This is a genomic window from Microbacterium sp. K27 (assembly GCF_004794435.1).
GTDB lineage: Bacteria > Actinomycetota > Actinomycetes > Actinomycetales > Microbacteriaceae > Microbacterium > Microbacterium maritypicum_A.
Window position 1 is genome coordinate 1 of the sequence record NZ_SSDK01000033.1, and the last position, 57,396, is coordinate 57,396.

Annotated in this window: 52 protein-coding genes (1 of these 52 only partly in view); 26 read left to right on the top strand and 26 right to left on the bottom strand. The window is 67.7% G+C overall.

The genetic code is table 11. From position 1 onward, the window contains the following. The first annotated feature begins 419 nt into the window (after positions 1-419). Both DW307_RS05335 and DW307_RS18250 read left to right on the top strand, forming a co-directional pair. A complete protein-coding gene (locus DW307_RS05335; protein ID WP_046398999.1) occupies positions 420-2,066 on the top strand; it encodes a sodium:solute symporter family protein in 1,647 nt (548 codons plus the stop codon). Continuing rightward, complete coding sequence (locus DW307_RS18250; RefSeq protein ID WP_029259283.1) at positions 2,066-2,197, top strand: putative transporter small subunit; 132 nt, start codon at positions 2,066-2,068, stop codon at positions 2,195-2,197. The genes DW307_RS05335 and DW307_RS18250 overlap by 1 nt, the downstream gene beginning before the upstream one ends. A 141-nt stretch (positions 2,198-2,338) precedes the next feature. Here the strand turns inward: DW307_RS18250 and DW307_RS05340 are convergent, their stop codons facing one another. Then, entirely contained in the window at positions 2,339-3,511 is a 1,173-nt protein-coding gene (locus DW307_RS05340; RefSeq protein ID WP_240750509.1) for a PQQ-dependent sugar dehydrogenase, read from the bottom strand. A 90-nt stretch (positions 3,512-3,601) separates the two neighbouring features. Between DW307_RS05340 and DW307_RS05345 the strand changes: the two genes are divergently transcribed. Beyond that, entirely contained in the window at positions 3,602-4,039 is a 438-nt protein-coding gene (locus DW307_RS05345) for a GIY-YIG nuclease family protein (RefSeq protein WP_136024231.1), read from the top strand. 75 nt (positions 4,040-4,114) lie between these two features. On the opposite strand, the gene DW307_RS05350 is transcribed toward DW307_RS05345, so the two are convergent. Beyond that, entirely contained in the window at positions 4,115-4,501 is a 387-nt protein-coding gene (locus tag DW307_RS05350) for an SPW repeat domain-containing protein (protein ID WP_021200660.1), read from the bottom strand. Between the two features lie 277 nt (positions 4,502-4,778). Here DW307_RS05350 and DW307_RS05355 point away from each other — a divergent pair, with 277 nt between their 5' ends. Further along, complete coding sequence (locus DW307_RS05355) at positions 4,779-5,936, top strand: DUF1611 domain-containing protein (RefSeq protein ID WP_205810393.1); 1,158 nt, start codon at positions 4,779-4,781, stop codon at positions 5,934-5,936. On the opposite strand, the gene DW307_RS05360 is transcribed toward DW307_RS05355, so the two are convergent. The 3 genes from DW307_RS05360 to zapE all read right to left on the bottom strand — a co-directional run bounded on the left by DW307_RS05360 (position 5,902) and on the right by zapE (position 8,917). After that, positions 5,902-6,486, bottom strand: coding sequence for a type II toxin-antitoxin system PemK/MazF family toxin (locus tag DW307_RS05360; RefSeq protein WP_136024232.1), 585 nt, complete (start codon positions 6,484-6,486; stop codon positions 5,902-5,904). The two genes, DW307_RS05355 and DW307_RS05360, sit on opposite strands and share 35 nt — an antisense overlap. 20 nt (positions 6,487-6,506) lie before the next feature. Further along, on the bottom strand, positions 6,507-7,745 hold the full coding sequence (locus DW307_RS05365) for an ammonium transporter (protein ID WP_021200663.1): 1,239 nt from the start codon (positions 7,743-7,745) through the stop codon (positions 6,507-6,509). 134 nt (positions 7,746-7,879) lie between these two features. Next, on the bottom strand, positions 7,880-8,917 hold the full coding sequence (zapE, locus tag DW307_RS05370; protein ID WP_029259286.1) for a cell division protein ZapE: 1,038 nt from the start codon (positions 8,915-8,917) through the stop codon (positions 7,880-7,882). 146 nt (positions 8,918-9,063) lie between these two features. On the opposite strand from zapE, the gene DW307_RS05375 reads away from it, so the two are divergent. Then, positions 9,064-9,957, top strand: a complete 894-nt coding sequence (locus DW307_RS05375) for a sulfurtransferase (RefSeq protein WP_136024233.1) — start codon at positions 9,064-9,066, stop codon at positions 9,955-9,957. Positions 9,958-9,976: 19 nt separating this feature from the next. Further along, positions 9,977-10,408: a SufE family protein gene (locus DW307_RS05380; RefSeq protein WP_021200666.1), complete on the top strand. Its 432-nt coding sequence runs from the start codon at positions 9,977-9,979 to the stop codon at positions 10,406-10,408. Here DW307_RS05380 and DW307_RS05385 read toward each other — a convergent pair. Then, positions 10,392-11,546, bottom strand: a complete 1,155-nt coding sequence (locus DW307_RS05385) for an alpha/beta hydrolase family protein (RefSeq protein WP_136024234.1) — start codon at positions 11,544-11,546, stop codon at positions 10,392-10,394. The genes DW307_RS05380 and DW307_RS05385 overlap by 17 nt on opposite strands. A 25-nt stretch (positions 11,547-11,571) precedes the next feature. On the opposite strand from DW307_RS05385, the gene DW307_RS05390 reads away from it, so the two are divergent. The 5 genes from DW307_RS05390 (at position 11,572) to DW307_RS18205 (ending at position 17,000) form a co-directional block, all read left to right on the top strand. Further along, a complete protein-coding gene (locus tag DW307_RS05390) occupies positions 11,572-12,153 on the top strand; it encodes a DUF3000 domain-containing protein (RefSeq protein WP_021200668.1) in 582 nt (193 codons plus the stop codon). Then, entirely contained in the window at positions 12,146-13,339 is a 1,194-nt protein-coding gene (locus DW307_RS05395; protein WP_136024235.1) for a ribonuclease D, read from the top strand. The genes DW307_RS05390 and DW307_RS05395 overlap by 8 nt, the downstream gene beginning before the upstream one ends. A 72-nt stretch (positions 13,340-13,411) precedes the next feature. Beyond that, positions 13,412-14,617: a thiolase family protein gene (locus DW307_RS05400; RefSeq protein WP_021200670.1), complete on the top strand. Its 1,206-nt coding sequence runs from the start codon at positions 13,412-13,414 to the stop codon at positions 14,615-14,617. 8 nt (positions 14,618-14,625) lie between these two features. Next, entirely contained in the window at positions 14,626-16,770 is a 2,145-nt protein-coding gene (locus DW307_RS05405; RefSeq protein ID WP_136024303.1) for a 3-hydroxyacyl-CoA dehydrogenase NAD-binding domain-containing protein, read from the top strand. A gap of 50 nt (positions 16,771-16,820) precedes the next feature. Beyond that, positions 16,821-17,000, top strand: a complete 180-nt coding sequence (locus DW307_RS18205; RefSeq protein ID WP_205810396.1) for a hypothetical protein — start codon at positions 16,821-16,823, stop codon at positions 16,998-17,000. Here the strand turns inward: DW307_RS18205 and DW307_RS05410 are convergent. The 3 genes from DW307_RS05410 to DW307_RS05420 are packed head-to-tail and all read right to left on the bottom strand — an operon-like array spanning position 16,985 to position 21,138. After that, entirely contained in the window at positions 16,985-18,616 is a 1,632-nt protein-coding gene (locus DW307_RS05410; protein WP_136024236.1) for a GMC family oxidoreductase, read from the bottom strand. The genes DW307_RS18205 and DW307_RS05410 overlap by 16 nt on opposite strands. Continuing rightward, the gene (locus DW307_RS05415; RefSeq protein ID WP_136024237.1) at positions 18,609-19,514 is read right to left on the bottom strand and encodes a YegS/Rv2252/BmrU family lipid kinase; all 906 of its coding nucleotides are present in this window, start codon (positions 19,512-19,514) and stop codon (positions 18,609-18,611) included. The genes DW307_RS05410 and DW307_RS05415 overlap by 8 nt, the downstream gene beginning before the upstream one ends. 1 nt (position 19,515) lies before the next feature. Further along, entirely contained in the window at positions 19,516-21,138 is a 1,623-nt protein-coding gene (locus tag DW307_RS05420) for an FAD-binding oxidoreductase (protein ID WP_240750511.1), read from the bottom strand. Between the two features lie 20 nt (positions 21,139-21,158). Between DW307_RS05420 and DW307_RS05425 the strand changes: the two genes are divergently transcribed. From DW307_RS05425 to DW307_RS05435, 3 genes are all read left to right on the top strand, one after another. Further along, positions 21,159-21,737: a TetR/AcrR family transcriptional regulator gene (locus tag DW307_RS05425; RefSeq protein ID WP_136024238.1), complete on the top strand. Its 579-nt coding sequence runs from the start codon at positions 21,159-21,161 to the stop codon at positions 21,735-21,737. Beyond that, complete coding sequence (locus DW307_RS05430; RefSeq protein ID WP_136024239.1) at positions 21,734-23,185, top strand: glycerol-3-phosphate dehydrogenase/oxidase; 1,452 nt, start codon at positions 21,734-21,736, stop codon at positions 23,183-23,185. The genes DW307_RS05425 and DW307_RS05430 overlap by 4 nt, the downstream gene beginning before the upstream one ends. A 91-nt stretch (positions 23,186-23,276) precedes the next feature. Further along, on the top strand, positions 23,277-24,038 hold the full coding sequence (locus tag DW307_RS05435) for an SPFH domain-containing protein (protein WP_240750513.1): 762 nt from the start codon (positions 23,277-23,279) through the stop codon (positions 24,036-24,038). A 39-nt stretch (positions 24,039-24,077) separates the two neighbouring features. On the opposite strand, the gene dxs is transcribed toward DW307_RS05435, so the two are convergent. The 5 genes from dxs to dut all read right to left on the bottom strand — a co-directional run bounded on the left by dxs (position 24,078) and on the right by dut (position 30,960). Next, positions 24,078-26,018 carry a 1-deoxy-D-xylulose-5-phosphate synthase gene (dxs, locus tag DW307_RS05440; RefSeq protein ID WP_136024240.1) on the bottom strand — a complete coding sequence of 647 codons (1,941 nt, stop codon included), beginning with the start codon at positions 26,016-26,018 and terminating at the stop codon, positions 24,078-24,080. A gap of 169 nt (positions 26,019-26,187) precedes the next feature. Beyond that, a complete protein-coding gene (locus tag DW307_RS05445; protein WP_021200680.1) occupies positions 26,188-29,022 on the bottom strand; it encodes an aconitate hydratase in 2,835 nt (944 codons plus the stop codon). Between the two features lie 153 nt (positions 29,023-29,175). Next, positions 29,176-29,910, bottom strand: coding sequence for a DUF3159 domain-containing protein (locus tag DW307_RS05450; protein WP_021200681.1), 735 nt, complete (start codon positions 29,908-29,910; stop codon positions 29,176-29,178). Continuing rightward, positions 29,907-30,494 (bottom strand): DUF3710 domain-containing protein, encoded by a 588-nt coding sequence (locus tag DW307_RS05455; RefSeq protein ID WP_136024241.1) that lies wholly within the window; start codon positions 30,492-30,494, stop codon positions 29,907-29,909. Before DW307_RS05455 ends, DW307_RS05450 begins: the two co-directional genes overlap by 4 nt. After that, complete coding sequence (gene dut / locus DW307_RS05460) at positions 30,487-30,960, bottom strand: dUTP diphosphatase (protein WP_046398983.1); 474 nt, start codon at positions 30,958-30,960, stop codon at positions 30,487-30,489. Before dut ends, DW307_RS05455 begins: the two co-directional genes overlap by 8 nt. Positions 30,961-30,972: 12 nt before the next feature. Here dut and DW307_RS05465 point away from each other — a divergent pair, with 12 nt between their 5' ends. Next, positions 30,973-31,437: a DUF3093 domain-containing protein gene (locus DW307_RS05465; protein ID WP_021200684.1), complete on the top strand. Its 465-nt coding sequence runs from the start codon at positions 30,973-30,975 to the stop codon at positions 31,435-31,437. Positions 31,438-31,550: 113 nt separating this feature from the next. Here DW307_RS05465 and DW307_RS05470 read toward each other — a convergent pair whose 3' ends face one another. After that, positions 31,551-31,844: a DUF4193 domain-containing protein gene (locus DW307_RS05470; protein WP_029259298.1), complete on the bottom strand. Its 294-nt coding sequence runs from the start codon at positions 31,842-31,844 to the stop codon at positions 31,551-31,553. 198 nt (positions 31,845-32,042) lie between these two features. Here DW307_RS05470 and sepH point away from each other — a divergent pair, with 198 nt between their 5' ends. Continuing rightward, the gene (gene sepH / locus DW307_RS05475) at positions 32,043-33,092 is read left to right on the top strand and encodes a septation protein SepH (RefSeq protein WP_021200685.1); all 1,050 of its coding nucleotides are present in this window, start codon (positions 32,043-32,045) and stop codon (positions 33,090-33,092) included. A gap of 59 nt (positions 33,093-33,151) precedes the next feature. On the opposite strand, the gene DW307_RS05480 is transcribed toward sepH, so the two are convergent. After that, a complete protein-coding gene (locus tag DW307_RS05480; RefSeq protein WP_136024242.1) occupies positions 33,152-34,222 on the bottom strand; it encodes an alkaline phosphatase family protein in 1,071 nt (356 codons plus the stop codon). Between the two features lie 95 nt (positions 34,223-34,317). On the opposite strand from DW307_RS05480, the gene DW307_RS05485 reads away from it, so the two are divergent. Beyond that, on the top strand, positions 34,318-36,759 hold the full coding sequence (locus DW307_RS05485; protein WP_136024243.1) for a DNA gyrase/topoisomerase IV subunit A: 2,442 nt from the start codon (positions 34,318-34,320) through the stop codon (positions 36,757-36,759). 83 nt (positions 36,760-36,842) lie between these two features. Here DW307_RS05485 and DW307_RS05490 read toward each other — a convergent pair whose 3' ends face one another. Beyond that, entirely contained in the window at positions 36,843-38,963 is a 2,121-nt protein-coding gene (locus tag DW307_RS05490) for a DNA gyrase/topoisomerase IV subunit B (RefSeq protein ID WP_136024244.1), read from the bottom strand. Positions 38,964-39,144: 181 nt separating this feature from the next. On the opposite strand from DW307_RS05490, the gene DW307_RS05495 reads away from it, so the two are divergent. Continuing rightward, entirely contained in the window at positions 39,145-39,363 is a 219-nt protein-coding gene (locus tag DW307_RS05495; RefSeq protein ID WP_021200689.1) for a DUF7455 domain-containing protein, read from the top strand. Between the two features lie 59 nt (positions 39,364-39,422). Here DW307_RS05495 and DW307_RS05500 read toward each other — a convergent pair whose 3' ends face one another. Then, on the bottom strand, positions 39,423-40,463 hold the full coding sequence (locus tag DW307_RS05500) for an alanine racemase (RefSeq protein ID WP_136024245.1): 1,041 nt from the start codon (positions 40,461-40,463) through the stop codon (positions 39,423-39,425). Next, positions 40,460-41,164, bottom strand: coding sequence for an alanine racemase (locus DW307_RS05505; RefSeq protein ID WP_240750515.1), 705 nt, complete (start codon positions 41,162-41,164; stop codon positions 40,460-40,462). The genes DW307_RS05500 and DW307_RS05505 overlap by 4 nt, the downstream gene beginning before the upstream one ends. Before the next feature lie 80 nt (positions 41,165-41,244). On the opposite strand from DW307_RS05505, the gene DW307_RS05510 reads away from it, so the two are divergent. Continuing rightward, entirely contained in the window at positions 41,245-42,261 is a 1,017-nt protein-coding gene (locus DW307_RS05510) for a sugar-transfer associated ATP-grasp domain-containing protein (RefSeq protein ID WP_021200692.1), read from the top strand. A gap of 77 nt (positions 42,262-42,338) precedes the next feature. Here the strand turns inward: DW307_RS05510 and DW307_RS05515 are convergent, their stop codons facing one another. The 3 genes from DW307_RS05515 to DW307_RS05525 all read right to left on the bottom strand — a co-directional run bounded on the left by DW307_RS05515 (position 42,339) and on the right by DW307_RS05525 (position 45,379). Then, entirely contained in the window at positions 42,339-43,034 is a 696-nt protein-coding gene (locus DW307_RS05515; protein WP_021200693.1) for a coenzyme F420-0:L-glutamate ligase, read from the bottom strand. Next, positions 43,031-44,269 (bottom strand): RNA polymerase sigma factor, encoded by a 1,239-nt coding sequence (locus DW307_RS05520; protein WP_017830477.1) that lies wholly within the window; start codon positions 44,267-44,269, stop codon positions 43,031-43,033. The genes DW307_RS05515 and DW307_RS05520 overlap by 4 nt, the downstream gene beginning before the upstream one ends. 168 nt (positions 44,270-44,437) lie before the next feature. Continuing rightward, positions 44,438-45,379, bottom strand: a complete 942-nt coding sequence (locus tag DW307_RS05525) for a proteasome assembly chaperone family protein (protein ID WP_136024246.1) — start codon at positions 45,377-45,379, stop codon at positions 44,438-44,440. Positions 45,380-45,492: 113 nt separating this feature from the next. Here DW307_RS05525 and DW307_RS05530 point away from each other — a divergent pair, with 113 nt between their 5' ends. The 3 genes from DW307_RS05530 (at position 45,493) to sucB (ending at position 50,191) form a co-directional block, all read left to right on the top strand. Continuing rightward, positions 45,493-46,965 carry a leucyl aminopeptidase gene (locus DW307_RS05530; RefSeq protein WP_136024247.1) on the top strand — a complete coding sequence of 491 codons (1,473 nt, stop codon included), beginning with the start codon at positions 45,493-45,495 and terminating at the stop codon, positions 46,963-46,965. A 3-nt stretch (positions 46,966-46,968) separates the two neighbouring features. Then, positions 46,969-48,342 (top strand): dihydrolipoyl dehydrogenase, encoded by a 1,374-nt coding sequence (gene lpdA / locus DW307_RS05535; protein ID WP_136024248.1) that lies wholly within the window; start codon positions 46,969-46,971, stop codon positions 48,340-48,342. 67 nt (positions 48,343-48,409) lie between these two features. Continuing rightward, a complete protein-coding gene (gene sucB, locus DW307_RS05540; RefSeq protein ID WP_136024249.1) occupies positions 48,410-50,191 on the top strand; it encodes a 2-oxoglutarate dehydrogenase, E2 component, dihydrolipoamide succinyltransferase in 1,782 nt (593 codons plus the stop codon). Between the two features lie 11 nt (positions 50,192-50,202). On the opposite strand, the gene DW307_RS05545 is transcribed toward sucB, so the two are convergent. Next, positions 50,203-51,714 (bottom strand): hypothetical protein, encoded by a 1,512-nt coding sequence (locus DW307_RS05545; protein ID WP_168440989.1) that lies wholly within the window; start codon positions 51,712-51,714, stop codon positions 50,203-50,205. Between the two features lie 161 nt (positions 51,715-51,875). Here DW307_RS05545 and DW307_RS05550 point away from each other — a divergent pair, with 161 nt between their 5' ends. Next, the gene (locus tag DW307_RS05550; protein ID WP_021200699.1) at positions 51,876-52,586 is read left to right on the top strand and encodes a DUF4191 domain-containing protein; all 711 of its coding nucleotides are present in this window, start codon (positions 51,876-51,878) and stop codon (positions 52,584-52,586) included. A 62-nt stretch (positions 52,587-52,648) separates the two neighbouring features. Here the strand turns inward: DW307_RS05550 and DW307_RS05555 are convergent, their stop codons facing one another. Continuing rightward, positions 52,649-53,836 (bottom strand): RimK family alpha-L-glutamate ligase, encoded by a 1,188-nt coding sequence (locus DW307_RS05555; protein WP_017830470.1) that lies wholly within the window; start codon positions 53,834-53,836, stop codon positions 52,649-52,651. A gap of 20 nt (positions 53,837-53,856) precedes the next feature. Between DW307_RS05555 and DW307_RS05560 the strand changes: the two genes are divergently transcribed. Next, positions 53,857-54,348 carry an ATP-dependent zinc protease family protein gene (locus DW307_RS05560; protein WP_029260308.1) on the top strand — a complete coding sequence of 164 codons (492 nt, stop codon included), beginning with the start codon at positions 53,857-53,859 and terminating at the stop codon, positions 54,346-54,348. A gap of 16 nt (positions 54,349-54,364) precedes the next feature. On the opposite strand, the gene DW307_RS05565 is transcribed toward DW307_RS05560, so the two are convergent. Further along, positions 54,365-54,793, bottom strand: coding sequence for an RDD family protein (locus tag DW307_RS05565; protein ID WP_029260307.1), 429 nt, complete (start codon positions 54,791-54,793; stop codon positions 54,365-54,367). Positions 54,794-54,940: 147 nt separating this feature from the next. Here DW307_RS05565 and glnA point away from each other — a divergent pair, with 147 nt between their 5' ends. Beyond that, complete coding sequence (gene glnA / locus DW307_RS05570) at positions 54,941-56,365, top strand: type I glutamate--ammonia ligase (RefSeq protein ID WP_021200702.1); 1,425 nt, start codon at positions 54,941-54,943, stop codon at positions 56,363-56,365. Positions 56,366-56,415: 50 nt separating this feature from the next. On the opposite strand, the gene DW307_RS05575 is transcribed toward glnA, so the two are convergent. Then, the gene (locus DW307_RS05575; protein ID WP_240750523.1) at positions 56,416-57,177 is read right to left on the bottom strand and encodes a tyrosine-type recombinase/integrase; all 762 of its coding nucleotides are present in this window, start codon (positions 57,175-57,177) and stop codon (positions 56,416-56,418) included. Between the two features lie 56 nt (positions 57,178-57,233). Here DW307_RS05575 and DW307_RS05580 point away from each other — a divergent pair, with 56 nt between their 5' ends. After that, positions 57,234-57,396, top strand: partial view of a hypothetical protein gene (locus tag DW307_RS05580; protein ID WP_136024251.1) — the 5' portion only. Its footprint extends 35 nt past the window's final position; only the first 163 of its 198 coding nucleotides appear in the window; it begins with the start codon at positions 57,234-57,236; the stop codon falls past the right edge of the window.

The window sequence follows — 57,396 nt, forward strand, 5'->3', positions numbered from 1 at the left end:
CCCCCCGGCGGCGTTCCTGGGAACTTGCTATGGTCGAGAGACGCTCTCACCCCCTGAGCGATGGTCGTGGCTCTGCCGCGATCTCACGCGTCAGACGCCGACCGGCGACCACGCGATCACCGAATCCCGTTCGAGGATGCACCGCTGTTCGGTGCGCCCGGAAACGGACGTCCTCGAAAGGAGCCGCACCCCGGGCTACTCGTCTGTGTGCTGTGATGCGCCTCAGTGGTCCAGGTTCGTTCTCGCCATGCCGACCCTTCTCCACTCCCCGCAGAACCCTCAACACCAGACGACGCATTACTCCCCCACTTAGCGGGACTCCTTCTCCATCGACAGGCGGCATCGCCGCACCAAGACGAGAAAGCGAGTACCCGGTGGAAGACTTCCACACACTGTCAGGACCGGTCGTGATCCTGCTCATGCTGCTGTTCTTCGGCGGCAGCCTCTACATGTCCATCCGCATCTCCCGCAGAAAGGAGAACGCCGACGGATACATGACCGGTGGCGGCAAGATCGGGTTCGGCATCTCCGCCGCCTCGATGACCGCTACCTGGATCTGGGCATCCTCGATGTACGCCTCCGCGACATCCGGATACACCTACGGCATCTCCGGCCCCATTCACTACGGCCTCTGGGGTGCACTGATGATTCTCCTCATCTATCCGTTCGGGCGCCGCATCCGCACGGTCGCACCCCACGCGCACACCATCGCCGAGGTCATGTTCGCCCGCCACGGACGTTCGAGTCAGCTCATGCTCGCCGGCTCCAATGTGCTCGGCAGCCTGATCAGCCTCACGTCGAATCTGATCGCCGGGGGCGCGCTCGTCTCGATGCTGTCGCCGTTCACCTTCACACAGGGCATCGTCGCCATCGCGATCGGCGTGCTCGCCTACACGCTGTGGTCGGGCTTCAGGGCGTCGGTGCTCACCGACTTCGCGCAGGTCATCGCCATGCTGGGGGCCGTCGCGATCATCGTTCCGGTGATCTTCTTCGCCGCGGGTGGCCCCGAGCTGTTCGTCACCGGCGCAGCGAACCTCACCCCGCAGCAGGGCGACTTCTTCTCTTCCGACGCGTTCTTCAACCAGGGCGCTCCCTACATCGCCGCGGTGCTCGCCTACGCGATCGGCAACCAGACCATCGCGCAACGACTGTTCGCCGTGCGAGAGGACCTGATCAAGAAGACATTCGTCACCGCGACATTCGGGTACGGCGCGTCTATCATCGGGATCGGCATGCTGGGAGTGCTCGCCCTGTACGCAGGGATCCAGCCGATGGACGGCGACGTCAACAATCTGATCCCGCAGATGGCGTCGACATACCTGCCCCCGCTGCTGATCTGCGTGTTCTTCGTCATGATCATCGGCTCGTTGTCGTCGACCGCGGATGCCGACATGACGGCTCTCTCGTCGATCATGATGGCTGACATCTACGGGCAGAACATCGCGGGCAAGAAGAACGCCAACCCGAAGACGATGCTGCTCATCGGCAGACTCACCATGATCGGCGCAACCGCCGCGGCACTCGGCTTCGCATCGATGCAGTTCAACATCCTCGACCTGCTGGTGTTCGTCGGTGCACTGTGGGGAGCGCTCGTGTTCCCGGTCATCGCGAGCTTCTACTGGGACCGCGTGACGAACTCCGCGTTCAGCATCGCCGTGATCGCCGCGCTCGCCGCGTTCCTGCCCGTGCGTTTCGAGTGGATCTCACTGTCGGGGGGCTGGGGTCTCGCGAGTGACGTCCTCTCCGTCGTCGGGATCGGGGTGGTCCTGGCCCTGATGTCGTTCGGCTTCTTCGGTCTGCGGGTGGCGCTTGTGGTCGGGACGCTGGCCACGCTGGTGTCGGCGCCGTTCGCGATCGGCTTCCTGCACCAGTACCCGGTGTTGTCGGGGTCGCTGGTCGCATACGCGGTGAGCACGTTGGTCTGCGTCGCCCTCACGATGATGAACAGGACGCGGAGATTCGACTTCGACCTGATCAAGGAGCGCACCGGCAGCTTCGACACCGGGGATATCACACGAAGCGCCGATGTGAAGGGCGACGCCACGCTCGCCGGGAAGGACGCCTGATGGAGACCATTCTGTTGACCGCGTACGTACTGGTGTGGCCGATCATCGTCGTCGGGGTGCTCACCGTCGTGATTCGGGCTTTCGTGAAGGACGCCAAGGAGGCGAAACGCGAAGGGCGCGACATCATCTGATCATCGATGGCTCCGCACAGATGTCGACAAGGCGTGTGCGGAGCCATCGGCGCACTGCCCCCGCGCCTGCACCTCTCCCGCTCGGACGAAGAGGATTGTCTCGATGCCGCCCGTCGTCGCGCGTCGCCGCCCTCCGTGGCGCTACTCGATCGGAATACGCAGGACTCGGTCGTCGCCCTCGCGGGGATCGCCCCGCCCGTCCGTGTTGTTCGTGAGAACCCAGAGTGCCCCGTCTGGCGCGACCACGACGTCGCGAAGCCTCCCGAGCGATTCGACGAAGTATTCTCCGGCGGTGCGCACGTCGGAGAGCGGCACCTCCCTGAGCCGCTCTCCACGGAGATTCGCGATGAAGATCGATCCCGACGCGATCGTGATGCCGCTCGGACTGGCGGTGTCCGGCGACCACTGCTGGACCGGATCGACGAACCCGTCACGATCCGCGATGCCCTCGACCGTCGGCCACCCGTAGTTCCCACCGGCCTCGATCACGTTCAGTTCGTCCCAGGTGTCCTGGCCGAACTCGCTCGCGTAGAGCGTGCCTTCGTCGTCCCACGCCAGGCCCTGAGGATTGCGGTGGCCCAGGCTGTAGACGGGTGATCCCGGGAAGGGGTTGTCCTCCGGCACGTCCCCGTCCGGTGTGATGCGGAGGATCTTCCCGGCCAGCGAGTCCCGATCCTGAGCCCCCTCACGGTCGCCCGCGTCGCCGACCGTCACGTAGAGCATGTCGTCGGGGCCGAACGCGATGCGTCCGCCGTTGTGATTCCCGGCGGCGGGGATCCCGGAGAGGATCGTCTCGGATTCGCCGAGCTCGAACGAACCCGGCGCCCCCGACAACGCGAAGCGCTGCACCCTGTTCTCGCCGACAGCCGTCGAGTACGCGTACAGCCAATCGTCCCGCAGCGCGATACCGAGCAGTCCCCCCTCTCCTCGAGGCGCGACGCCGTCGATCATCCCGAGCTCGCGAAGCCTCCCGTCGCCGGAAACCTCGACGATGCGGGCGGTGTCCCGTTCGCTGATCAGCGCCGTACTCCCGAAGAAGGCGATGGACCATGGGGCCTCCAGTCCAGCCACGACCGTGGACGCGCGCCCCGGAACGATGCTTCCCGATCCGGCGGACGGCGAGGGTGCGAGCGGCGCGGGAGAGGACGAGGCGGGGGACGTAGGAGCGCACGCGGCGAGAGCGATCGCGATGAGAGCGATCGCGATGAGAGCAGTCGAGACGAGAGCAGTCGAGACGAGAGCGCCCGCCCCGCGAGCGACCGCGGCGACACGCGGATCGGCCGGCGTCCTCTGCGCCCTCCGCGTCGTCGTCATCGCCGATCCCTTCATCCTCCGTTCGAGAGTAGGCGAGCGGCGCGCACCGCAGAAGAGGCAGGTGTCCGAGGGGGCGCGTAGCCTGCCACGGTGTCGAAGGAACAAGCTCTCCCGGGCCCGTGCACCCTCTGCGGAGGAACGGTCGGTGCCCGCGGTGACGACTCCTGGCGCTGCGCCTCCTGCGGATGGCGTTACGGGGACGTCCCCGACGCCGATCTCCCGCTCCCCCGTATCGACATCGTCTACTACATCCGTTTCGACCGTCGGGTGAAGATCGGCACGAGCCGACGACCGCGACAACGGCTGGCGAGCATCCGACACGACGAGCTCCTCGCCTTCGAGCGAGGCGGACGCCCGGTCGAGCAGCAGCGACACCGCGAGTTCGCCTCGGACCGCGAAGGCGGAGAGTGGTTCACGTTGACGGACGATCTGCGGACGCACGTCGACGCCCTCCGCCGCGAGGGTGAGCCGTGGCTGCTCTACGGGCGATGGCTGAGCAACGCGCTCCGCGGTCTCGATGCCTCGTGACCTGCGCCAGGACATGACGATGCCGGGCGACCGCTTCGGGAAGTCCAGTCGCCCGGCACCGCGTCTCTGCGGGGATCAGGCCGTGGCCGCATGCCCCCTGGTGGTCGCCGGCTGCGGCTGCGAGAACAGCACCACGACGATCACGGCGACGCCGACGACGACGTGCGGGAGCCAGACGTTCAGCGCCTCGCCCGCGAACCCGAAGATCCACGGCGAGAGGGCGAGGAAGAGGCTGGCGACGATGTCGAACACCAGGTGGACGGGCATCGGGATGAAACCGAAGGGGCCCCATTCGTACTTCGTGAAGAGGCTGTACACGATCAGCCCGACACCGAGGACGATCGGGATGATGACCGCCGCTCCGCCCACGTTCGCGAAGCCGAACAGCCAGGGAGCGGCGATCAACGCGACGCCGACGATGTAGTCGAGAATTCCGTGGACCTTGGTGGGGATGAAACGCATGATTCCTCCTTGTGTGGCGCCGCTTCCGCGACTCACCACTTGTTCGAAGCCCGCCACGGATCGGATTGCCTCCCCGCCTCGGAGGACGATCGACCTGCGGGCCGGGGAGCTCGACTCGAGTCTCTCGACGGCGCACTCGCGGCCCGGTCCCAGGCAGCCCTGCTACGTTGAGCATGCCGGTATCTCGCCGGCATCAGGGAAGACTTCTCGTCGACCAACGGGCCTCCTGGGTCATTTCGTTCTCCGTCGCCTCCTCTGTGTGAGCCCGAGGAGCATCATGCCCACCCCGTCAGTCCCCTCTTTTCTCGACCCTGCGCACGCCTGGGCGGCGCCCATCGCCCTCCCCGTCGGCACCACGGCCATCGTGTATTGCGAGGGCCAGTTCGGCGAGCAGGACGGCAAGACTGCGAACGGTCTGGTCCGACACTCGGAGAAGTACGAGATCCTCAGCGTCATCGACAGCACCCACGCGGGTGCGGACGCCGGGGTGCTCCTGGACGGTCTCGCGAACGACATCCCGATCCTCGACGGACTCCCGACGGCGATCGCTCATGCAGGTCACGTGCCGGACTACCTGATCTGCGGTGTCGCACCGGCTGATGGGCTGCTCTCCGCCGACCAGCGCACCGTGCTGCTGGACGGCATCGCCCGCGGGATGCACATCATCAACGGCCTGCACGAGTTCCTCACCGACGATGCCGAGTTCGTCGCGGCTGCCCTTCTCGCCCAGGTCACGATCACCGATATCCGTCGCCCCCGGGACAAGAAGGATCTCCATCTGTTCTCCGGCCGCATCTTCGACGTGACCTGTCCGCGGATCACCATCCTCGGGACCGACGGCGCGATCGGCAAGCGCACCACCGCGACGATCCTCGTGAAGGCCCTCAACGATCGTGGCGTCCACGCCGTGATGGTCGGCACCGGACAGACCACGATCATCCAGGGCGGCCGCTACGGCGTCGCGCTCGACGCCCTCGTGCCCCAGTTCTGCTCGGGTGAGGTCGAGAACCAGGTGGTCGCGGCGTTCGAAGGCGAAGACCCGGACGTCATCATCGTGGAGGGCCAGGGCGCGCTCAGCCACCCCGCATACATCACCTCGGCGCACATCCTCCGCGGCAGTCAGCCTGCGGGGGTCATCGTGCAGCACGCCCCGGGCCGGACGGTCCTGGGCGACTTCCCGATGGTCGCGATGCCGACGGTCACGAGTGAGATCGCCCTGATCGAGGCTTTCGCCGACACGAAGGTCATCGGCGTCACGGTGAACCATGAGAACCTCACGGCGGAGCAGCTCGCCGCCGCCATCGACGAGATCGAGCTCGACACCGGACTCCCCGCCACCGACCCGCTGACCCGACCGCTGGCGGAGCTCGTGGAGATGGTGCTGCAGGCGTTCCCGACGCTCAGCCCGCGACGGACCACCCGTAGCGCCGCGTGAGAGCCGCTCCGACCCGGTCATAGCGCCCCCGATCGAGAACGGCGGCCTCTCGCCGCAGCCCGCGCTCGTGCACGCTGTACAGCTGCTCGACATCCACCCAGGACTCTCGACCCTGAGAGTCCCAGTCGCCCGTACCGATCGACAGATAGTCGCGGTCACCGTCATGGGGCTTGCTCGTCATCCGCACCGCGTACACGCGCTCTGCGGACTCCCGTCCGATGACGAGCACGGGACGATCCTTCCCGCGACCGTCGTTCTCCTCGTAGGGAACCCAGGTCCAGACGATCTCTCCCGCGTCCGGTGCGCCGTCCCGCTGCGGTGCGTAGCCGACCTGCAGGCGCGTGATCCGATCCGGATCGATGCGGACGGTGTCGGTGCCGCGCGCCCGTCCCGGGTCGGTACCGCCACCCGCGGGCGTCGGGCGCTCCTGCGGGGTCCGTAGACGCGCGTCCGGGCGTCTCGGATCTGATGTCCGAGACGCCCGGCCGGAGCCCACTGCCTTGAGCAGGATCTCCGCGAGTGTTGCCAGGATGCCGTTGGTCTTGCTCACACGGTCACCCTAACCGCTGATCACGCGTCTGCGAGTGCGTAGCCCTCCTCGCCGTGCACGACCTGGTCGACACCGGCGATCTCGTCTTCGTTCGTGACGCGGAAGCCGATGGTCTTCTCGATCGCGAAGCCGATGATGAACGCGACGATGAAGGAGTAGATCAGCACTCCGAGCGCCGCGATCAGCTGTACGGCGAGCTGGCGGGCGTCGCCGCCGACGAACAGTCCCGTCTCGGTGGCGAAGAAGCCGAGGTACAGCGTTCCGATGAGACCGCCGACGAGGTGGATGCCGACCACGTCGAGCGAGTCGTCGAATCCGAGGCGGAACTTCAACTCGATCGCGAGGGCGCACACGACACCGGCGAGTGCGCCGAGAAGCAGAGCCCAACCCGGCGTCAGGTTGGCGCAGGCCGGGGTGATCGCGACCAGACCGGCGACGGCACCGGACGCTGCACCGACCGAGGTGGGCTTGCCGTCCTTGATCTTCTCGACGAGGATCCAGCCGAGGATGGCGGCCGCCGTGGCGCCCAGGGTGTTCAGACCGATGAGTCCGACGCCGCCCATGTCTTCGGCCAGCCATTCCGCTCCCGCGTTGAAACCGAACCAGCCGAACCACAGCAGGGCGGCCCCGAGGAGCGTGAGCGGCACGTTGTGCGGCTTCAGGATGCCCTTCTGGAACCCGATGCGCTTGCCGAGGACCAGGGCGAGTGCCAGAGCCGCGGCGCCCGCGTTGATGTGCACGGCGGTACCGCCGGCGTAGTCGATCACGCCGATGCCGCTGTCCTCGCCGAAGAGCGTGGTGCCGAGGTTCATGATCCAGCCACCGCCCCAGACCCACGCGGCGACCGGGAAGTAGCCGACGGTCGCGAAGATGCCGGCGAAGATGAGCCAGCTGCCGAACTTCGCACGATCCGCGATCGCTCCGGAGATCAGCGCGACCGTGATGATCGCGAATGTGGCACCGTAGGCCACCCCCAGGAGCGCGACGTTCGAGCCCTCACCGGCCGCCAGGCTCGACAGCCCGAAGTCCGCGAAGGGGTTGCCAGCGAAGGCGGTCGGGCTGTCGACCGCGCTCATCGAGAAACCGAAGAGAATCCAGAGCACGGCGACGAGTCCGATGGAGCCGAAGCTCATCATCATCATGCTGACGACGCTCTTCGCCTTGACGAGACCGCCATAGAAGAAGGCGACGCCGGGCGTCATGAGCAGCACCAGCGCTGTCGCGGTGATCGCCCACGAGATGTTGCCGGGAGCATCCATAGGAAAACCTCACATCCGAAGTAATTGAGAGCTTCAGTGTGACGACCTGCGGTTTCGTCAATGCGTGAGGTTTGTTTCCCCGCTGTTACAGCGCGGCTCCGCCCGTGAACATCGCGTTACGCGCGCCTGCAGGCTTACGCAGAATGTGTCAGGGCATTGAGTCGGGAGATGGCGCGGAGGTACTTCTTGCGGTAGCCGCCGGCGAGCATCTCGTCGGAGAAGACCGCGTCGAGGCCGAGCCCGGTGGCCACGATCGGGATCTGCGCGTCGTACACACGATCGACGAACGCGACGAAGCGCAGCGCCTCCGACTGATCAGTGAGCTGGCGCACGCCGCGCAGGCCCACGCTACCCAGTCCGTCGATCAGCCTGATGTAGCGCGAGGGGTGCACCTGCGCGAGATGACGGATCAGGTCGTCGAACCGGTCGTCCGACGCTGCGCCCGCAGCGCCGGCCCTTTCGATCGCCGTCTCGTAGGCGTCATCGTCGAGCACCACCGCGTGTCCGTCGAGGGCGCGCTGGCGGAAGTCGACGCCATCGATGCGCAGCGTCTGGAAGCTGTCGGACATCGCATGGATCTCGCGCAGGAAGTCCTGTGCGGCGAATCGCCCCTCGCCGAGCGCGTTCGGCGGGGTGTTCGAGGTCGCGGCGAGCCGGGTGCCCGTCGGCACGAGCTCCCCCAAAAGGCGGGTCATCACCATCGTGTCGCCCGGGTCGTCGAGCTCGAACTCGTCGATGCACAGCAGGTCGGCGCCTTTGAGCAGATCGACGGTGTTCTTGTAGCCGAGTGCGCCGACCAGGGCGGTGTACTCGATGAACGAGCCGAAGTACTTACGGCGGGCGGGCATCGCGTGATAGATCGAGGCGAGCAGGTGCGTCTTCCCGACGCCGAAACCACCGTCGAGGTAGACGCCGGGCTTCAGCTCGGGCTCCTTCTTCGCCCGGCTGAACAGCCCTCCGCGCTTCGCGGGGGTGCCGCGCCCGGCGAAGCGCATCAGCGTCTCCTTCGCCTCCTCCTGCGAGGGATATGCGGGATCGGCGCGATAGCTGTCGAACGTCGCGGTGTCGAACTGCGGCGGCGGCACCAGGCTCGCCAGCATCTCGGGTCCGCTGACGGTCGGCTGGCGCTCTGTGAGGTGCACGATTCCCGTGCGGCTGGTCGGGTCGGTCATCACGGTCCTGAATCAGGTGCTCACCTGTGTCGAAGTCTTACGAATCGGGCGCAGGGTGCTCGGCGGGGATCTATCGTCGAAGGGACGGATCAACACTACGCCGTCTGCAGCCGCACCCTCGTCCGCTCAAACGCTTCGGAGATCCCATGGCCATCGAGTTCGATTCCTCCTCCCCCAAGTTCGCCGAGTACGCCGAACCCGGCCGGCTCGTCACCACCGAGTGGCTCGCGGAACGGCTGGGGACTCCTGGACTCGTGGTCGTCGAGTCCGACGAAGACGTGCTCCTCTACGAAACCGGCCACATCCCGGGCGCGGTGAAGGTCGACTGGCACACCGAACTCAACGACCCGGTCGTGCGCGACTACGTCGACGGCGAGGGCTTCGCCGAGCTGCTCAGCCGCAAGGGCATCGCACGCGACGACACGGTCGTCATCTACGGCGACAAGAACAACTGGTGGGCCGCCTACGCCCTCTGGGTGTTCTCGCTGTTCGGCCACGAAGACGTGCGTCTGCTCGACGGCGGACGCGATCGGTGGATCGCCGAGGGGCGCGAGCTCACGCGTGAGGCAACGAACCGGCCGCCCACGGAGTACCCCGTCGTCGAGCGCGACGACTCGATCATCCGTGCATACAAGGAAGACGTCCTGGCCCACATCGGCAGCCCGCTGATCGATGTGCGCTCCCCAGAGGAGTACAGCGGAGAGCGCACGACGGCGCCCGCGTATCCCGAGGAGGGAACCCTCCGCGCCGGTCACATCCCGACCGCGCAGAGCGTGCCGTGGGCGAAGGCGGTGGCCGAGGACGGCGGCTTCCGCAGCCGTGCGGAGCTCGACGCGATCTACCGCGACGTCGCAGGGCTCCGCGACGGGGATGATGTCGTCGCCTACTGCCGGATCGGCGAGCGGTCGAGCCACACCTGGTTCGTGCTCAAGCACCTCCTCGGCTTCGAGAACGTGCGCAACTACGACGGATCCTGGACAGAGTGGGGCAGCGCGGTACGCGTGCCCATCGTCACCGGTTCCGAGCCCGGCACACTCTGAACATGTGACAATGACAGGGATGAGCACAAGCGACGTTCCTGACACTCTCGCCGAGATCCGCGACGGCTTCCTGGAGACCCCGGAGCCCGATCGCCTCCTGCTGCTGCTCGAGTTCTCGGACGAGCTTCCCGACGTCTCCGACGAGGTCGCGGCCCACCCGGAGATGTACGAGCGCGTCGCGGAGTGCCAGTCGCCGGTGTACATCCATGTCGAGGTGAACGATGACATCGTCACGATGCACGCGACAGCCCCGCCCGAAGCTCCGACGACTCGCGGGTTCGCAAGCATCCTGGTGCAGGGTCTCACCGGCCTCACCGCAGACGAGGTGCTCGCGATTCCCAATGACTACCCGCAGTCGATCGGTCTCACGAAGGCCGTGTCCCCTCTGCGCATCGGGGGCATGACCGGGATGCTGATGCGGGCGAAGAACCAGGTCAGCCAGAAGCGCTGAGAGCCTGTGATTCCAGCCAGTCCGTGATCGCGGTCGTCCAGCCGGTCTGGTCGTAGTTCCACAGCTTCGTGTGGCGTGCCACCGTGAACTTCGGCATCGTCACGAGATCCGGACGTGCCTCCTGCAGCGCGTGCGATGAATCCGCCGGCACGAAGCCGTCGTCGTCGCTGTGCAGGATCAGCACCGGCGCGGTCAGTTCGCCCGCACGAGCGACCATGTCCAGACGATCGAAGTGGATCGGTTCGTCCGCTCCGCTCAGGCGCGCGGTCAGAGGCATCTGGAGCGCCCCCATCGCGAGTTCCGGCAGCGGCGCACGCACGCCGGCCAGCTTCGCCTGGAACCGCAGCACCGTGCGCCAGTCGACCACGGGAGACTCGAGGATGATCCCGGCGATGCGCTCCCGGTGGCCGGACGTCACGGCGGCCTGCAGCGATACGGCGCCCCCCATGGACCAGCCCATCAGGATCACCCGCTCGGCGCCGTGTCGGAGCGCATAGGCGATGGCGGCGTCGACGTCACGCCACTCCGCGGCTCCGAGGGCGTAGGCACCCGCCCTCGTGCGCGGGGCCTCGCCGTCGTTGCGGTACGACACGACCAGGTTCGGCAACCCCGCGGCGTGCAGCACCGGCACCGCCCGCAGGCACTCGGCGCGGGTCGCTCCGCGTCCGTGAACCTGGATCACCCAGGTCGACGACGACGCCGGGAAGTACCAGGCAGGACATGGCCCTGCGGGAGAGCCGATCAGCAGGTTCTCCCAGCGCAGATGGAGCTCGCTCGGAGACGAGTAGTAGTAGCCGCTGAAGGCCGCGGCACGATCGACACGTGCGCCGGGTTCGATCTGGGTGAGGAGCTTGCGCCGTACGGCTGAACCATCGGCGCTGAGTACCGCCCCGAGTTTGACGTAGCCGTAGGTGCCCGTCGTGAACAGGCCGTAGCGACCGGGAAGCTCGGTGTCGGGTGTGCGCTTCAGCTCGATGGTCTGGGCACCCGTGTCGACCGAGAGGATCTCCGTGTCGGTCGCGCGGCGCATGGGCGTGACGACCCGACGGGCCACGGCGAACACGACGAGAGCGAGCGCTGCTCCGAACGCGAACAGGGCAGGGACAAGGAGCGTAACGGCGTGCCTGAGACTCTTCATCGCTTCCTGACTCTAGCCTGTTGCCGTGACCGCACACCCCGAGGCCGGGACGCCTTTCGAGAGCGCCGTGGCCGAACTGCGCGAGACCGAGTTCCGCGATGACATCACGGTGCGCGAGATCGCCACGCCACAGGGCCTCGCGCCTTTTGCCATCGCCCTCGCCGCCGACGTGCGTCCGGAGGGTGACGGCGAGTCCGTGTACGGCACCGGCCGGTTCGTCCTGCTGCACGATCCGGACGAGCCGGGAGCCTGGGGAGGCTCGTGGCGCATCGTCATCTTCGCGCAGGCGCCGCTCGAGACCGAGATCGGCACCGATCCGCTTCTCGCCGACGTGACGTGGTCATGGCTGGTCGATGCTCTCGACTCGCGCCAAGCGGTCTATCACTCGGAATCGGGCACGTCGACGAAGACGCTGTCGAAGGGATTCGGCGGGCTCGCCGTCGAAGGAGACGGCGCCCAGATAGAATTGCGGGCGTCCTGGACTCCGGAGGGCCCGTTCCGACCGCACGTCGAAGCATGGGCCGAGCTGGTCGGAATGCTGGCGGGGCTTCCGCCCGGCTCCGAGGGCATCGCCGTGATCGGCGCGCGAAAGGCTGTACGTGACTGAATACTCCGTGATCTCGGATGCCGAGGAGTTCCGCGCAGCCTGCGCCGTGCTCGCCGCCGGTACCGGACCCGTCGCCGTGGATGTCGAGCGGGCGTCCGGCTTCCGCTATTCGCAGCGCGCCTATCTGGTGCAGGTGTTCCGTCGCGAGGCCGGCGTCTTCCTCTTCGACCCGCCGGCGATCGGCGATTTCGCACCTCTCCAGGAGGCGATCGGTGACGTGGAGTGGGTGCTCCACGCGGCGAGCCAGGACCTGCCGTCTCTTCGCGAACTGCACCTCGAACCGCCGGTAATCTTCGACACCGAGCTCGCCTCGCGCCTGCTCGGCCACGAGCGTGTCGGCCTCGGTGCCGTCGTCGAGGACACGCTGGGCATCATGCTCAAGAAGGAGCACTCCGCCGCCGATTGGTCGACTCGTCCGCTCCCCGATTCCTGGCTCGAGTACGCCGCCCTCGACGTGCTGCACCTGATCGACGTCCGCGACGTCCTCGTTCTCGAGCTCGAAGAGCAGGGCAAGACCGAATTCGCCGCCGAAGAGTTCGCCGCCACCCTCGCCCGCGCTCCCAAACCGCCGCGCGAAGATCCTTGGCGCCGCCTCAGCGGCCTGCACCAGGTGCGCGGAGCCCGGAACCTCGCCGTCGCCCGTTCCCTCTGGCAGGCACGCGAAGCGTACGCGCAGGAGCAGGACGTCTCCCCCGGACGACTCGTGCCCGACCGCTCCCTGGTTGCGGCGGTGCTGGCGAACCCGCAGTCGAAACAGGCGCTGGCCGGCCTCAAGGAGTTCCAGGGCCGCGCGAGCCGCACGCAGCTCGACCGCTGGTGGCAGGCGATCGTCGAAGGCAGGGCGTCGGAAGAGCTTCCCCGCGAACGCGTTCCGAGCGACACTCTTCCTCCCCCTCGCGCGTGGGCTGATCGGAATCCCGAAGCGGATGCACGACTCAAGGCCGCCCGTCCGATCGTGGAGGCCGTCGCCGAGGAGCTGGGTATGCCTACCGAGAACCTCCTCACTCCGGAGTACCTGCGCCGCGTGGCCTGGGACCTGCCCGGTGAAACCCCCGAGGCGATCGCGGATGCGTTGGCAGCGCTGGGTGCCCGGCCCTGGCAGATTGCACAGACCGCACAGAAGATCGCTGCCGCCTTTGTAGAGGCGGCGCAAACGCCCGACACGACGCCCGCACCGGCTTCGTAGGTTCGACCCAACCGATTCCTCCCCGTTTCGCGGGCTTCATAGACTGAGGCCACGCACTAACTTGGAGGCAGAGTGGCCGAGATCTCGGACGTCTTCTTCGTCGATGGAGTACGCACCCCCTTCGGGCGCGCCGGCGAAAAAGGCATGTACTGGAACACCCGCGCAGATGACCTCGCCGTGAAGGCGACCATCGGCCTGATGGAGCGCAACGCCGCCGTCCCGGCAGACCGCATCGATGACGTCGCGATCGCCGCGACGAGCCAGACCGGCGACCAGGGGCTGACGCTCGGACGCTCGGTGGCGATCCTCGCCGGGCTTCCGCAGACCGTGCCCGGCCTCGCGGTCGAGCGCATGTGCGCCGGCGCCATGACGAGCGTCACGACCATGGGAGCCTCGATCGGCGTCGGCATGTACGACTTCGCCCTCGCCGGCGGTGTCGAGCACATGGGTCATCACCCGATCGGTGGCAACGCGGATCCGAACCCGCGCTTCGTCGCCGAGAAGATGGTCGACCCCGGTGCACTCAACATGGGTGTCACCGCCGAGCGCATCTTCGACCGGTTCCCGCACCTGACCAAGGAGCGCTCCGACCGGTTCGGCATGCTGAGCCAGCACAAGGTGCAGGCGGCGTACGACGCCGGCAAGATCCAGCCCGACCTCGTGTCGGTCGCCACCAAGGGTGCCGATGGCGCCTGGGGTCTCGCGACCGAGGACGAGGGCCGTCGCCCGCAGACCACGATGGAAGACCTTGCGGCTCTCAAGACGCCGTTCCGCCCGCACGGCCGCGTCACAGCCGGCACATCCTCCCCCCTCACCGACGGCGCCACGATGTCGCTGCTCGCCGGAGGTGGCGCGGTGAAGGAGTTCGGACTCGCGCCGAAGATGCGGATGGTCTCGTTCGCGTTCGCCGGCGTGCAGCCGGAGATCATGGGCATCGGACCGATTCCGTCGACCGAGAAGGCGCTCAAGAAGGCCGGACTGACGATCGCCGACATCGGGCTGTTCGAACTGAACGAGGCATTCGCCATCCAGGTGATCTCCCTGCTCGACCACTTCGGCATCGCCGATGACGACCCCCGCGTCAACCAGTGGGGCGGTGCGATCGCGCTGGGCCATCCGCTCGCGGCATCCGGTGTGCGTCTGATGATCCAGCTCGCCGCGCAGTTCGCCGAGCGTCCCGACGTCCGCTACGGTCTGACCGCCATGTGCGTCGGTCTCGGTCAAGGCGGTTCGGTCATCTGGGAGAACCCGCACTACGACGGCAAGAAGAAGAAGTGAGCGCGAACGTGACCAACTACGACGAGATCGACTTCTCCCCCATCCAGGCACTCACCGAGGGCGAGGTCATCACGCAGTCGCCGGTGCGCGACATCCGTCTCGCGTCCGGCAAGGTGCTCGCCCTGATCACGCTCGACAACGGCCGTGACCACACGCGTCCGAACACGCTGGGTCCCGCGACGCTGACGCAGCTGGGCGAGACGCTCGACGGCCTCAAGGCGCGAGCCGCGGCCGGCGAGATCCAGGCTGTCGGCATCACCGGCAAGCAGTACATCCTCGCGGCCGGCGCCGATCTGTCCGACATCAGCAAGGTCGGATCGCGCGACAACGCCCGCCTGATCGCGCAGCTCGGACACAAGGTCCTCGGCACGCTCAGCGACCTCGGCGTGCCGTCGTTCGCCTTCGTGAACGGCCTCGCCCTGGGCGGCGGCCTGGAGATCGCGCTGAACTCCAGCTACCGCACCGTCGACTCCTCTGCTGCGGCGGTGGCACTGCCCGAGGTCTTCCTCGGCATCATCCCCGGTTGGGGCGGCGCCTACCTGCTGCCGAACCTGATCGGCATCGAGAACGCCCTCGAGGTCGTCATCTCCAACCCGCTCAAGCAGAACCGGATGCTGAAGCCGCAGCAGGCGTTCGACCTGGGCATCTTCGACGCGATCTTCCCCGCGGCGAACTACCTCGAGAACTCGCTGGCCTGGGCGGATGCCGTCCTGGGTGGCAAGAAGGTCGAGCGCAAGAACGAGCCCGGCAAGATCGAGCGTCTCACCAAGTGGCCGATCGCCATCAAGATGGCGCGCGGGATGCTGGAGTCGAAGATCGGCACCATGCCGAAGTCGCCGTATGCGGCCCTCGACCTGCTCGACAAGGCCAAGGGCGGCACCAAGGCCGAAGGCTTCGCCCGCGAGGACGAGGCACTCGCCGAACTCGTCACGGGCGACCAGTTCGCTGCATCCATGTACGCCTTCGACCTCGTGCAGAAGCGCGCGAAGCGACCGGTCGGAGCTCCCGACAAGGCGCTCGCGAAGAAGGTCACCAAGGTCGGCATCATCGGCGCCGGTCTCATGGCGAGCCAGTTCGCACTGCTCTTCGTGCGCAAGCTCCAGGTGCCCGTGCTCATCACCGACCTGGATCAGGCACGCGTCGACAAGGGCGTCGCCTACATCCACGAGGAGATCGGCAAGCTCGAAGCGAAGGGACGCCTGGACTCCGATTCGGCGAACAAGCTGCGCGCGCTGGTCACCGGCACCACCGACAAGAGCCTGTACGCGGACTGCGACTTCGTGATCGAGGCCGTGTTCGAAGAGGTCGGGGTCAAGCAGCAGGTGTTCGGCGAGATCGAGAAGATCATCGCCGAGGACGCGATCCTCGCGACCAACACGTCGTCGCTCTCCGTCGAGGAGATCGGATCGAAGCTCGCTCACCCCGAACGCCTGGTCGGCTTCCACTTCTTCAACCCTGTCGCGGTGATGCCGCTGATCGAGATCGTGAAGACACCGGCGACGGACGATGCCGCTCTGTCGACAGCGTTCGTGGTCGCGAAGAACCTCGGAAAGAACGCGGTCCTCACCGCCGACGCCCCCGGCTTCGTCGTGAACCGACTGCTCGCCAAGGTCATGGGCGAGGCGGCTCGCGCCGTCTACGAGGGCACCCCCATCGCCGATGTCGAGAAGGCCTTCGGCCCGCTCGGCCTGCCGATGGGCCCGTTCCAGTTGATCGACCTCGTCGGCTGGAAGGTCGCCGCCCACGTGCAGGACACGATGGTGAAGGCCTTCCCCGACCGCTTCTACGCCAACGAGAATTTCCATGCGCTCGCGGAGCTCGACACCGTCGTGGAGAAGGACAAGGGCGGGCGCGTCGTCGGCTGGAGCAAGCAGGCGGAGAAGGTTCTGAAGCCCGCCGTCGGCAAGAATCCCGCAACGGCGGCGACGATCCTCCATCGTGTGCAGGACGGTCTGGCGCAGGAGATCAAGCTGATGCTCGACGAGGGCGTCGTGCCCGAGGTCGAGGACATCGACCTGTGCCTGATCCTCGGCGCCGGCTGGCCGTTCATCGACGGTGGTGCTTCACCGTACCTCGACCGTGAGGGAGCCTCGGAGCGGGCCTTCGGCGGCTCGTTCCACACCCCGCAGATCCGCGGCGTCGAGAGCCGCTGATCGTCGGACGCCATCCCGCGAAGCGCTCCACAGGATTCCTGGCGAATCCGGTGGGGCGCTTCGTCGTCCGCCGCATCAGCACGCACACCTCCGAGCCGCACATCGCGCTGCCGCTCCCTGGCGTGAGCCCCGTCGGCGTGGCCCACTGCCGGCACTGGACGGGGTCGTGGGCCCTGCATGATGCCCCTGCGCCGCAGGCCCCGATCGCCGAGACTCAGCTCGCGGGCTGAGCCGGTCTGGGGTCTTCGTCACCGCGACGAGGCCAGTACGACAACGCGCGTTCGGCCAGCGCGGTGATCGTGAGCGAGGGGTTCACGCCGGGATTCGCGGGAACGGCCGCCCCGTCGACGACGTGCAGGTCGGGATGCCCCCAGACCCGGTGATATGCGTCGACGACCCCTTCCGCCGGCGACGCCGAGATCACCGCGCCTCCGAGGAAGTGCGCCGTGAGCGGGATACCGAACACCTCCGGCCACGATCCGCGCGCAGCCGCAGGCACTCCGCCGTCCGCCTCAACCCGCGCGGCGATCGCCGCCGCCGCGGTGTGGGCCTGGGGCAGGTGGCTCGGGTTCGGCTGCCCGTGCCCCTGCGCGCTCGTCATCACGAGGCGGCCGAATCGGCGGCGCAGCGAGAGGGTGAGCGAGTTGTCGGCGGTCTGCATCACCAGCGCGATGATGCCGCGCTCGCTCCATCGGCGGAGGCTCCCGAGCCGCCACTGTCTCACCGGTGAACGGAGCACCTGCGCGACCAGACGGCGCAGGCGAACGCCCAGCGGCTGTCCGCCGGGGACGATCACGGTCGCCAGCGCACCCATCAGGTTCGATCCCGGACCGTAGCGGACGTTCTCGACATGCGTGCGATCGTCGATGTGGAACGAGGTCGTGATCGCGACGCCCCGGGCGAGCTCGAGCGATTCCGGGACGCTCGTGGCGACCGCGCCGTCCAGCGCCTCGGAGTTCGTGCGCGTGAGACGGCCGATCGACGTCGAGACATGCGGCAGGGCTCCGGACTCCTTCATCCGATGCAGCAGCTGCTGCGTGCCCCAGGTGCCGGCAGCCAGCACGACCTGCCGGGCGGTCACGGTACTCCGCGCCCGCCGGAACCAGGCGCCGCTGCGCTGCGTCGTCACCGCGAACCCGCCTCCGGGGAGCTCTCGCACCTCGCTGACCGTGCGCAGCGCCTCGATCGCGACCCCTCGGCGCTCCGCGAGAGGCAGGTAGTTCTTCATGAGCGTGTTCTTCGCGCCGACGCGGCATCCCACCATGCAGTTGCCACAGAGGGTGCAACCGGTGCGATCAGGGCCCTCACCACCGAAGAACGGATCCGGCGTGCGCTCCCCCGGCTTCCCGAACCAGACCCCGACGGGCGCGTGGCGGAACGTCGCACCGACGCCGAGGTCGTCCGCGGCGCCGGCCATGATCCGCTCCACCGGACCCGTGTGCGGGTAGCGCTCCACGACGCCGAGCATCCGCTTCGCCGTGGCATAGTGGGGCGCCAGCTCGGACTCCCAGTCCGCGATGCCCTGCCACTGGGGGTCCGCGAAGAAGGCCGCCCCCGGCTGGTACAGCGTGTTCGCGTAGTTGAGTGATCCGCCACCCACCCCGGCGCCCGCCAGAATCATCACGTGCGGCAGTCGGTGGATGCGCTGCACACCGTAGCAGCCGAGCGCTGGTGCCCACAGGTACCGGCGGACGTTCCAGTTGGTCTTCGCGAAGTCATCGTCCTCGAAGCGGCGACCCGCCTCGTAGACGCGGACGCGGTAGCCCTTCTCCGCAAGTCGCAGAGCGGCCACGGAACCTCCGAATCCGGAACCCACGACCACGACATCCTCGTCGAACTCAGTCATCGCACTCCTTCGGCACCATCATCGTGAGCGCACCCGGCAGCACCGCGATGGTGCACTCATCCTCGCCGATCCGCTCGCCGTCGGCATAGACCACCAGGCCGGGAGCCGACACCGTGACGGAGCGTCCACGACGATGCACCACCTCGTCGCGCGCGAGATGCGTCCCGCGGAGCAGCAGGGGGAAGAGACGCAGCAGGCGCAGTCGGCCCAACGGGGCGACACGGACGATGTCGAGGAGCCCGTCGTCGGGCAGGGCCCCGGCGCAGATCGGCATCCCGCCGCCGTAGCTGGAGGTGCTGCCGGCCGCGATCAGCGTACCCGGCTCACTTCTCGGCGGCTCGCCATCGATGGCGAGGGTGAACTCCATGGGACGCAGCCGCACGAGTTCGATCAGCAGGGCGAGGTAATAGCGAGGCGCACCGTGCGGCCAGCGGAGCCGGTTGGTGCGATCGCTGACCTTCGCGTCGAAACCCAGCGCCGCGATCGTCAGGAATTTCCTGCTGCCCTTCGGGGTGCGGACCACGCCGACGTCGATCGACCGGGGCACGCCCGTGAGAGCGAGTTCGGCGGCAGCCCATGCGTCGCTGCGTGGGAGTCCGAGAGCGCGGGCGAGGTCGTTCCCGGTCCCGGCCGCGACCAGGACCACGGGGACCGATGCCGCACATACCGTGTCGAGCACACCGGACAGTGTGCCATCGCCACCGACGACGACCAGTGCTCGCGGATCGTCTGCCACGGCCGCGACCGCGAGCCGTGCGGTGTCCTCTGCGGATCCTCCCGCATAGGCCCGCACCTCGACTCCACGATCGCGAAGATGCAGAACAGCTGCCTCCGCTGCTCGCCCGCCCCGCCCTTTGCCGGAGAACGGATTCGCGAGCACGGCGATGTGCTCGGCCATGTCAGAGCGTCCGCTCGATCGGGATCACGGCACCCGGGTTGAGGATGCCCGACGGATCGAGTTCGCGCTTGATCGCACGGAGGATACGGACGCCCGTCTCGCCGATCTCCGCACGGAGCCAGGGCGCATGATCCCTGCCGACCGCGTGGTGATGGCTGATGGTCCCCCCCGACGCGACGATCGCATCGTTGACACGCGCCTTCACGACATTCCACACACCGAGCGGGTCCGAACGGATGCCGGCGAGCACGGTGAAGTACAGGGAACCCCCGGTCGGGTAGATGTGGGAGACGTGGCACATGATGTACGACTTCGCCCCGGCGTCGGCGAAGCCGTCTTTGAGCGCAGAGTCGACCGCCGAACGCAGTGTTTGCAGGTTCGACCATGTGGTCGCGGTCTCGAGCGTCTCGCAGAAGACACCGGCGTCGAGCAGCGAATCCCGCAGGTAGGGGCCGTCGAACCGACCTTTCAGCCAGTCCTCCGCCGCTCCTTCACCTGCCGAGACGCCGCCGGCCGCGGCGAGCTGGGTACTGGCGCGGGCACGCCGCTCGGCGATACCGTCACCTTCGTACACGGTCACCACGCTGGCGCCCTTCGCGAGAGCCCTGCCGATCTTGCCGACCTGCGCGAGACTCACGGCCGTCTCCGCTTCGTCGGAGAGCCGGATGACGGTGGGGCCGTCGCCCTGCTGCGCGACCCGCCGCAGCCCCTCGGCGCCGCTGGTGAAGTCGGGGAAGGACCAGGATTCGAACACGCGGTCGCGCGGGATCCGATGCACCCGCACCCGTACCTCGGTGATCACGCCGAAGATGCCCTCGGAGCCGAGGAACACCCTGATCAGGTCTGGCCCTGCGGCGGAACCGGGCGAGCGCCCGAGCTCGATGTCGCCGGTCGGCGTCGCCACTCTGATCCCGGTCACCATCGTGTCGAAGCGCCCGTTGCCCGCCGAGTTCTGTCCCGAAGACCGGGCCGCCGCGAATCCGCCGATCGTGGCGTAACGGAAGCTCTGAGGGAAGTGGCCGAGTTCGAAGCCGTGCGCGGACAGCGATGCTTCCGCCTCCGGCCCCGTCGTCCCCGCCGCGAACAGGGCTTCGCCGCTGAACTCATCCAGCCGGATCAGACCGCCGAGACGTCGCAGGTCGAGGCTCACGACCGCATGATGCGTGCCCCGCTCGGGCTCCAGCGCTCCGACGACGCTCGTGCCGCCCCCGAAGGGGATCACCGCGATCCCTCGCGCGACCGCGATGTCGAGGCACGCGCGCACCTCTTCGTGATCGGCAGGACGGAGGACGGCATCCGGCGCCTCCTGACGCACCTCGCGACGACGGAGGAGGTCGGGTGTCGAACGCCCACCTGCGTGGCGGATGCGCGCCTCGGCGGCATCATCGATGTTCGTCGGGCCGAGCGCGGCGCTGAATGCCGCATGATCCTCAGCGGTCAAGCGCGGCGGATCGAGCTGCACGTGCCCGAGCTCGATCGCCGGTCCGGGCTTGCGCACTCGCCCCAGCAGCATCGGCAGCAGCGCGCGCACCGCCAGGGGCAGGTCCTTCGCCTTGGCCGGATCACCCCAGCCGTTCCATCTCATCGACGGGTCCGCATCGACCCTGCCACTGTCTTGGCCCATGCGTTACAGTGTGACACATCATGGAAGAACGTCAACCACAATGGGATGCGACACAGACGCGGATCCTCGACGCCGCCGACGCGCTGATCGAGCGTCGCGGCGTGCACGGCGTCACCATCGCCGAGCTCGCCCGTCGCGCCGATCTCAGTCGCCCCACGATCTACCGCAACTGGAGCGATGCCGATGATGTCGTCCGCGCCGCGCTGCTGCGGCGCGTCGACGGCATCCTGGGCACCTTCCCCGCGGAAGCGCGCACCCGGACGGTCCTCGTCGACGACGTCCTCCATTTCACGACGCTCTTCCGCAATGACACCCTCTACGGGCGTCTGCTCGCCGATGAACCCGAAGCCTTCACCCGCTACACGCTGCAGCGGGTGGGATCGAGTCAGCGCTTGATCCTCGACTGGCTCGCCACGGCGATCGGCACCGCACAGGCCGACGGCTCGGTCAGATCGGGACCACCGCAGGAGATCGCGGTCATGCTGCTGCTCATCACACAGTCCGCGGTCCTCTCCCACGGCACCGTGGCAGACCTCATCTCGGAGAACGCGTGGGAGCGCGAACTGCGAGCCGCACTCGACGGGCTGCTCCGCCCATGACCCGGGAGTCATCCGCGCTCAACGTCGCGCGACGGAGGATCGAACTCGCACGCGCAGCCGACGAGACGGTCGACGTGCTCGTCGTCGGGGGCGGCATCACGGGCGTGGGTGTCGCTCTGGACGCGGCCTCGCGCGGGCTCCGTGTGACGCTGATCGAAGCCGAGGATCTCGCCTTCGGGACCAGCCGATTCAGCTCGAAGCTCGTGCACGGCGGCCTGCGCTACCTCGCGACCGGTGACATCGCGACCGCGCGAGAGAGCGCACACGAGCGGCATCTCCTGATGACCACGATCGCCCCGCATCTGATCCGCCCGCTCGGACAGCTCCTGCCCTTCTCCCGCGGAGTCACGCTCCGCCAGCGCACTGCGGGCGCCGTCGGGATGGGGCTGGGAGATCTGCTCCGCATGCGCGCGCACACCACCCGCACGACGCTGCCTGCCCCCGCTCTCGTGTCCGCGCGCTCCGCCACCCGCCTGGTGCCTGCGCTCGACCCTCACGGCCTCCGCGGCGGAATGCTGTCCTTCGACGGCCAGCTGGTCGACGACGCGCGGCTCGTGGCGACCGTCGCCCGCACGGCGGCATCTCTTGGCGCTCGCATCCTCACCCGCGTCCGCGCGGTCGTGTTGCGGGAAGACGGCGCATCGGTCGAGGAGACGACCACGGGCGAGCGGTTCGACATCAGAGCCCGCGCCGTCATCAACGCGACCGGCGTCTGGGCGGGTGCGCTCGATCAGACGATCCACGTGCGCCCGAGCCGAGGGACGCACATCGTCCTCGCCGCCGCCGACCTGGGTTCGCCGTCGGCCGCGCTCACCATCCCGCACGAGGGATCGATCAGTCGCTACGTCTTCGCGCTGCCGCAGGCCTTCGGCCGCGTGATCGTCGGCCTCACCGACGAAGACTCCCCCGGTGCCGTGCCGCGTGTCGCCCAACCGACGGAGCCGGAGATCGATTTCCTGCTGCAGAACCTCAATCGCGTGATCGCTGCTCCCCTCGGCCGCGATCGGGTGCGGGGCGCGTTCGCCGGCCTGCGTCCGCTGGTCGACAGCGGGACCGACTCCACCGCCGATGTCTCTCGCCGGCATCTGGTGACGGTATCCACCGCCGGATTCGTCACGGTGCTCGGGGGAAAGCTGACCACCTACCGCCGGATGGCCGAGGATGCCGTGGACCTTGCGGGACGCACCCGCGGACTGCAGTCGGGGCCGAGCCGCACGGCGTCGTTGCTCCTCGTCGATCGGTCGGTGCCCGCCTCGGATGACGTGCTCGACGACGCCACGGGCTTGACCGCCGCGGAGGTCGAGTTCGCCGTTCGCACGGAGGGCGCGATGACCGTCGACGACGTCCTCGACAGGCGCACCCGTGTCGGACTCGTGGATGCCGATCGCGCACGCTGCCACGCGGCCGTCGAGGACGTCGTCGCCCGCACTCTCGCCGACCTCGCCTGACCCGCCGCGGCGAATCCTGGCCCGCCGCGGCGAATCCTGAGCGGTGCGTATCCAGCGCACAGCGCCGCGGGTAACGTGCGCGGAACAGCGCATGAACTCCCCCGCCCGACCCGTCTCGAAGGCGACACAGCACCCGGCGACCCTGCACAGTGGTGACATGGACATGCTCTTCACGATGCTGGGCAGCAAGGGGATGTCGGGTCTGCTGAAGACCGGAACGGCGATCCTCACCACCCTTCTGGTCCTCCCCGCCCTCCTCAAGCTCTTCATCGTCACCGTCGACGAGGGGTGGGCGGCGATCCGGACGCGCAACGGCAAGCCGATCATCCGCAACCGCCCGCAGCGTCGTCCGCGGAACCGCGGCGGGGCTGTCGGAGAAGTCGTCGTTCTGGACCCGGGCTCGCACGGAGCATTCCCGCTGTTCTACTGGTACAAGCTCATCGACGTCCGTTGCCGTGCGACCGATCTGCCCGCGCGAGAGATGAGCGGCGCGAGCGAACACCAGCACCGCGTGCATGCCTCGTTCGAGTGGCGTCCGATACCGAAGGGAAGCGATCTTCGGGTGTTCGAGCTCGACGTCGTGAACGTCAAGGAGCGAGCCTCGAACATCGTCGGCGCCGCGCTGAGGGACGTGATCCGTGGTCTCGAGGGAGCGGAGCTGCCGCACAACGACGAGATCAACACCCGAGTGATCGCGGCCAGCGCCGCGGAGGTGCGTCGCGCCTGCGGCGTCGAGCTGGTGCGGGTCATGGTCACCGGCGACGCCCTCACCGACGGTTACCTGCTGTCGACCGCGCTCCGAGACGTCGATCGCGGAGCACAGGCCGTCGCCGCGTTGCACGCTCTGAACTGACGTCTGCGCGCAGGGGATTCCGAAAGGTCGGAGCGAGCGTCAGTGCCGTTCGTGCAGCGGAAGATCGATGGTTCCTGTCTCTCCCGCGTGACGCGCCTTCGGGATTCGCGTCCCGAGCACCTGCGACACGATGTCCTGTGCGATCTTCGGCGCCGTGAGGCCGGCGTCGACGAGGATCTGATCACGCGATGCGTGGTCGATGAACTCGTCGGGAAGACCCAGCTCATCCACCGCGGTGTCGATGCCCGCCTCGCGAAGGACCTGACGTACACGGGTGCCGATGCCTCCGACCCGGATGCCGTCTTCGAGGGTGATCACGAGGCGGTGATGGGCGGCGAGTTCCACGATCGACGGCTGCACCGGAATAGCCCAGCGCGGGTCGATGACCGTCGCGCCGATCCCCTGCGCTCGAAGGCGGTCCGCGACATCGAGAGCGAGTTCGGCGAATGGTCCGATGGCGACGATCAGGACGTCTTCGGATTCGCCGCGGGCGAGCACATCGACGCCGTCGCTCAGGCGTTCGATCGCGGGAAGATCGGCGGCGACCTCGCCCTTCGGGAAGCGGATGACCGTCGGAGCGTCTTCGACGTCGACGGCCTCACCGAGGGCTTCCGTCAGCCGCGCCCCATCACGCGGCGCGGCGATGCGGATGTGCGGGACGATCTGCAGCATCGCGAGATCCCACATGCCGTGGTGGCTGGGACCGTCGGGACCGGTGACGCCCGCTCGATCGAGGACGAAGGTGACGCCGGCACGGTGCAGAGCCACGTCCATCAGCACTTGGTCGAAGGCGCGTCCCATGAACGTGGCGTACAGGGCGACGACGGGGTGCAAGCCCCCGTAGGCCAGACCAGCCGCTGACGCCACCGCGTGCTGTTCTGCGATGCCCACGTCATAGACGCGATCGGGGAAGCGTTCGGCGAACGGCGCGAGGCCGGTGGGGCGCAGCATCGCAGCCGTCATCGCGATCACGCCGTCGCGCTGCTCGCCGACGGCCACCAACGCGTCGGAGAACACATCGGTCCACCCACGCCCACCGGACGACAGGGTCTCCCCGGTCGTGGGGTCGATCTTGCCGACGGCGTGGAACTGATCTGCTTCGTCGTCGCGGGCCGGCTGGTAGCCACGGCCCTTCTCGGTGATGGTGTGGACGATGACGGGCGCACCGTACGACTTCGCCAACTCCAGAGTCTCGAGGAGCGCGGGAAGATCGTGGCCGTCGACCGGACCGAGGTACTTGATGTCGAGGTTGGAGTACAGCGCCTCGTTGTTGGTGAACCTCGACAGGAAGCCGTGCGTGCCTCCCCGGACGCCGCGGAACACCGCACGTCCCACGGGCCCGAAAGCGCGGAACAGGCGATCGGACCGCTGGTGGAGGTCCTTGTAGGCTGCTGCCGTGCGCACGCGGTTGAGGTACCGCGACATGCCGCCGATCGTCGGCGCGTAGGAGCGTCCGTTGTCGTTGACGACGATGACCAGGTTGCGGTCGTTGTCATCGGAGATGTTGTTCAACGCCTCCCAGGTCATGCCGCCGGTCAGCGCGCCGTCGCCGACGACCGCGACCACGTGCCGGTCGGCACGACCGGTGGCCGTCAAGGCCCGGGAGATGCCGTCCGCCCAGCTGAGCGAGCTGGACGCGTGCGACGACTCCACCACATCATGGGCGCTCTCGCCCCGCTGCGGGTACCCGGCGAGACCACCGCGCACGCGCAGCGCCGAGAAGTCCTGGCGCCCGGTGAGGAGCTTGTGCACGTAGGACTGGTGTCCGGTGTCGAAGATGAAGGGGTCGTCCGGGGAGGAGAACACTCGATGGAGAGCGATCGTGAGTTCGACGACGCCGAGGTTGGGGCCGAGGTGGCCGCCCGTCCTGGACACGTTCTCGACCAGGAACGTGCGGATCTCCGCAGCGAGCTCGGTCAACTGGTCGGTCGAGAGTGCATCGAGATCACGGGGTCCAGAGATGCTCGGAAGAATGGGCATCTGCACCTCCTCACAGGCTCCGTCAGAAGCGCCCGACGACGGTGCGAGCGCCCCTCGATCCTACCCCGCCGGACTCGGAGAGCACGGCGAATCGGACCCCCTTGACAGGAAGGGTCGGCACGACGAAGGGGCCCCGGTCCGCAGACCCGAGCCCCTTCGTCTCGTGCGATCAGACCAGCGAACGCAGCACGTACTGCAGGATGCCGCCGTTGCGGTAGTAGTCAGCTTCACCGGGGGTGTCGATGCGGACGACAGCATCGAACTCCACCGGCTGCTTGCCCTCGGGCGAGTTCTCGCTCGGGGTGGCCGTGACCTTGACCGTCTTGGGCGTGACACCGTTGTTGAGCTCTTCCAGACCCGAGATCGAGACGATCTCGGTGCCGTCGAGGCCCAGCGATTCCCAGCTCTCGCCGGCGGGGAACTGCAGCGGGACGACACCCATGCCGATCAGGTTCGAGCGGTGGATGCGCTCGAAGCTCTCGGTGATGACCGCCTTGACGCCCAGCAGGCTCGTGCCCTTGGCCGCCCAGTCACGCGACGAACCCGAGCCGTACTCCTTGCCACCGAAGATGACGAGCGGCGTGCCCTGCTCCTGATAGTTCATGCTCGCGTCGTAGATGTACGACTGCGGGCCACCGGGCTGCGTGAAGTCGCGGGTGAAGCCACCCTCGACGACCTGTCCGTCGTTCACGGCAGCGACCATCGCGTTCTTCAGACGGATGTTCGCGAAGGTTCCGCGGATCATGACCTCGTGGTTGCCGCGACGCGAGCCGAAGGAGTTGAAGTCCTTGCGGTCCACGCCGTGCTCCGTGAGGTACTGCGCCGCGGGCGTTCCGGCCTTGATGTTCCCGGCGGGCGAGATGTGGTCGGTGGTGACCGAGTCGCCGAGCGTCGCCATCACGCGCGCACCCTCGATGTCCTTCACCGGGGTGAGCTCCATCGTCATGCCCTCGAAGTACGGCGCCTTGCGCACGTACGTGGAGTTCTCGTCCCACTGGAAGATCGCGTCGTCCGGAGTGGGCAGGCTGCGCCAGCGCTCGTCACCGTCGAAGACCGTCGCGTACTGCTTGATGAACTGCTCGCGCGAGATCGAGGAGTCGACGAGTTCCTGCACCTCGGCCGGGGTCGGCCAGATGTCCTTCAGGAAGACGTCTTCGCCGTCGGTGCCCTTGCCGAGCGCGTCGTTCTCGAAGTCGAAGTGCATCGACCCGGCCAGCGCGTACGCGATGACCAGCGGCGGGCTGGCGAGGTAGTTCATCTTCACGTCGGGGCTGATGCGACCCTCGAAGTTGCGGTTTCCGGAGAGGACCGCGGTGACGGCGAGGTCGTGCGAGTTGATCGCTTCGGAGACCTCTTCGATCAGCGGGCCCGAGTTGCCGATGCAGATGGTGCAGCCGTAGCCGACGGTATAGAACCCGAGGCCCTCGAGGTCCTTGTCGAGTCCGGACTTCTCGTAGTAGTCGGTGACGACCTTCGACCCCGGGCCGAGCGTGGTCTTGACCCACGGCTTCTGCTTCAGACCCTTCTCGAGAGCCTTGCGTGCGACGAGACCGGCGGCGATCATCACCGACGGGTTCGACGTGTTGGTGCACGAGGTGATGGCCGCGAGGGTGACGGCACCGTTGTCGAGGATGTACTTCTCCCCCGACGGCGTCGTGACCGGCACGGGCTTCGAGGCGTTCGCCGGTGCGCCGCTGTTGATGTGCACCGGACGCGTGGTGGGCTCTTCGTCGCCGGGTGCTTGTCCGGGGTCGGAGGCCGGGAAGGAGTGCTTCGATTCGAGGTCGACGATCGAGTCCGAGGTCGATGCCGTCGCGTAGCTCAGGATGTCCTGCTCGAACTGCGACTTCGCCTCGGAGAGCAGGATGCGGTCCTGCGGGCGCTTCGGGCCGGCGATAGACGGCACGACGGTGCCGAGGTCGAGCTCGAGGTACTCGCTGAACGTGGGCTCGTGCGCGGCGTCGTGCCAGAGCTTCTGCTCCTTGGCGTATGCCTCGACCAGTGCGACGGCCTCTTCGCTGCGGCCGGTGAGTCGCAGGTAGTCGAGCGTCACGTCGTCGATCGGGAAGATGGCGGCGGTGGAGCCGAACTCCGGCGACATGTTGCCGATGGTCGCGCGGTTGGCGAGCGGCACCGACGCGACGCCCTCGCCGTAGAACTCGACGAACTTGCCGACCACACCGTGCTTGCGCAGCAGGTCGGTGATCGTGAGCACCACGTCGGTCGCGGTCACGCCGGCGGGGATCTCGCCGGAGAGCTTGAAGCCCACGACGCGCGGGATGAGCATCGACACGGGCTGGCCGAGCATGGCAGCCTCGGCCTCGATGCCGCCGACGCCCCAGCCCAGCACGCCGAGGCCGTTGACCATGGTGGTGTGCGAGTCGGTGCCGACGCAGGTGTCGGGGTATGCGCGGAGCACACCGTCGACGTTGCGGTCGTAGATGACCTTGGCCAGGTGCTCGATGTTCACCTGGTGGACGATGCCGGTTCCCGGCGGGACGACCTTGAAGTCGCTGAACGCGGTCTGACCCCAACGCAGGAACTGATAACGCTCGCCGTTGCGCTCGTACTCGATCTCGACGTTGCGCTCGAGGGCGTTCTCCGAGCCGAACAGGTCGGCGATCACCGAGTGGTCGATGACCATCTCGGCGGGCGAGAGCGGGTTGATCTTGTTCGCGTCACCGCCGAGTGCCGTCACGGCCTCGCGCATGGTGGCGAGGTCGACGATGCACGGCACACCGGTGAAGTCCTGCATGACCACACGGGCCGGCGTGAACTGGATCTCGGTGTTCGGCTCGGCCGCGGCATCCCACGAACCCAGCGCCTCGATCTGCGCCTTCGTCACATTCGCGCCGTCTTCGGTGCGAAGCAGGTTCTCCAGGAGGACCTTGAGACTGAAGGGAAGCTTCTCGAAACCCGGCACCGTGTCGATGCGGAAGATCTCATAGTCGGTGCTGCCGACTGTCAGGGTGCTCTTGGCACCGAAGCTGTTCACCGTGGACACGAATCCGTCTCCTTCTATTCGGATGGGAGCGACAGGCGCCTCCATCTTGCTCGCCAGCGAGCCCCTGCGGCTAGCAAGGCGGACCTAACCAGTCTGCTCCGCGCAGCTCACCGGCGAAAGCCTGCGATTTATCTTGATGTCAAGATAAATCTATCACGCCTCGGGGGCATCCTCGCGCGCGGGCTCGCGCGGGTGCAACGCGCGGACCACGAGCCACGTGACGGCGATCAGCGGGGCGAACAGCGGCAGCCCCATGATGAGTTTGAGCGTGCCCAGCGCCGTGACGTCACCGGCCAGATAAAGGGGCAGCTGCACAGCCAGCCGGGTGAAGAACAGCGCGGCCCAGGCGATCCCCAGCCAGAAGTAGGCACGTCGTTTGCGGCGATCGTTCCGCCAGGTGGTGCCCTCCCCCATCAGGAATCCGACGGCGAGGCCGATCAGCGACCAGCCGATCAGTGCCGACACCAGGATGACCGAGCCGTAGACCGCGTTGGTGATGAGCCCCGGGACGAAGTTGTCGGCGCCGCGTCCGGTCCACAGAGCCAGCGCTGCCGCGGCGACCGCGGCGATGAGACCGCCGAGGGCGGCCGAGGGCGGCGACTTCTGCACGAGTCGGACGATCGTGAAGACGGCTGCGAGACCGACCGAGATGCCGAGCGAGAGGATCAGCGGCTCGGGGCGGATCGTGAAAATGATCACGAACGCGAGGCTGGGCAGCACCGACTCGAGGATGCCCCGCCACCCGCCCATGGCGGTCCACACGACCGTGTGGGTGGCCGCACTCTCCGACGGGTCGAGCCCGGCACGACGCGCGACTCCTCCGAGGGCCTCCCCGAGGATCTCGGAGGTGCTCTTCTCCCGTTCGGCGTCGGGCTCGGGAGTGCTCACGCGGAACCAGGGGTCGCCGGCATCTTGAGCGGGATCAGGTCGCGCGGCGGCATCGGAGACCCGCCGCGGACGACCACGATCGACCGGAAGAGGTCTTCGACCTTCTCCGCCGCTTCGGGGTCCGAGGCGCCGGCGCCGCCGATCACGCCGCGGAGGAACCAGCGCGGGCCGTCGATGCCGATGAAGCGCGCGAGGCGCAGACCGGATCCCTCCGCCGCCGTGGCGGGGACCTCGGCGAGGAGCTCCTTGCCCAGCGGGCCTTCGCGCTCTTCCACGCGGCCGCCCTGCGCCTTGACCTGGTCGCGGAGCTGTACGCGGGTCTCGTCCCACAGTCCTCCGGTGCGCGGTGCGGCGAAGGGCTGCACCTGCAGCGAGGAGTCCGCGTAATCGAGGCCGACCGCCACGATGCGCTTCGACTGCTCCTCGACCTCGAGGCGCAGGTTCAGACCTTCGCGCGGCAGGATCTTGATGCCGCCGAGGTCGATGTAGGGGCGGACCGGGTTCGCCTCGGAATCGTCGAAGGGACCGTCGGTGGCACGATTCAGCGGTGTCGACTTCGAAGGGGTCTCGTTGTTGTCAGTCATTGGCCTGTCCTGCTTCGTTCTGGTGGGTCGCTGCCTGGTATCCGGTGGAACCGAACCCACCGGCACCGCGGACGCTGTCCGGCAGCTCGTCGACCGGGATGAACGTGGCGCGCGTGACCGGCATGATGATCAGCTGCGCGATACGATCGCCGACCGCCACATCGTACGCGCTCTGGGTATCCGTGTTGATCAGGCTCACCTTGATCTCGCCGCGATACCCGGCATCCACCGTCCCCGGCGAGTTCACGATCGAGATCCCGTGCTTCGCGGCCAGTCCGCTGCGCGGAACCACGAAAGCGGCGTACCCGTCGGGCAGCGCAATGCTGACGCCCGTCGGCACCAGTGCACGCTCCCCCGGCTCGAGGTGCACGGCCTCCGCCGCGACCAGATCGGCACCGGCATCGCCCGGATGCGCATACCCGGGCACCACTGCAGCGATAATGGGGACATCAACGGAATCGGTCACCCCATGAGGCTAATGCAGAACCCCGCCACAGACGCACGTCCCCGCTACCGCGAAAGACTCTCGCCGAGCCTCTGGCTGCTCGTGACCGTCGCGGTCGCCGGCCCCATGGTGTCGCTCGTCTTCGTGCCGATCGGCTCGACAGTCGCACTGGTCCTCGGCGCCGCCGTATCGGCCCTCCTGGTGCTGGGCTTCATCGCGGCCACCCCTGTCGTCTCCGTCATCGGCACGGTGCTGCGCGCCGGCCGCGCGCACATCGACACGAAGCATCTCGGCGAGCCGGTGGCCCTGACCGGCGACGACGCCCGGCAGGCTCGCGGCCCCGGGCTCCCGGCGCGCGGGTGGCACCTGATCCGCGGCGGCATCGACGGAATCGTCGTCGTCCCGAATCTCGACCCGGACGACCCCGTCGACACGTGGACCGTCTCGACACGCACGCCGGATCGACTGGCAGCGGCGATCCGCGCTGCGCAGAGCTGAGACGCGGCACGAAGAGGCAGAGCTGAGGTGCGGAGCCGAGAGGCACCCGCATACGACAGCGCGCCCCTGACCGGAGTGGTCGGGGGCGCGTGATACGTCGCTCGGAGGACTGCTTACGCAGCGCACTCCTTGCAGATGGGCCCGGATGCGCCCTCGTGGTCGAGCTGTGAACGGTGCTTCACGAGGAAGCAGCTCATGCACGTGAACTCGTCCTGCTGCGCGGGCAGCACGACGACGTCGAGCTCGAGATCGGAGAGGTCGGCACCCGGAAGGTCGAAGCTCGACGGGTTGTCGGAGTCTTCGTCCCCGCTTGAGCCGGAGAGCTTGTCCGGCACACGCTCCTTCAGGGCTTCGATCGACTCGGAGTCGTCTTCGCTCTTTCGGGGGGCGTCGTAATCGGTTGCCATGCGGTAGATCTCCACTTTCATGGTGCGAGTGGGTGGTGCGCCGTCGGGTATTCGGCGGCCATAGTTTGCACGACCGGACGACATAACGCAAATGCTCGCCCGTTCGCCTGAACAAACTCACGGCACGCCCAGGGTATTCCCGGCCCGGATGCCCCATGCGTGACACCATGATGAGACACCCATCAGAGGGGCATTCGCATGGAAAACGTCACCATCGTCGGCACAGAAGCAGGAGTCCTCGTACTCGCGACCGAGTCGGGCGAGCGGTTCGCGCTGCCCATCGACGACATGCTGCAGCGCGAGATCCGTCGCGCCACGCGTCAGAGTGAGCCGACGGCACAGAAGCTCGCCGCGAGTCCGCGTGATATCCAGGCGCAGATCCGAGCCGGTCTCACGGCTCCGGAGGTTGCCGAGCTCCTGGGTATCAGCGTCGACGACGTCGCCCGTTTCGAAGGCCCCGTCCTGGCCGAACGCGAGCACGTCATCGGCCAGGCCCTCGCTGTTCCCGTTCTCATCGGCAGCGAGGTCGAGCCCGACGCGCAGCCCACCTTCGGAGTTGCCGTCCGCGCCAAGCTCGCGGAGGTCGAAGCGACGTCGGAGCGTTGGGCGAGCTGGAAGGAGGACTCGGGCTGGACCATCAAGCTCGAATTCACCGCCAACGACGTCGAGCACGACGCCCGCTGGAGCTTCGATCCCCGCCGCAGCGCCCTCTCGCCGCTCAATGCGGACGCCACGCAGCTGTCCCGCCAGGGCTCGCTGCCCGAGGGACTCATCCCCCGCCTGCGGGCCGTGGACGCAGAACGGATCACCTCTCCGTACAAGGACGAGAGCCGCTTCGACTCCGGCGCATTCGGCCCCCGTCTGCTCCCTGCTCCCGACGCCGAGATCGAGGATCCCTCCCTTCCCGAGCGTTCCGACGCGGCCGCACAGGACGCGGCGATCAAGCGCGCACCGGCATCACAGACGACGAGCCCCGAGACCGCAGACCTTCTCGAAGCTCTCCGCCGTCGTCGCGGCCAGCGCGAGACCGCGCCGCTGCTGGATGAGCCCACGGACGCAGATCGGGCCGATCAGAGCCCGATCTCACTCTTCGAGGTCCTGGAGCAGCCGGACGACGAGCCGCAGTCTCCGCAGCCCGCGCCTCAGACGACCAACTCGGATTCCGGCGAATCCACAGGCCGGAGACGTCGTCGCAACGCCATGCCCTCCTGGGACGAGATCGTCTTCGGCGCACGAACGGACGAGTGAGACCGGCCTGAGAGTGCTCGCCGGGAAGTCGTGCCGGAGAGCATACCGGGCGATCGTCGTCAGCGAGCGAAAGCGCCGAGCCTGACGACGGGGACCTGCCGCTCCTCCGGTGTGAGTGCACCGTGCTGGCCGACCATTCCGCGACCGCGCTGGTCCGCAGCCGTGCCGTCATAGACCGCCCACGACCCACGCGCGATCGCGAGCACGTCACCGATCCGAGGCGAGGCCGCCTCGGAGACCGTGGGTCCGAAGAGGCCCGCACGCACGGCCTCCTCGCGGGTGACGACATCGGCGACCCCCTCGAGATCCGCACGCCAGCGCGATACCAGCGAGACGCCATCCGCATCGGGCTCCAGATAGGCGTGCAGCATCCGCGGTTCACCACCCACGTGTCGGACGCCTTCGAGGTGGTCCGCTTCGAGCACGATCTGTCGGTTCGGCGCCACATCGACCATCCCATGATCCGACGTGACCACGACCCCGACGCCCGGGGGCACCCGTGCGGAAAGAGCGGCATCGACGTCCTCGAGCGCCGCGACCCATTCGGACGAGGCGATGCCGTACTTGTGGCCGGCCTTGTCGACCTCTGGAAGGTAGCAGTAGACGAGCGAGCCCGGATGGGACTGAGCGAGCGCATAGGCGGCTTCGATACGCGACGCCGCTGTGGTGGCTGCGACGAACTCGGCACCTCGGAGCGTGGCTTTGGTGAAGCCGCTGTGCGCGTATCCGGCGAACCCCACGGCGAAACTCTCGTGGCCGGCACCACCGGCGCGCTCGAAGATCGTGGGAGCCGCCTGCCACGTATACGGGTCGATCCCGTCGGTCTCCCAGCCGCTGAGCTGGTTGACGAGCACGTCGCGGGTCGGATCGAGCACTCGGTAGCCGACGAGGCCGTGCTCCCCCGGCCAGACACCGGTGACGATGCTGGTCAGCGCTGCCGCGGTGGTGGAGGGGAAGACCGACTGCGCGACATCCTTCTTCGCCATCCCCGCCGTCAACGCACGTGCGTGACCGGCGTGTGCCCGCAGACTGATCGCTCCGAGCCCGTCGATCACGACGAGCACGGCCGAGTCTGCGCGCGGCAACAGCGCCGATTCGCCGCGGAGGGCGGCGAGCAGGTCGTCCGCCACCCCGACGACACTCCGGGCACTAGGCGACGCGGACGGTAGCATGAAGGACATCCGAGCCAGTCTGACACAGGCTCCCGTATGCCTTCAGGAAGTCCATGCCGAAAACCCCGCCGCCCGAGCCTGTCGAGGAGCGCATCCAGGACATCGACCTCTCCACCGAGATGCAGGGCTCGTTCCTCGAGTACGCATACTCGGTGATCTACTCGCGCGCGCTCCCCGATGCGCGCGATGGTCTGAAGCCGGTGCAACGCCGCATCCTGTACCAGATGGCCGAGATGGGCCTTCGCCCCGACCGCGGTCATGTCAAGAGCGCCCGCGTGGTCGGCGAGGTCATGGGAAAGCTCCACCCCCACGGCGACTCCGCGATCTACGACGCGCTGGTGCGCCTCGCGCAGGAGTGGGCGCTGCGCGTCCCTCTGGTCGACGGACACGGCAACTTCGGCTCCCTCGACGACGGTCCGGCCGCGGCTCGATACACGGAGGCACGGCTCGCCGCCGCCGCCCTCGCGCTCACCGAGAACCTCGACGAGGACGTCGTCGATTTCATCCCGAACTACGACGGCCAGTTCCAACAGCCGGCTGTCCTGCCCGCTGCTTTCCCGAACCTCCTGGTCAACGGAGCGAGCGGCATCGCGGTCGGCATGGCGACCAACATGGCGCCGCACAACCTGATCGAGGTCGTCGCGGCCGCCACGCATCTCCTGGAGAACCCGGACGCGACCACCGAGGACCTGATGGAGTTCGTTCCCGGTCCGGACTTCCCGTCGGGCGGGATCCTGATGGGACTGGACGGGGTCAAAGACGCCTACACGAACGGACGCGGCGCGCTCAAGGTCCGAGGGAAGACCTCGATCGAGCCCCTCGGCCCTCGACGCACCGGCATCATCGTGTCGGAGCTGCCGTACATGGTCGGCCCCGAGCGTCTGCTGGAGAAGATCCGCGACGCCGTGCAGTCGAAGAAGCTGCAGGGCATCAGCGACGTCACCGACCTCACCGACCGCAACCACGGACTCCGCGTCGCGATCGGCATCAAGACGGGCTTCGACCCGAACGCCGTCCTCGAGCAGCTCTACCGTCTGACGCCGCTGGAAGACTCGTTCAGCATCAACAACGTCGCTCTGGTCGAAGGCCAGCCGCGCACGCTCGGGCTCAAGGAGATGCTGAGCGTCTACGTGGGCCACCGCCTCGAGGTCATCACCCGGCGCAGCCGCTACCGCCTGAAGCGGCGCGAGGAGCGTCTGCACCTCGTCGAGGGGCTGCTCATCGCGATCCTCGACATCGACGAGGTCATCCAGGTCATCCGCTCATCCGACGACTCGGAGCAGGCCCGCACCCGCCTGCGCTCGGTCTTCGATCTGAGCGAGCTGCAGGCGGAGTACATCCTCGAACTGCGTCTGCGCCGTCTGACGAAGTTCTCCCGCATCGAGCTCGAGACCGAACGAGACGCGTTGCTGGCCGAGATCGCCGCCCTCCGCGAGCTGCTGGGGAGCCCCGTGCTGCTGCGCGCCGCGGTCGCGAAGGAACTCGATGCCGCGGCCGACGCGTACGGCACGCCCCGGCGCACGCTGCTCATGAACGCCGCACCGCCCAAGCCCCGCGCCACCAAGGGCGCGGTCGACCTGCAGATCGCCGACGCCCCCACGGCGCTCATCCTCTCGACCACCGGGCGCACGGTCCGAGTCGACCTCGGCGAAGGACAGGAGCTCACCGCCCCGGCACGTCGCAGCAAGCACGACGCGATCCTGACCACGGTCGAGACCACGGTCAGGGCCGAGCTCGGAGCGCTCACGAACCTCGGACGCGTCGTCCGCTTCTCCCCCGTCGACCTGCCTTCCGTGCCTGCCACCTCGGTTCAGCTCGCTGCCGGCACGCCGTTGCGCGACTATCTCGGGATCACGACGAAGGGCGAGCGGGTGCTCGGTTTCGTGCGGTTCGACAGCGATACGCCGATCGCCCTCGGGACCGCCCAGGGAACGGTCAAGCGCATCGTCCCGTCAGCGCTTCCCGTGCGGCCCGACCTCGAGGTCATCGGCCTGAAGCAGGGCGACACGGTGGTGGGCGCGGCCGAGGCGCCGGACGACGCCGAACTGGTGTTCGTCACGACCGACGCGCAACTGCTGCACTTCTCGGCCTCCGCCGTGCGCCCGCAGGGAGCGCCGGCCGGCGGCATGGCCGGCCTCAAGCTCAGCTCCGGGGCATCGGTCCTCTTCTTCGGTGTCGTCGATCCCGCCACCGAGTCGGTCGTCGCCACCGTCTCCGGAGGCGACAGCGCACTTCCCGGCACGGAGCCGGGGCGCGCGAAGGTCTCGTCGTTCACCGAGTACCCGGCCAAGGGTCGCGCCACGGGCGGCGTGCGCGCGCACGCATTCCTGAAGGGTGAGGATCGCCTCACGGTCGCGTGGGTCGGGCCCCAGCCACCGCTGGCGGTCGATCCGACCGGTGCCGTGCGCAAGCTTCCCGAGACCGGCGCACGTCGCGATGCCTCCGGACAGCCCGTAGAAGGCGTGATCGGCAGCATCGGCCGCACCCTGGTCTGAGTGCTCCGCAGGCGGGGTGACCGCCTGCAGCGAAGAAGCCGGCATGGGATGACCCGTGCCGGCTTCTTCCGTGTCTCCGGGGCTCAGGCGTCGATCGACTCGCGCGACAGCCGGTCGGAGGAGTCGATGATGAACTCGCGGCGCGGGGCGACCTCGTTGCCCATCAGGAGCTCGAACACGCGGCCCGCGGCCTCCGCATCCTCCATGCGCACGCGACGCAGCAGCCGTCCTGAACGGTCCATCGTGGTGTTCGCCAGCTGTTCTGCGTCCATCTCACCCAAGCCCTTGTACCGCTGGATCGGCTCGTGCCAGCGCTTGCCCGCCTTGCGGAGCTTCGCCAGCAGCGTGTGCATCTCCTGCTCGCTGTAGGTGTAGATCGTCTCGTTCGGCTTCGAGCCCGGGTTCATCACGATGATCCTGTGCAGCGGCGGGACGGCGGCGAACACGCGGCCGTGCTCGATCAGCGGTTGCATGTAGCGGAAGAACAGGGTGAGCAGGAGGGTGCGGATGTGGGCGCCGTCGACATCGGCATCGCTCATCAGGATGATCTTGCCGTAGCGAGCCGCATCGATGTCGAAGGTCCGGCCGGAGCCTGCACCGATCACCTGGATGATCGACGCGCACTCCGCATTCGACAACATGTCGCCGACCGACGCCTTCTGCACGTTGAGGATCTTTCCCCGAATCGGCAGCAGCGCCTGGAACTCGCTGTTGCGCGCGTTCTTGGCGGTGCCGAGCGCCGAGTCTCCCTCGACGATGAAGAGCTCGCTGCGTTCGACATCGTTCGTGCGGCAGTCGACGAGCTTCGTCGGAAGGGTCGACGACTCCAGTGCGTTCTTGCGGCGCTGCGTCTCCTTGTGCGCACGTGCCGACACGCGCGCCTTCATCTCCGAGACGATCTTGTCGAGCAGCTGCGACGCCTGGTTCTTGTCGTCGCGCTTGGTCGAGCTGAATCGCTGGGCCAGGTCCTTGCGGATCACCTGAGCGACGATCTGCCGGACGGCCGGAGTGCCGAGGATCTCCTTCGTCTGCCCCTCGAACTGCGGCTCGGGCACGTTCACCGTGAGCACCGCTGTGAGACCCGCGAGGACGTCGTCCTTCTCGAGCTTGTCGTTGCCGACCTTGAGGCGACGCGCGTTCTGCTCGACCTGGGTGCGGAGAACCTTGAGGAGTTCTTGCTCGAAGCCCTGCTGATGGGTTCCGCCCTTGGGCGTCGCGATGATGTTGACGAACGACCGCACGCGCGTGTCGTAACCGGTGCCCCACCGCAGCGCGATGTCGACGGCGCACACGCGCTCCACCTCGGTGGCGACCATGTGCCCGTCGGCCTGCAGAACGGGAACGGTCTCCTTGAACGTCCCCTCCCCCTGGATGCGCCAGTTGTCGGTCACCGGCGGATCGACCGCGAGGTAGTCGACGAACTCCGAGATCCCGCCCTCATAGAGGTAGGACGTCACCGTCCCGGTGGCATCCGCGTCCTCGGAGCCGAGCTCGGGAGCATCCGGACGATTCGTCCGCTTGTCGGCGACCTCGATCTCGAGGCCCGGGACGAGGAACGCCGTCTGTCGGGCGCGGGTCTCGAGCTCGGAGAGCTGGAAGGCCGCGTCCTTGGTGAAGATCTGCCGATCGGCCCAGTAGCGAACCCGCGTACCGGTCACGCCGCGGGGCGCCTTGCCGATGACGCGGAGCTCGCTCTTCTCCTGGAAGGGAGTGAACGGCGCGTCGGGACGCTTCTCTCCGGAGTCTGCGAAGACCCCCGGTTCGCCACGATGGAACGACATGGCGTAGGTCTTGCCGCCGCGATCGACCTCGACGTCCAGGCGCTCGGAGAGCGCGTTCACCACGGAGGCGCCGACACCATGCAGACCGCCGGATGCCGCGTACGACCCGCCGCCGAACTTCCCACCGGCGTGCAGTTTGGTGTAGACCACCTCGACGCCGGTCAGACCGGTGCGCGGTTCGACGTCCACCGGGATGCCGCGGCCACGGTCGTGGACCTCGACACTGCCGTCGGCATGGAGGATGATGTCGATCTTCGTGCCGTTGCCGGCCACCGCCTCGTCGACGGAGTTGTCGATGATCTCCCAGAGGCAGTGCATGAGTCCGGGCGACCCGTTCGACCCGATGTACATCCCTGGGCGCTTGCGGACGGCCTCGAGGCCTTCAAGCACCTGGAGATGATGGGCGGAGTACTCGGCATTCACAATCTCCGAGTCTAATCTCGCGAGTCGTTCCGGCTCCGCAGACACTCCCCGCGGAGGGCCACTCGACGGGGGTCGCGTACGCGCTGAGCGAAACACGCCGCAAACCGGGCATGCGCACAGGTGGGGCGTGGTTGTATTGACCAAATCCCCCAGCGAAGCCGACACCCGAGGAGGCACCGAGATGAACGCAACGACCGAACGTGACACCTCCACCGTCGAGTTCCGCCTGACCGCCATGGATCGCTGTGATTCATGCGGCGCTCAGGCGTACATCGCCGCTGAGGTCAACGGATCCGAGCTCCTGTTCTGCGCCCACCACGGCCGCAAGTACGAAGAGAAGCTCCGCAGCATCGCCACCAGCTGGCACGACGAGACCGCCCGCCTCGTCGAGACGGTCTGATCGAATCCTGACGCACGTCGGCTGGTCCTGGTCAGTCGACTGCGGTCAGCGGACACGAATCAATCGGCGACGACTCTCCGCACACGTGATGTGAGCCGGGTGAGGATCTCTTCTCCCACGGTATCGATACGCTCAGCGAGAGTCGTCGCCGACGTCTCTCCGTGCGTCCCGGCGCCGAAGACCACGACCTGATCCCCCGCCCTCGCTCCTGCCCAGCCTTCGACAGTCGACGTCGTATGTCCCACCGACGTGAGGGTGCGCGTTCCGGCAGATGTGCCGACGCGACTTCCGGCCAGTGTCGAAGGGAACCCGTCGAAACTGCCGATGCCGATGGTCACGTCGTCCCGCTGGACGCTGATGACGGGCGCGACGAGGCTCGCAGCCGGGAGAATGCCTTCGAGTTCCGGTCCGTCTGCGGATCGGATGCCATAACAGAAGGCTCCGATGCGCGAGACCGTTCCGCGCAGTTCGGGGCGCCACCAGGACGCCGCCGACGCGGTCAGGTGAAGCGCGGCAGGGGTCGCCCCCGAATCCGCCACGGTACGGACCGCTTCGAGGAACACCGATTGTGCGACGTCGTCGTCCGCGTCGCTCGCCTCGGCGATATGGCTCCACACCCCCTCGAACTCCAGGAGTCCTGCGCGCTCGGCGTCGCGCGCGACAGCGACGGCCGCAGCCCAGTCGTCGGGCAGGATGCCGTTGCGATGAAGGCCGGTGTCGATCTTCAGGTGCACGCGCGCGGACGTGCCGAGCGCCTCTGCGCGCGCGATGATCCGCCGAAGGTAGTCGCTCGTGCCCACCCCGAGGTCGAGCCTCTGCATGAGGGCGTCGTCGATCTCGGCGTCCGTCGACGTCACCCACGCGAAGATCCTGGCGTCGCCGCCGGCGATCCTGCGCACGGTCAACCCAGTACGGATGTCATAGCTGCCGAACCACGTGACGCCCGCGTCGGCCGCGGACTCGACGGCCCACGAGAGTCCGTGGCCGTATGCGTCGTCCTTGAGCACGAGCATCAACGTCGACGGCGCCACTCGGGCGCGTACCGCGTCGATGTTCGCCCGGAACGTGCTGCTGCTCAGGCGCAGCTCCGGACGGCTCATGCCTCCCACCCCCGCACGGCATGTGCACCGGCCACGGTGACGAGTTCCGCCGGGCTCATTCCGGTGACGGCGGCCCAGTGCGCGATGGCGGATCCCGCCTGACCCTCGCCGCCGAAGTACGTGACCTCCGCGCCCGCCTCGGCATCCGCGCCTTGGAGGTCGACGACGCAGACGTCCATGGCGACCCGGCCGACGATGGGGCGAGCTGCGCCGTCGATCTCGACCTCGGCACGGTTTCCGAGCGCGCGCACGATGCCTTGGGCGTACCCACCGGTCACCAGCGCCACCGTGGTCTCACGCGAGGCGCGGTAGGTGTACCCGTAGGAGACGGCGTCTCCCGGCCGGAGCCCCTTGGTGGAGAGGACGCGACCCGTCAGCCGCATCACCGGTCGCGTCCTCGTGCGTCCGGTCGCATCAGGAAGACCGTAGAGGAGCGTCGCGTCGATGTCCGGCTCACCCGTGGTGGCGCCGTCGATTCCCTCGAGCTGCAACGCCTCCACCTCTCCGCGGGCGTCGACGAGCACTCGCTCGGCTCCTGCGGCCGTCACGAGCTGCGCGACGGCGAGAACACCATGACCCCAGGCGTCACGCCGTAGATCGGCGACTCGGCCGCCTGCAGACACGGCAGCAAAGGCGCCCGCGGCCAGGGCCGAACGGGAGATCATCGCACGCGGCAGGGCGCTGGAAGTCGTCTCACACACGTCTTCCACCCTAGCTTCCGGCTCTCAGGTCGGCCGTCCCGGCCCCCGTAGACTGGTGGGGACCCCGACCCTGGAGCCTCATGTCTCGTCTTTCCCTCGCGCCCCGCATCCGCTATCTGATGGGACGTGCCCGCCGCATCGACGTCGGATCGGTGGTGGAACGCGCCAAGGAGGCATCCGCTCAGCATCACAAGGCCGTTCCCGCGATCGTCGTGGACATGCTCTGGTCGGCCGCGCGCCACAACGTCGGGTTCCAGGACTACATCGACTACGACTTCGCGATGCTGACGAAGGCCGAGCGTGACACCTACATGACGCATCCCGTCTCGAACCAGCTCTCGCAGCGGTATGACCACCCTGACTACCGCTGGATCTTCCAGGACAAGGTCGAGTTCGACAAGCAGTTCTCCGACCACCTGCACCGCGAATGGATGGTCGTCGACCAGGGCAACGCCGACGCGGTGCGCGAGTTCACACAGCGACTCGGCACGATCGTCACGAAGGAACCGGTGGGACAGGCCGGGACCGGAGTGCATCGCTATCACGCCGCCGACATCACCGACTGGAACGAGTTCCACCAGGGGCTCCTCGCTCGAGGCGAGCTGCTGATCGAAGAGGTGATCCGCCAGCACGACGCACTTGCGGCCGTGTGCCCCGGCACGGTGAACACCACCCGCATCACCGCGTTCTTCGATGGTGAGAAGGCGCACATCCTCGCCATGGCCCAGAAGTTCGGTCGCGGTGCGGTGAGCGATCAGATGACCTTCGGCGGCTTCTACACGATGCTCGACGAGAACGGTCATGCCGTCGGTGCCGGGTACGACTCGCACGGGCACGTGCACGAGACGCACCCGGACTCGGGTTTCCGCATCGCCGACTTCCAGCTGCCCTACATGGACGAGGTGCGCGCGTTCATCGACGAAGTCGCCCGCGTCGTGCCCCAGGTGCAGTACGTCGGTTGGGACATCGTCGTCTCCCCGGACGGTCCCGTCCTCGTCGAGGGCAACTGGGGCGCCGGAGTCTACGAGAACAAGCCCAGCGTCACCGGTATCCGCACGGGCCACAAACCTCGGTACCGCGAAGTCATCGGTTTCTGAGACAGAGATGACGAAGGCCCCGGATGCCGAGCATCCGGGGCCTTCGTCATCGTTCTGAGCGGATCAGATGACAGAGGTCAGACTGCGCGGACGATGCCGAGCGGTGTGGACTCGAGCCCCTGTCCGAGCGGGTTGTCCCCGAGGATCTTGACCAGACGACGCTCGCCGTCCTTGTCGAGCGTCGACCCGAGGATGTTGCCGCCGAGGTCGTTGATATCGACCACTGCCACCTCTGCCTGGCCACCGATCAGTGCCTTCAGCCGCGCGGCCACGCCGTCGGGATCCTTCGGTCCGAGCACGACAGCCTCGTTGTACGGAGGGATGGTGTGCTTGGTGGGACCGTCGATGGCCCGCGCCTTGTCACCCGCGATGCGGTAGAAGTCACCACGACGACCGAACGCCTTGGTTACCGCTGCCACGGCCGACGCGAACAGGATCCGCGGAGTGCCGCACTCCCGCAGCGCCATCTCCATCGTCTCCGGCATGCCGAGCCCGATGCCGTACGGCGTGCGGGTGACGTACTTGGAGAGGAACAGGGCGAGCTTGCGCGGCTTGATCTCGTCGAGACGGTACGACCGCCCCTGGGTGATCGCCACGATCTTCTCGGTCACGAACAGCAGGTCGCCCGGCTGCACGGCGTCCTTGGCGTACTCCGTGATGATCGCATCGAGGTCGTCCTCGGGCATGACCACACGGGTACGCAGCGGGATACGCGCATAGCTCTTGCCGTCGACGCTCGCCTCGAGCGCCTTGCCGTCGTTCGCCTGGCTCATTCGAGGTAGTCCCGCAGGGACTGCGAACGGCTCGGGTGCCGGAGCTTCGCCATGGTCTTCGACTCGATCTGACGGATGCGCTCACGCGTCACGCCGAAGGTGTCGCCGATCTGGTCGAGAGTCTTCGGCTGACCGTCGCCCAGGCCGAAGCGCATCCGGATCACGCCGGCTTCGCGCTCGGAGAGCGAGTCGAGCAGCTGTTCCAGCTGACGCTGCAGCATGGTGAAGCCCACCGCGTCGGCCGGAACCACGGCCTCGGTGTCCTCGATCAGGTCGCCGAACTCGCTGTCGCCGTCTTCACCCAGCGGCGTGTGCAGCGAGATCGGCTCGCGGCCGTACTTCTGCACCTCGACGACCTTCTCGGGCGTCATGTCGAGCTCACGGCTGAGCTCTTCCGGCGTGGGTTCGCGGCCGAGATCCTGCAGCATCTGACGCTGCACTCGCGCGAGCTTGTTGATGACCTCGACCATGTGCACCGGGATGCGGATCGTGCGGGCCTGGTCGGCCATCGCACGGGTGATCGCCTGGCGGATCCACCACGTGGCGTACGTCGAGAACTTGAAGCCCTTGGTGTAGTCGAACTTCTCGACCGCGCGGATGAGGCCGAGGTTGCCCTCCTGGATCAGGTCCAGGAACTGCATGCCGCGGCCCGTGTAGCGCTTGGCGAGCGAGACGACGAGTCGGAGGTTCGCGCCGAGCAGGTGGCTCTTGGCACGCTGTCCGTCGCGGGCGACCCACTGCAGGTCGAGTCCGAGCTGGCTCGTCTTCTCGGCCGCGGTCATCGCCGACAACTTCTCCTCGGCGAACAGACCCGCCTCGATGCGCATCGCGAGCTCGACCTCTTCGGCCGCGTTCAGGAGCGCGACCTTTCCGATCTGCTTCAGGTAGTCCTTGACAGGGTCGGCAGTCGCACCGGTGATCTGCGTCGAGTAGACGGGAACGTCTTCATCGTCGTTCGACGAGATGACGATCGCGCCGGTCGGCAGCGGCTCGGTGAACTTCGGCTTCGCGTCCTCGTCCTCGTCGTCCTCGACCGCAGCAGCGGCGGGGGCCTCGTCTTCTTCGACGACGTCCTCGGACTTCTTCTTCTTGACGGGGGCGCGCTTCGCGGCAGCACGCTTCGCCGCGCTCAGGGGCGCGGGCTTCTCGGGCGCATCGGCCTCGACCGGAGCGTCGGCGGTCGTCTCTTCGGCAGCCTTCTTCGTCCGGGTGTTCTTCGTCGTGGCAGGAGTCACGTTTCGCCTTTCACGGAGCTGCTGTGTAGCCCCGGGACATTTCGGACACTAGTAAGACCCTTGTCAAGTCCAGCGCTCGAAAACACTGATTGACAACGGGTCAGAGTCCTAGTATCGCACACGTGTGGCGATGCGGATGCATTACGACGAAGTTCTCGCGGATCCGTGTCAGTTGCGACCGGGCTTGTCCTCGTCGCCCGACGGACGCGACGCCAGGTAGCGCTCCAGTTCCGCAGCGAGCTCGTCGGCGCTGGGAAGGTCCCGCTCACTGAACCCGCCCTCGTCGTACGAATCGTCATCGGGATTGCGTCCCGCCATGTACGCGTCATATCGGCCCTCGAGGTTGTGCACCATCTGCTGCAGCTCATCGTTCCCGGCGACCTGCTCGTCGACGCGCGCCAGGTAGTCCTCGCGGCGCTCCTGAACGGCGTCCAGCATCAGCACCAGACCGGTCGAGGCCATCAGCCTCTCTGCCGCGGCGATCACCGCTTCTGGATTCTCGGTCTCGGCGAGGTAGTGCGGCACGAGGAGCACGAATCCGACGGCGGGGTCGCCGCGCTCGACGAACCGGAACTCGAGGAGGTGACCGGCGGTCGCCGGCACCTGGGTGCGCGGACGCCAGACGGAGTGCGCGACCGTGAGCTCACGGCGGTTGCCGCTGACGGTCGTACCGATCGGACGTGTGTGCGGAACAGGCATGGCGATCGAATGCACCCAGTGCAGCCCCGACACCTCGAACTCCGCCGCCAGGGCGAGGACGGTGCTCGCGAAGCGGTTCCACGCGAAGTCGGGCTCGTACCCGGCGAGGAGCAGGAAGGGACGACCGAGCGCGTCCGTCGCAAGCGACAGCTCGAGACGCGGCGGCCGGAATTCGGTGAGGTGGTCCTGGTCGAAGGCGATCACCGGTCGACGGGCGCGATAGTCCAGCAGCGCATCGTTGTCGAACACCACGACGGTTTCCGGCGACGCGGTCTCCCTCAGGTGGTCGATCAGGCCGGACACCGCGCTGCCCGCGTCGGTGAAACCGGTGAGAAGCAGCACCAGGGGCAGGCCGTGCGGCACTGTCGGCGCATTCGCGACGCGTTCGTGGATCTCACCGGAGAAGGGCATGTGTCCATGCTACGAGCAGGGCTGGGGGCCGGGGCGCGGAGCATCATGCTGAGAGCGAACACGCGCCACGAGGGCGCGCGACCATGCTGCGACAGAGATCCTAGGATGGAGGCATGACGCTTCCCGTGCTCTCGCACACCACCGCTCAGTTCCCCGGAAGCGCTGCAGATGCCGCAGTGCTCGTCGTCGCCGCTCTCCCTGATTCGGCGGATTCACTGGCCGGTTATCCCGGCCTCGCCGATGCGTTGGCCGGTATCGGCTTCACCGGCTCCGCAGGATCGTTCGCGCGCGTGTACGCCCCGGAGGTGACGTCGTTGCCGCTGGCCGTCGTCGGCGTCGGCAACGCGCCTGACCCCGCTGCGGTGCGCAATGCGACCGGGACAGCGCTGCGCACCCTCGCCGGTTTCGAGCACGTCGCCATCGCCCTCGCCGACGGCCTGGAGTCCTTCGCCGCGCCGGCAGCAGAAGGCGCGGTGCTCGGCGGACACAAATTCGACGGGTACCGGACGGAGAAGGGCAAGGCTCGCGCCACCACGATCACCCTGCACGCCGCCCTCGACGACGAGGACGCCGAGCATGCTCAGGTCCTCGGCGACGCCGTCGCCCTCGTCAAGGACCTCGTGAATGTTCCCGCCGAGTGGCAGAGCCCTGCCCAGCTCGCCCAGAGCGCCGCCGACAGCGTCGCCGACCTCGACGTCACGGTCGAGATCCTCGACGAGAAAGACCTCGCCGATCAGGGCTTCGGGGGCATCCTCGGCGTGGGGCAGGGCTCCGACCGCCCCCCGCGCCTGGTCCGCCTCGACTACTCCCCCGCCGACGCATCGCGACACATCGCGCTGGTCGGCAAGGGCATCACCTTCGACACCGGCGGGCTGTCGCTGAAGCCCGCCGCATCGATGGTCGGCATGAAGTTCGACATGGCCGGAGCAGCGACATCTCTCGCCGCGATCCGCGCGATCGCGACTCTCGGGCTCCCTGTCCACGTGACGGCCTGGCTCTGCATCACCGACAACATGCCCTCGGGCCGCGCTCTGCGCCCCGGCGACGTCATCCGCATCCTCGACGGCACCACGGTGGAGGTGCAGAACACCGACGCTGAGGGCCGCCTCGTCCTGGCGGACGGTCTGGTCGCCGCGAGCCGAGAGAATCCCGACGTCATCATCGACGTGGCGACCCTCACGGGTGCCATCGTCGCCGCGCTCGGCCACCGGCACACCGGTGTCTTCGGCGACGTCGAGACGGTCTCCGCGTTCATCTCCGCGACCGCACAGGTCGACGAACCGGCCTGGCACATGCCGCTGCCGGAGTACATGGAGGAGTCGCTCGAGTCCCCCATCGCCGATCTCCAGAACGCCAACATGGGCGACCGGATGGGCGGTGCCTCCTATGCCGGCCTGTTCCTGCGCCGGTTCGTCGGGCGCACGTCGGAGGCCGAGGACGCCCCGCGCATCCCCTGGGTGCACCTCGACATCGCGGGCTCCGGCGAACACGCCGGCGCCCCGTACGGCTTCACCGAGAAGGGCCCCACAGGGGCGATGGTCCGATCGATCGTCGCCTTCGCCGAAGCATCCCACACGGAGGCATGACATATGACAACCCACACCTTCGACATCGTCGTCCTGGGCGGCGGAAGCGGCGGCTATGCCGCTGCATTGCGCGCGAGTGAGCTCGGCAAGTCCGTCGCATTGATCGAGAAGGACAAGGTCGGCGGCACCTGCCTGCACCGCGGCTGCATCCCGACCAAGGCACTCCTGCATGCGGCCGAGGTCGCCGAGCATGTGCGCGATGCCGCGTCGGTCGGTGTGACGGCGTCCCTGGAAGGCATCGACCCCGTCGGCGTCCGCACGTATCGCGAGGGCATCGTCGCCAAGAAGTTCAAGGGTCTCGAAGGTCTCGTCAAAGCTCGCGGCATCACCACCGTCACCGGGCTCGGTCGACTGAATCCGGACCGCAGCATCAGCGTCGGCGATGACATCTACGTCGGTGCAGACGTCGTGCTCGCGACCGGTTCGTACAGCCGATCGCTCCCCGGCCTCGAGATCGGCGGACGGATCCTCACCAGCGAGCAGGCGCTCGCTCTGGATGTCGTCCCCGACCGCGTCCTGATCCTCGGCGGTGGTGTCATCGGCGTCGAGTTCGCGAGCGTCTGGCGCTCCTTCGGCTCCGAGGTCACCATCATCGAAGCGCTGCCGCACCTCGTCCCGAACGAGGACATCGCGCTCAGCAAGGGCCTGGAGAGGGCATTCCGCCGCCGTGGCATCCAGTACTCCCTCGGGACCCGCTTCCAGACGGCCACGCAGGACGACTCGTCCGTCACGGTCACGCTCGAGGACGGTAAGGAGTTCACGGCCGACTACCTGCTCGTCGCCGTCGGACGCGGGCCGGCGACGGCCGACCTCGGCTTCGCAGAGGCCGGTGTCACTCTGGACCGCGGCTTCGTGATCGTCGACGAAGACCTGCGCACCGGGGTCCCGGGGCTCTGGGCCGTCGGCGACATCGTCCCCGGCCTCCAGCTCGCGCACCGCGGATTCCAGCAGGGCATCGCCGTCGCCGAACGGATCGCCGGCCTCTCCCCCGTCAACGTTCCCGATCTGCAGATCCCCAAGGTCACCTATTCCAGCCCCGAGGTCGCGTCGGTCGGAGTGACCGAGGAAGCCGCCGCTGCTGAACACGGCGCGGACGCGATCATCGCCTACGAGTACAACCTCGCCGGGAACGGCAAGAGCGAGATCATCGGAACGGGTGGTCTCGTGAAGGTCGTCCGCCTCAAAGACGGCCCCGTCATCGGTGTGCACCTGCTCGGCGACCGTGTCGGCGAGCTCATCACCGAGGGGCAGCTCGCCGTCGCCTGGGAGGCGCACCCGGAGGACATCGCTCCTCTGATCCACGCACACCCGACCCAGAGCGAGGCACTCGGCGAGGCCTTCCTCGCCCTGGCCGGCAAGCCCCTGCACGCCCTCTGAGCACCAACCGGTGCCCGAGTCACTAAGCTAGACAAGCGTCATACAACTTCCTGAAGGAGACTCAGTCATGAGCACATCCGTCGTCCTCCCCGCTCTCGGCGAGAGCGTCACAGAGGGTACGGTCACCCGCTGGCTCAAGCAGGTGGGAGACACCGTGCAGGCGGACGAGGGCCTGCTCGAGATCTCGACCGACAAGGTCGACACCGAGATCCCCTCCCCCGTCAGCGGCGTGATCGAGGAGATCCTCGTGGCCGAGGACGAGACCGTCGAGGTCGGCGCGCTCCTCGCGCGCATCGGCGATGGCAGCGCCGCGGCTCCGGCCGCAGATGCTCCCGCCGCCGCCGCACCCGCTGCGGAAGAAGCGCCAGCCGAGGCATCTCCCGCTGCCGAAGAGACCCCGGCTGCAGAGGCTCCGACCCCCGCCGCAGAAGCACCGGCGCCCGCCGCTGAGTCCGCACCTGCCGCACCCGCCGGCGATGCGACAGACATCGTGCTTCCCGAACTGGGCGAGAGCGTCACCGAGGGAACCGTCACCCGCTGGCTGAAGCAGGTCGGCGACACCATCGCCGTCGACGAGGCCCTTCTGGAGATCTCCACCGACAAGGTCGACACCGAGATCCCGTCGCCGGTCGCCGGCGTACTGCAGGAGATCGTGGCCGGCGAGGACGAGACCGTCGCCGTCGGCGCTGTGCTCGCACGTGTCGGTTCCGGCGCAGCGCCCGCTTCCGAGGCACCTGCTGCTCCGGCACCCGCTGCTGCTCCGGCACCCGCCGCTGCTCCGGCACCCGCCGCTGCACCCGCCGCTGCTGCTCCGGCGCCTGCCGCTGCTCCGGCACCTGCCGCTGCACCGGCCCCTGCTGCTCCGGCCCCGGCTGCTCCGGCACCCGCTGCTGCTCCGGCCCCTGCCGCCGCTCAGCCCGCATCGAAGCTCGCGCTCCCCACCGAGAACGACAACCTCTATGTGACCCCGCTCGTGCGCCGACTGGCGTCGCAGCAGGGCGTGGATCTGGCTTCCGTCACCGGAACCGGTGTGGGCGGTCGCATCCGCAAGGAAGACGTGCTGAAGGCCGCGGAGACCGCGAAGTCGGCGCCCGCTGCAGCAGCAGCGGCCCCTGCTCCGCTCGAGGTGTCGCCTCTTCGTGGGACGACCCAGCCGATGTCGCGTCTGCGCAAGGTCCTCGCCAAGCGCGCTGTCGAGTCGATGCAGCAGACGGCACAGTTGACCACGGTCGTCGAGGTCGATGTCACGGCCCTCGCCGAGTACCGCGACAGCGTGAAGGCGTCGTTCCTCGAGAAGACGGGCGACAAGCTCTCCTTCCTGCCGTTCTTCGCTCTCGCCACGGCCGAGGCCCTGCAGGCGTTCCCGATCGTCAACGCGACGGTCGACGGTGAGAACATCGTCTACCCGGCCAGCGAGAACGTCTCGATCGCGGTCGACACCGAGCGGGGCCTGCTGACGCCGGTACTGCGTGACGCGGCGTCGAAGAACATCGCCCAGATCGCCCACGAGATCGCCGATCTTGCGGCACGGACCCGCGACAACAAGCTGAAGCCCGACGAGCTGGCCGGTGGAACGTTCACGCTGACCAACACCGGTTCGCGTGGTGCCCTGTTCGACACGCCGGTCGTGTTCTTGCCGCAGTCGGCGATCCTGGGCACCGGAACGGTCGTCAAGCGTCCGGGTCTCGTGAAGGTCGGAGGCACCGACGCGATCGCTGTCCGGTCGTACGTGTACCTCGCTCTCTCCTATGACCACCGCATCATCGACGGTGCAGACGCCGCCCGCTTCCTGGGCGCCGTGAAGGCGCGACTCGAGTCGGCACAGTTCGCCGCTCAGCTCGGCGCCTGACGGGCGAAGAGTCATCCTGGCTGGTCCGCGACGTCGTAGACGTCGCGGACCAGCCATTTCTCTCCTGTGCGGATGAGCACGACGATCGTCTGATCCGAACCCTCGTCTTCCTCCCCGCCCTCTTCCCCCTCCGCGCCTCCCTCCCGACCTGCCGATGCGAGGCGCACCACCGCGACGTCGCCGTATTCATCCACCAGTTCCGCGGCCGAGGGCGGCAGCCCGTCGAGGGCCTTCATCACTCGCGCGGCGTCGCCGGACACCGCGTCTGCGCACGAGGTGTCTCCCGCGGCCCGACAATCCGCGATCGCGCGGAGGAGCGATGAGGCTGCCGCCACGGGATCGATGCCCGCGGCCGACTCCTCGGGCTCTGAGCCCTCGGGCTCTGAGCCCTCGGGGTCGGAGTCCTCGCTCTCTTCCGGGGCACCGATCACGGAAGGCGAGGCCGCCGGAGACGCATCTTCGGGCGACGACGATGCCCGCGCCTGACCACTGCCACCAGACAGGTCAGCGCCCTTACCCGACGCTTCTCCCTCCGACAGCAGCAGTCCGCCGGCAAGCACAAGCGCCGCAGCCGCGCCCGCGACGAGCAGGGAACGTCGACGCAGCTTCCCGGTCTCAGCGGATCGCCCACGGCGTACGCTCTGGCGACCGGTTCGCGAAGCCTGCGTTCCTCTCATGCGATCCACACGCGCAAGAACCTCGCCGATCGATGAGCGCATCGCATCGCCGATCGCCTCCCGCGCGCGGCTTCCGCGACGCGACCCCCTGCTCGGAGTCCGGTCCGCGCGCAGACGTCGCCCCCCTTCGTGAAGGCCAGAGACGTGCGGAACGACGGCACGGGCGACGTCCCGCGCTCGTTCCGCAGCATGGATCTCGCGTTCGAGCGGCTGCGGCGCGGCGACGTCGAGCATCGACTGCTCCCACGCCTCGGTGAGCCTGCGGGGCAGACGCGGCTGGGCGATGACCTTCCGCAGGGCCTCCTCGATCGCACCGGTCGCGCGTCTGAGCACTTTGTCCGAACTGCGCTCCGCCAGCTGTTCCAGGATCTCCACGGTCCCCGCCCTCGCGTCCGTGCCGTCCCCCAGCACGAACACCGGTCGCCCGCCATCCGTCAGCCACCATGCCCCGGTGCGCATGCCGTCGATGCCCTCTCCCAACTCGTCGAGTCCCCGCAGGAGACTGACGACGAGAGTGGTGGTTTCGCCCGGCGTGATGCCCCCTCCTCCCACCGAACGGCGGCCCAGGAAGCTGCGCACACGCTCGATGCACCACGGAAGCAACACGTCGTGCCCTCCCTGGCGCCGGACGACATCGATCGGCGCAGCGATGTGTTCGGCGCCGGAGAAACCCCATCCGACCCACCCGCCGAGCGCCGCCGCGTCCACTCTCACGGCGACGCCGTCCCCGTTCGTGACGAGAGTGCCGGGGAAGGGCCCCTCCGTCGCATCGAGCGTTCTCACCACGCGATGCGCGCCCGGTACGAGCGGCCCGCCCCGGCCGTCGTCGATCGCGATGTCTTCCATTGCTCCATCACAGCGCAGACCTCAGCCCGATCCCGGTGCGCGGGGGTGATCGCGACGGATTCCGCCGAATCCTCTGATGTGCAGGAGTGGTGGCGCCGGTCCCCTCCGCTTCGCGCGAACGCCGACATCAGGAGGCTCCGGGACTCGGTAGGCTGGTCCTCATGGCAAAGCGTGCTCCTGAACCCGAAAAGCGTCCTGGGTTCTTCTCCCAGATCAAGTCCCTCTTCCGGTTCACACGTGAGGCATACTCCTGGTTGCCGTGGGCGCAGGCTGCCATCCTCATCGGCGGCGTGCTGCTCGGCCTCGTCGCCGGCTATCTCATCCCGCCCTTCCAGATCTGGACGCTCGTCCTCTGGGGGATCACCGGTCTCATGCTCGGCATCCTCGGTGCCCTGTTCCTGATGACGCGCCTCTCGACCTCCGCCATGTACAGCAAGATCGACGGCATGCCCGGCGCCACCGGACACGTGCTCAGCACGAGCCTCGGGCGCAGCTGGCAGGCATCCGAGACTCCCGTCGGCATCAACCCGAAGACCCAGGAGGCTGTGTACCGCACCATCGGGCGCGGAGGCATCGTCATCGTCGGTGAAGGTGCACGCGGCCGATTGACGCGTCTCGTCAACGAGGAGCGCAGCAAGGCACAGCGTGTCGCGCACGGCGTCCCGGTCACCGTCCTCTACGTCGGTCACGGCGACGACGAGGTGGCGATCGCCGATCTCTCGAAGACGATCAAGAAGCTCCCGAAGGCGATCGACAAGGCCACGATGGCCGCCGTCATCCGCCGCGTGGACTCCGTCTCCCAGTCGCTGTCATCGCTGCCGATCCCGAAGGGCATCGACCCGACCAAGGTGCGCTCCCAGCGTCCTCGTTGACTCTCCGCACCTCAGAAGCACCGAGCGCGGCCATCCTCCTGTGAGGGTGGCCGCGCTCTCTTTCACTCGGAGAGAGGCTGTCGCGGCAGCCTGCGGACTTTGGCGCGCCGACGACGACGCTCAGGAACCATGGAGCGCATCTCGTCGAGCTTGCCGAAGCAGAACAGCCGGTCATCGGCTTCCAGGACGACGTGCTTGCGCGGGTTGGGAATGACACTGACTCCTCGGTGCAGCGTGAGGACCGTGATGTCGCGTTCCCAGAGCCCGGCCTCCCCCAGGGTCTTCCCGACGAGGTCGACCGCGCCGTGGACCATCAGCTCGGCGACGCCATAGCCCGTCGAGACGGTGAGACGCTGACGCACGTCGATCTCGGGGAAGGCGACCTGACCGGCGATGTAGTCGATGATGGCGCCGGCGACGTCGAGCTTGGTGGCCGTCTCGATGCCCTGCAGCCCGGGTGAGGAGTTGACCTCCATGACGAGCGGGCCGTCGTCGCCCTCGAGCATGTCGACACCGGCCACACGCAGGCCCATGATCTGGGCCGAGCGCACGGCCGCACGCTCATAGACCGGATCGAGCTCGATGGCCTCGACCGATCCGCCACGGTGCACGTTGGATCGGAACTCGTCACCGGCCGCCGATCGTCGCATCGCCGCGACGACACGGTCACCGACGACCAGCGCCCGGATGTCGCGACCGCGGCTCTCCGAGATGAACTTCTGGATGAGCACGTTCTGCTTGGTGGAGTGCAGGGTCTCGATGATGGCCTCGGCGACCTTCACCTGAGGGGCGAGGATGACCCCGATCCCCTGTGTACCTTCCAGGAGCTTGATCACGACCGGAGCCCCGCCCACGCGCTCGATCGCCGGACGGACGTCGGCGCGGTTGCGCACGAACGCGGTCGGCGGCATCGCGATGTTGTGGCGCGAGAGGATCTGGTTCGCTCGCAGCTTGTCACGTGCGCTCGAGATCCCGTTCGCCGTGTTCGGCGTGTAGACGTCCATCTGCTCGAACTGGCGCACGACGGCCGTGCCGAAGTACGTGATCGAGTTCCCGATGCGCGGGAGGATCGCGTCGTAGTCGCTGAGCTGGCGACCCCGGTAATGCAGGTCCGGTTCCTCGGCGGTGAGATCGATCGCGAAGCGCAGAGTGTTGAGCACCTTGACGTTGTGTCCGCGTTGAAGCGCGGCTGCACGCAGCCGCTGGGTGGAGTACGCCTGCGGCGCGCGGGAGAGCACTGCGATCTTCACGGGGGATTTTTCCTGCCAGGATGTATCAGGTGAGTAGGACTACCCCCCATTCAAACACCCTTACGGGGTGGCGAGAATGGGTGAGCCTGCCCGATCTCGGAGTGGACTGGCTGAAGGCCAAGATCGACACGGGTGCGCGCACGTCGTCTCTGCATGCTTTCGACATCGTGGAGTTCGAACAGGACGAGCAGCCGTGGGTGCGGTTCAAGGTCAAGCCCTGGCAGGACAGCCAGGAGGACGCGGTCGTCGTCGAATGCCCGATCCATGATCGTCGTGCGGTGCGGAGCTCGTCCGGGCACGCCCAGGAACGCCTCGTGGTCGAGCTGCTGATCCGGCTGGTGGACCGCGAGGTGCTGGCGGAGGTCACCCTGAGCAACCGCGACGAGATGGGCTTCCGGATGCTCATCGGCCGGGAGGCGCTGCGCCGCGGCTACGTGGTCGACCCCGCCCGCTCGTTCCTCGGCGGACGAGCCCCGCGCGAAGCACGTCGGCGCAACCGCGGGCGAGACTGACGGCAGCCCCCGCAGGTCAGGTGCGGATCAGAACCGTGCCGACGGCCTTGTCGTGAAGACCGCGCTGATCGGCATCCCAGATCACCGCAGGCACGACGACCACGAGCAGAAGCGTGCGGACGATCGGACGCCACAGACCGACCCAGCTCCCGTCCATGCGAGCAAGACGCATGCCGAGGATACGGTGTCCCGGGCTGCCGCCGGCGGTCGGGATGAAGACGATCTGCAACACGGCGAACACCAGCATCGGAGCGAACTGGCTCAGGCCGGCTTCCGTCGGCAGTGCGAACTGGTTGAATCCGAGGAATCCGGTCGCGATGATCGTCGCCGCGGTGTAGTCGATCAGGAGCGCTCCGATACGGCGTCCGGGACGGGCGATGCTCCCGGAGCCGGATTCGGGGAGTCCGAGTCGTTCACCGGGGTACGTGTTCACAGCATCCGTCACTCCCCCAGCCTACCGAGCGCGAAATGCCGCTCTGACGCCCTCGCGCCTGTAACACGCCCGAAACAAAGCGGATACCGTAGAGAAATCCCCCGTCCGTACTCTGCAGAGTGGCCGTGAAGCCATCGATCCGCATTACAGGAGTCGTACATGTTCAAAGATTCGTCCGAGGTACTGAGCTACATCAAGGAGAACGACGTCAAGTTCCTTGACATCCGTTTCACCGATCTCCCGGGTGTTCAGCAGCACTTCAACATTCCTGCATCGACGGTCGACGAGGCTTTCTTCACCGACGGCCAGCTGTTCGACGGCTCGTCGATCCGCGGCTTCGCGAGCATCCACGAGTCCGACATGCAGCTCATCCCCGACGTCACGACGGCGTACGTCGACCCGTTCCGCGAGGCGAGCACGCTCGTCATGCTGTTCGACATCTACAACCCGCGCACCGGCGAGATCTACTCGAAGGACCCGCGTCAGGTCGCCAAGAAGGCCGAGAAGTACCTGACCTCGACCGGCATCGCCGACACCGCCTTCTTCGCCCCCGAGGCCGAGTTCTACATCTTCGACGACGTCCGCTACAACGTCACGTCCAACTCCAGCTTCTACAGCGTCGACTCGGAAGAGGGCGCCTGGAACACCGGTCGCGAGGAAGAGGGCGGAAACCTCGGCAACAAGACCCCGTACAAGGGTGGGTACTTCCCGGTCAGCCCGGTCGACAAGACAGCCGACCTGCGTGATGACATCACCCTCAAGCTGATCGACGCCGGGTTCATCCTCGAGCGCTCGCACCACGAGGTCGGCACCGGCGGCCAGCAGGAGATCAACTACCGCTTCGACACGATGGTGCACGCGGCGGACGACATCCTCAAGTTCAAGTACATCGTCAAGAACACCGCCGAGGAGTGGGGCAAGGTCGCGACCTTCATGCCCAAGCCCCTCTACGGTGACAACGGCTCGGGCATGCACACCCACCAGTCGCTGTGGAGCGACGGCAAGCCGCTGTTCTACGACGAGGCCGGCTACGGTCAGCTCAGCGACATCGCGCGCTGGTACATCGGTGGCATCCTGGCGCACGCGCCGGCCCTGCTCGCCTTCACCAACCCGACCCTGAACAGCTACCACCGCCTCGTCAAGGGCTTCGAGGCTCCGGTGAACCTGGTCTACTCGGCCGGAAACCGCTCCGCCGCGATCCGCATCCCGATCACGGGCTCGAACCCCAAGGCAAAGCGCATCGAGTTCCGTGCCCCCGACGCCTCCGGCAACCCGTACCTCGCCTTCGCCGCGCAGCTGATGGCAGGGCTCGACGGCATCAAGAACCGCATCGAGCCGCACGAGCCGGTCGACAAGGACCTCTACGAGCTTCCGCCCGAGGAGGCCAAGGACATCCCGCAGGTTCCGAACTCCCTGCTCGACTCGCTCGACGCGCTGGCGGCCGACCACCAGTTCCTCCTCGAGGGCGGAGTGTTCACCAAGGAGCTCATCGAGACCTGGATCTCCTACAAGTACGAGAACGAGATCCTGCCGATGGCGCAGCGTCCGCACCCGTTCGAGTACGAGCTGTACTTCGGAGTGTAGCCAGATGACGCGGAATCCCAGGGTCTAGTCCGCAGGAAGTCCGCAGAATCTCAGATCGAGCCCGTCTCAGCGTCACGCTGGGGCGGGCTCTTTCGTGCATCTAGGGCCGCGGTGACGGCCGCACGCGAGGACTCGTCACGGTCGGGCCACATGTGCCCGTACGTGTCGAGAGTGGTCTTCGCGGACGCGTGCCGGAGTCGTGCCTGCACGGTCTTGATGTCGAGGCCTGCAGCGATGAGCAGGCTCGCGAAGTAGTGGCGCAGGTCGTGGATGCGGAAGCCCTCAGGGAGGCCCGCCACCGTGGCGCGCGCTGTCTTGAATGCCGTCTCGATCGTGTAGGGGGCGACGGGCCTCTCGAACGCGCCGACGACGATCGTGCCACTCCCCCAGGTGACCGGGTTCGCGTTGAGCATGACGGCGAGGTCCTGCGGGATTGGAATCGGTGTCTTGCTCATCTCGGTCTTGAGCTCTTGGCCGGGGTACTGGATCGCGGGCGTGATGACGCCGCGCATGAAGTCGACGTCCTCGACGCGTAGCGCTGCGATCTCGGCGACGCGGAGGCCAGCGAATGCTCCGAGGAGCACCACGGCTCGGAAGTACGGCGGGAGCGCGTCGTGCAGTGCCCATACCTGCTCCGTGGTCGCGACGTACGGGCGCTGCTTCGGCGCCGCGGGAGACGTGCGCCTCGAGCATGGATTCTTCGCCACGAGGCCGTCGTGCTGGGCGTCCGCGAACAGCTGCGAGAGGCGCCGGTGCAGCGCGTAGACGTAGCTCGGCGCGTAGCATCGCGGCCGGCGAGCTGCACGACCCACTCGACGAGCTCGAGCGCCAGGCGCTCGCCGGCGGACGTGTCGGAAACGCCGTTGACATGTCTGTCGCGTTCGCCGCAGAGAGCAACTGGCACACCGACGGGACCTACTACGTTGACCGCCGGATCGGAGGGTCGATCGACTGGTTCGCGATCGCCGCGGGAGGTCTTCGGCTGAACACTCCCAGCGAAGTGGACGAGAAGCTCGCCGAACGCGAACGGC

Coding starts and splice junctions, on each gene's coding strand:
- DW307_RS05380 (WP_021200666.1), top strand. CDS start 9,977: ATGAGCACAAGCGACGTTCCTGACACTCTCGCCGAGATCCGCGACGGC.
- sepH (WP_021200685.1), top strand. CDS start 32,043: ATGGAAAACGTCACCATCGTCGGCACAGAAGCAGGAGTCCTCGTACTC.
- DW307_RS05425 (WP_136024238.1), top strand. CDS start 21,159: ATGGAAGAACGTCAACCACAATGGGATGCGACACAGACGCGGATCCTC.
- DW307_RS05525 (WP_136024246.1), bottom strand. CDS start 45,379: ATGCCCTTCTCCGGTGAGATCCACGAACGCGTCGCGAATGCGCCGACA.
- DW307_RS05545 (WP_168440989.1), bottom strand. CDS start 51,714: ATGGAAGACATCGCGATCGACGACGGCCGGGGCGGGCCGCTCGTACCG.
- DW307_RS05375 (WP_136024233.1), top strand. CDS start 9,064: ATGGCCATCGAGTTCGATTCCTCCTCCCCCAAGTTCGCCGAGTACGCC.
- DW307_RS05415 (WP_136024237.1), bottom strand. CDS start 19,514: ATGGCCGAGCACATCGCCGTGCTCGCGAATCCGTTCTCCGGCAAAGGG.
- dxs (WP_136024240.1), bottom strand. CDS start 26,018: ATGCCCATTCTTCCGAGCATCTCTGGACCCCGTGATCTCGATGCACTC.
- DW307_RS05435 (WP_240750513.1), top strand. CDS start 23,277: ATGAACTCCCCCGCCCGACCCGTCTCGAAGGCGACACAGCACCCGGCG.
- DW307_RS05485 (WP_136024243.1), top strand. CDS start 34,318: ATGCCGAAAACCCCGCCGCCCGAGCCTGTCGAGGAGCGCATCCAGGAC.
- DW307_RS05420 (WP_240750511.1), bottom strand. CDS start 21,138: ATGGGCCAAGACAGTGGCAGGGTCGATGCGGACCCGTCGATGAGATGG.
- DW307_RS05430 (WP_136024239.1), top strand. CDS start 21,734: ATGACCCGGGAGTCATCCGCGCTCAACGTCGCGCGACGGAGGATCGAA.
- zapE (WP_029259286.1), bottom strand. CDS start 8,917: ATGACCGACCCGACCAGCCGCACGGGAATCGTGCACCTCACAGAGCGC.
- DW307_RS05465 (WP_021200684.1), top strand. CDS start 30,973: ATGCAGAACCCCGCCACAGACGCACGTCCCCGCTACCGCGAAAGACTC.
- DW307_RS05560 (WP_029260308.1), top strand. CDS start 53,857: ATGTATCAGGTGAGTAGGACTACCCCCCATTCAAACACCCTTACGGGG.
- glnA (WP_021200702.1), top strand. CDS start 54,941: ATGTTCAAAGATTCGTCCGAGGTACTGAGCTACATCAAGGAGAACGAC.
- DW307_RS05340 (WP_240750509.1), bottom strand. CDS start 3,511: ATGACGACGACGCGGAGGGCGCAGAGGACGCCGGCCGATCCGCGTGTC.
- DW307_RS05355 (WP_205810393.1), top strand. CDS start 4,779: ATGCCCACCCCGTCAGTCCCCTCTTTTCTCGACCCTGCGCACGCCTGG.
- DW307_RS05470 (WP_029259298.1), bottom strand. CDS start 31,844: ATGGCAACCGATTACGACGCCCCCCGAAAGAGCGAAGACGACTCCGAG.
- DW307_RS05515 (WP_021200693.1), bottom strand. CDS start 43,034: ATGAGCCAGGCGAACGACGGCAAGGCGCTCGAGGCGAGCGTCGACGGC.
- DW307_RS05495 (WP_021200689.1), top strand. CDS start 39,145: ATGAACGCAACGACCGAACGTGACACCTCCACCGTCGAGTTCCGCCTG.
- DW307_RS05410 (WP_136024236.1), bottom strand. CDS start 18,616: ATGACTGAGTTCGACGAGGATGTCGTGGTCGTGGGTTCCGGATTCGGA.
- DW307_RS05350 (WP_021200660.1), bottom strand. CDS start 4,501: ATGCGTTTCATCCCCACCAAGGTCCACGGAATTCTCGACTACATCGTC.
- DW307_RS18250 (WP_029259283.1), top strand. CDS start 2,066: ATGGAGACCATTCTGTTGACCGCGTACGTACTGGTGTGGCCGATCATC.
- DW307_RS05530 (WP_136024247.1), top strand. CDS start 45,493: ATGACGCTTCCCGTGCTCTCGCACACCACCGCTCAGTTCCCCGGAAGC.
- DW307_RS05335 (WP_046398999.1), top strand. CDS start 420: ATGCTGCTGTTCTTCGGCGGCAGCCTCTACATGTCCATCCGCATCTCC.
- lpdA (WP_136024248.1), top strand. CDS start 46,969: ATGACAACCCACACCTTCGACATCGTCGTCCTGGGCGGCGGAAGCGGC.
- sucB (WP_136024249.1), top strand. CDS start 48,410: ATGAGCACATCCGTCGTCCTCCCCGCTCTCGGCGAGAGCGTCACAGAG.
- DW307_RS05365 (WP_021200663.1), bottom strand. CDS start 7,745: ATGGATGCTCCCGGCAACATCTCGTGGGCGATCACCGCGACAGCGCTG.
- DW307_RS05550 (WP_021200699.1), top strand. CDS start 51,876: ATGGCAAAGCGTGCTCCTGAACCCGAAAAGCGTCCTGGGTTCTTCTCC.
- DW307_RS05455 (WP_136024241.1), bottom strand. CDS start 30,494: ATGACTGACAACAACGAGACCCCTTCGAAGTCGACACCGCTGAATCGT.
- DW307_RS05385 (WP_136024234.1), bottom strand. CDS start 11,546: ATGAAGAGTCTCAGGCACGCCGTTACGCTCCTTGTCCCTGCCCTGTTC.
- DW307_RS05500 (WP_136024245.1), bottom strand. CDS start 40,463: ATGAGCCGTCCGGAGCTGCGCCTGAGCAGCAGCACGTTCCGGGCGAAC.
- DW307_RS05510 (WP_021200692.1), top strand. CDS start 41,245: ATGTCTCGTCTTTCCCTCGCGCCCCGCATCCGCTATCTGATGGGACGT.